Here is a 57,671-nt window from a genome sequence, read left to right as displayed (position 1 = left end):
TCGTCCTTGCGCCCGGCCGCGGTGGCCGCGCCGATCTCCGGGTCGGTGTGCGAAGTGAAGAACTGGAACGGCGTGCGCGCACCCCACTCCTCCCCCATGAACAGCATGGGGGTGAACGGCGAACACAGCACGAGCGCCGCCTTGACGGCGAGCTGGCCGTCGGTCAGGTACGCGCTCGGCCGGTCGCCGAGCGCCCGGTTGCCGACCTGGTCGTGGGTGCAGGTGTAGGCGAGCAGCGCCGAACCGGGTACCACCGATCGGTCGAGCGGACGGCCGTGCACGCGGCCGCGGAAGCTGGAGTATGTGCCCGCGTGGAACCAGCCGTGCGTCAGGGTGCGCGCCAGACAGGCCATCGAGCCGAAATCGGCGTAGTAGCCCTGCCGCTCACCGGAGACCGCGGTGTGCACGGCGTGGTGCAGGTCGTCGTTCCACTGTCCGGCCAGCCCGTGGCCGCCCGCCGCGCGCGGTGTGATCAGGCGCGGATCGTTGAGATCGCTTTCCGCGATCAAGGTCAGCGGCCTGCGCACGTGCGCGGCCAGGCGTTCGGTCGCGGCGGCCAGCTCGGCCAGCAGGTGGGTGGCGGTGCGGTCGACCAGCGCGTGCACGGCGTCCAGCCGCAGTGCGTCGAGGTGGAAATCGCGCAGCCAGCGCAGCGCGTTGTCGATGATGAAGCGGCGCACCTCGTCCGAGGCGGGGCCGTCCAGGTTGAGGCTGCGGCCCCAGGTGTTGCGGCCCTCGGTCAGATAGGGACCGAAGCGGGGCAGGTAATTGCCGGACGGTCCGAGGTGGTTGTAGACGACGTCCAGGCAGACCGCCAACCCGCGCGCGTGACAGGCGTTCACGAACCGTTGCAGGCCGTCGGGACCGCCGTAGCTCTCCTGCACCGCGTACCAGAGCACGCCGTCGTAGCCCCAATTGTGGGTGCCGTCGAAGGCGTTCACCGGCATCAGCTCCACCACGGTGACGCCGAGGTCGACGAGATGATCCAGGCGTTCGATCGCCGTGTCGAAGGTGCCACCGGGGGTGAACGTTCCGAGGTGCAGCTCGTAGAAGACCGCGCCCGCCAGCGGTCGCCCGGTCCAGTCGCCGTCGGTCCACGCGCTCGGATCCAGTGCGTGCACCGCGGAGCGCCCGTGCACGCCGTCCGGCTGACGAGCCGAGCGCGGGTCGGGCAGCACGGTCGGATCGTCGTCGAGCAGGTATCCGTACCGCGCCCCGTCCGGCGCGTCCCGCTCGACGCGCCACCACCCGTCGGCCGAGCCACGCATCGGGTGCACAGTGCCGTCGAGATCGAGCCGCACCGCGCCGGCCTCGGGCGCCCACACCTCGAAGACAGTCATCGCGCCAGCATCGCACGCCCGGCCGCCGACCTCATCCCGTCGACCACCGTGGCGCGTTACGGACGGCGACCGAGCGGCACTGGCGCACCGGCACTCGGACTGCGAGAGTGAACGGGTGGGACTGTACGAGAATCAGGTCGTGCCCCGGCTCGTGGAATTCGCCTGCGGCATGCGGGTCAACGAGCCGCAGCGCTCGCGGGCCTGCGCCGGGCTGCACGGCCGGGTGGTCGAGATCGGCTTCGGCTCCGGACTGAACGTGCCGTTCTACCCGGCGGCCGTCGAATCCGTCAGCGCGGTCGAGCCCGCCGACCTCGGCTGGAAGCTGGCACGCAAGCGGCTCGACCGCGCCACCGTGCCGATCGAGCGGGCCGGTCTGGACGGGCAGTCGCTGCCGTTCGCGGACAACACCTTCGACTCCGCGCTCTCGACCTGGACGATGTGCACCATTCCGGATGTCGCGACCGCGCTGGCCGAGGTGCGCCGGGTGTTGATACCGGGCGGGACCCTGCATTTCGTCGAGCACGGCTTGGCCCCCGATCCCAAGGTCCAGGCGTGGCAGCACCGCCTGAACCCGATCGAAAAGGCGATCGCGGGCGGCTGCAATCTGGACCGTGACATCAGGGGCCTGGTGCAGGCCGCGGGGTTCGAGATCCGCGACCTCGACGTGTTCTACGGCGAGGGACCGAAGTTCCTCGCCGCATTGACGCTGGGGGTCGCTGTCTCCCCGTAGCCCCTAGTGGATTTCGACGTGCAGCGTGTAGCTGGCGTTGCCACGGGTCGGCGCGACGAGCACGCGGTACACGCCGTCGTAGGGCAGCACGATCTCGGTCCAGGTCTCCTCGACCGCGAGCACCAGTCCGTCGGGGGCGGACACGCTGAAGTTCACGTTGTCCTCCAGCGCGACGATGGCCGTCTTCAGCAGCTGTCCGCCGCGCGCCTCGAGCAAGTAGCTGTCGGCGTCGCCGCGCACGACCGCCCCGTCCAGGGTGGCCTCGCTGGTGCCCGGCGCGAATTCGATTTCCGCGTAGACCCCGGCCTGTGCGGCGCCCGCACCCGCGACGGCGAACACCAGGGTGGCCGCGAGAGCGGTGAGCGCGACGAGCGCCGCGCGGAAGGGACGGAGGATTGCTGCCATGATCGTTGTCCTGTGGTGAGAGGGGATTCGGAACGATCCGAGTCTTACCCCGGCGGCTTGTCATCGGCTGAAGACACGGTTAAAGCACCGGTCCAGCGGCCGTTTTGCCGGTGGCGAGCATCTACAACACCTTTAGTGCTGTGGTCGACCAGTTGCACCGCAAGCCGTCCCGCACTACCACCGCGCCTCCCACCGACGCCCTGGTCAGCAGCGCACACTGACGGCGCCTCGCGACGAGCGGCCGCCGAATCTCGGAGCGGATCCGGCGGCCGTCGTCGGTCAAATGGTCAGGCAGCTGGGGCCGAGGAGGGCCTTGAGGTCGCCGAAGAGAGCCGAGGACGGGGAGACTCGCAGGCTGTCGTCGAGTTTGAGCAGAGTGGTCTTGTCGCGGGCGCCGACGTGGCGGACGTGCACGTCGGAGGTGCCGGGGTGGCGGGACAGCACGCGCTTGAATTCGCCGATCTTGTCCGGGGTGCACATGCGGGTGGAGATGGTCACCGCGAGCGGCTTGGCCACGCCGATGGAGGACAGGTCGGGGACCGCGAGGTCGTTGGCGATCAACGAGATTCGGTCGTCGCGCACCGAGACGCGCGCTTTCACCAGCACCACCGCGTCCTCGACCACGTCGGCGCCGTACACCGAGTACGCCTGCGGGAAGAACAGCACCTCGATGCCACCGGTGAGGTCTTCCAGCTGGGCCGAGGCCCAGGCCAGGCCGTTCTTGTTGATGCGCCGGTTCACCGAGGCGAGGATGCCGCCGATGGTGACCTGCGCGCCGTCCTTCACGTCGCCTTCGAGAATGGTGGGGATCGGGGTGTCGGCCTGCGCGGCGAGCACGTGCTCCACGCCGTTGAGCGGATGCCCGGAGACGTAGAGGCCGAGCATCTCCCGTTCCAGCGCCAGCTTGTGCTTGGACTCCCATTCCTCGTCCGGCACCGCGACATTGAACACCGAGGCCACCGACTCGTCGGCGTCCATACCGCCGAACAGGTCGAACTGCCCGATCGCCTCGGCCTTCTTGGTGGTCATCACCGCGTCGATGGCGTCGGAGTGGATGAGCAGCAGGCCCTTGCGCGGATGCCCGAGCGAGTCGAAACCGCCCGCCTTGATGAGGGATTCGGTGACCTTCTTGGTGCAGGCGATGGCGTCGATCTTGTTCAGGTAGTCGGAGAAATCGGTGAACTTCGATTTCTCCTTGCGCGCCTGGATGATCGAGGCCACCACGTTGGCGCCGACATTGCGCACCGCGCCGAGACCGAAGCGGATGTCCTTGCCCACCGAGGCGAAGTTCTGCTCGGACTCGTTGACGTCCGGCGGCAGCACCGTGATGCCGAGCCTGCGGCAGTCCGACAGGTAGACCGCGGCCTTGTCCTTGTCGTCGCCGACGGAGGTGAGCAGGCCCGCCATGTATTCGGCCGGGTAGTTGGCCTTGAGGTAGGCGGTCCAGAAGGAGACCAGGCCGTAGCCCGCGGCGTGCGACTTGTTGAACGCGTAGCCGGCGAACGGAAGGATGGTGTCCCACAGCGCCTTCACCGCACCCTCGGAGAACCCGTTCGCGGTCATGCCCTCGTGGAAGCCCTTGTACTCGGCCTCCAGCACCTCGAGCTTTTTCTTACCCATGGCCTTGCGCAGCGCGTCGGCCTTGCCCATGGAGTAGGAGGCGACCTTCTGCGCGATGAACATGATCTGCTCTTGGTAGACGATCAGGCCGTAGGTCTCGGCCAGGATGTCCTTGAGCGGTTCCTCGAGCTCCGGGTGGATCGGCTTGATCGGCTGGCGGCCGTTCTTGCGGTCGGCGTAGTCGTTGTGCGCGTTCATGCCCATCGGGCCGGGGCGGTACAGCGCGAGCACGGCGACGATGTCGTTGAAGCCGGTGGGCTGCATGCGGCGCAGCAGGTCGCGCATCGGCCCGCCGTCGAGCTGGAAGACGCCGAGAGTGTCACCGCGAGACAGCAATTCGTAGGTGCCCGGATCGTCCAGCGGCAGGTTGTCCATGTCCAGGTCGACGCCGCGGTTGGCGCTGATGTTGTCCAGCGCGTCACCGATGACGGTGAGGTTGCGCAGACCCAGGAAGTCCATCTTCAGCAGGCCGATGGCCTCGCAGGACGGGTAGTCCCAGCCGGTGATGATCGCGCCGTCCTGCGGGCGGCGCCACACCGGGATCGCGTCCATCAGCGGCTCGGAGGACATGATCACCGCGCAGGCGTGCACGCCCGCGTTGCGAATCAGACCCTCCAGGCCGCGGGCGGTCTCGTAGATCTTGGCGACATCGGGATTGTTCCCGATGAGCTCGCGGACCTCGGCGGCTTCCTTGTACCGCTCGTGATCGGGATCCATGATGCCCGAGAGCGGGATGTCCTTGGCCATGATCGGCGGCGGCAGCGCCTTGGAGATCTGGTCGGCGATCGCGAAACCGGGCTGGCCGAACTGGACTCGCGCGGAGTCCTTGATGGCAGCCTTGGTCTTGATGGTGCCGAACGTGATCACCTGGGCGACCCGGTCGCTGCCCCACTTCTCGGTGGCGTAGCGGACCATCTCACCGCGGCGGCGATCGTCGAAGTCGATATCGATATCGGGCGCGGAGGGCCGCTCGGGGTTCAGGAACCGCTCGAACAGCAGGCCGTGCGGAATCGGGTCGATATTGGTGATGCCGAGCGCGTAGGCGACCAGCGAACCGGCCGCCGAACCACGGCCGGGGCCGACGCGGATGCCGACCTCCTTCGCGTGGGTGACGAGGTCGCCGACGACGAGGAAGTAGGCGGGGAAGCCCTTCTGCCGGATGACGTCGAGCTCGAAGTAGGCGCGGTCGTAGTACTCCTGCGGCACGCCGGAGGGGAACCGGCGATCGAGGCCACGGTCGACCTCCTTGCGCAGCCACGAGTCCTGGTCCTCGCCCTCCGGCACCGGGAACACCGGCATGCGGTCCTTGAAGTTCCACACGTCGTCGTAGGACTGCACCCGCTCGCCGATGCTCACGGTGTTGTCGCACGCGCCGGGTACCTCGGCCTCCCACAGCGCGCGCATCTCGTCGGCCGACTTCAGGTAGTAGCCGTCGCCGTCGAACTTGAAGCGGGTCGGATCGGAGAGGGTCTTGCCGGTCTGCACGCACAGCAGCGCCTCGTGGTTGGCCGACTGATCCTTCGTCACGTAGTGACAGTCGTTGGTGGCCAACGGCGGAATGTCCAGCTGCTTGCCGATGTGCAGCAGTCCTTCGCGGACCCGCCGCTCGATGGACAGGCCGTGGTCCATCACCTCGAGGAAGAAATTCTCCTTGCCGAAGATCTCCTGCCACTTGGCCGCGGCCTCCAGCGCCTCGCGGTCGTGACCGAGGCGCAGCCGGGTCTGGACCTCGCCGGACGGGCAGCCGGTGGTCGCGATGATGCCCTCGGCGTACTGCGCGATGATCTCCTCGTCCATGCGCGCCCACTTGCCGAGCTGTCCCTCGATGGAGGCCAGTGAGGAGAGCTTGAACAGATTGCGCAGGCCGGTCGCGGTCTCGGCGACCATCGTCATGTGGGTGTAGGCGCCGGAACCCGAGACGTCGTCGCCCTTCTGGCTCGGGTCGCCCCACTGCACGCGCTTGGTGTCGAACCGGGAGGCGGGCGCGATGTAGGCCTCGATGCCGATGATCGGCTTGATGTCGTGTTTCTTGGCGGAGTTGTAGAACTCGGCCGCGCCGTACATGTTGCCGTGGTCGGTCATGCCGACCGCCGTCATCCCGAGTCGCTTCGCCTCGGTGAACAGCGGAGAGATCTTGGCCGCGCCGTCGAGCATGGAGTACTCGGTGTGGTTGTGCAGGTGAACGAACGATCCGGACTCGGCCAAGACAGTCCTTCCTCCCAAGGTCTCGACGGGGGTTGGAGCAACGAGTCTATGCGCCCCCTGCGACAAGGTTTCGCACCGGCACGCGCCGCCAGGATGATCATCGGCGCGTCGTGAAGAAGATCACCGGCGCGTCGCGATCGGCCGCCCAGATCGGCCGGGAAATGCCGTCCGCGACGGCGCCGGAGACAGCGTGCGCGCGCGCTGCGAGATCGATCGAAAGCGCCCAGACGGCGCGCTCGGTATTGGTAGTGTGCCTCCGCATATGCAGGGCCGACTATCCGCGACTATCGGATCGAGGTGTCCACGTTGATCACCAAGATGACCAGCACGTTAGCCGTAATTGCTCCGGCCGCCGCCGCGCTCACCGCGGCCGCGCTCACCCTCACCGCCGCGCCCGCCGCGGCCGAGAGCAGCAAGTTCGTGACCGTCTACTCGATGACGAACGGTCTGTGCATCGCGCAGATCGACGCGTCGGTCAACGGGGACGCCTACCCGGAGTCCGCGGCGTTCACCGTGGCCTCCACCATGTGGGGCGTCGGAAATTGCAGCCTCCCGGTGACTTTGAACTGGCGCAATACCGCCACCGGCGCAACGGGTTCGGTGACGCGCACGCCCAACGGCCCCGGCTACTGGATGAACGACGGCAAGTCCGCGATCTTCAGTCCCGGCGTCGGAGACTTCACCGCCACCATCACGCTGGGCGCGGCGCACCTTCCCCAGCCGGGAACCGTCAACTTCACGGTCTCCAAGTACCAAGGCTGACCCGCACCCGTCCACCCGCACGGCCGATAATCGGATCATGATCGGTCGATTCGCTGTGGTCCGGTGACCGCGACCGCGGTCGCCGTGGTCGCGGCGGCGCTGGTGGCGGGCGGCGCTCTGCTGGTGTGGCTGCGGACGCGGCGGGTCGTCACCACGCCCGCCGAACGCGCCGTGCACTCGGCGCTGCACACCGCCTCGCTGGCGGCCGTGCCGCTGCGCCGCGGGCTCACCGACCGGTCCGCGCAGGAGGCCGCTCCGCACCTGCGTGCGCTGACCGGCGCTGCGGCCCTCGGCGTCGCCGATGCCGAGGGCGAGGTGCTGGCCTGGGACGGATCGCACGCCGATCTCGTCGAGGCCTTCGCCGACGCCGCGCGGCGGGCTGTCGCGAGCGAACGGCCGGTGCTGGTGGCCGGTCCCGGCCAGGGCGAGCACGGCGCGCGGACGCTGATCGCCCAGCCGCTGCTGATCGAGAACAGCGGCGCAGCGGGCGCGCTCGGGGTGGTCACCAGCGGCAAGCCCGGCCCCGGACTGCTCGGCGCGCTCGCCGAGGTGGCCCGCTACGCCTGCGGCCAACTGGAACTGGCCGAACTCGACGCGTCCCGAGCCCGGCTGGACCGCGCCGAGGTGCGCGCGCTGCGGGCGCAGATCAGCCCGCACTTCATCTACAACGCGCTCAACACCATTGCCTCGTTCGTGCGCACCGATCCGGCGCGGGCCAGGGAACTCATTCTCGAATTCGCCGACTTCACCCGCTACTCCTTCCGCGCCGCAGGCGAATTCACTGTGCTGTCCGACGAACTGCGCAACATCGAGCGCTACCTGGCGTTGGAGCGAGCCCGCTTCGGCGACGCACTCCAGGTGCGGCTGCGGATCGCGCCCGAGGTGCTCGGCGTCGTGCTGCCCTTCCTCGCGCTGCAACCGCTGGTCGAGAACGCGGTGCGGCACGGCATCGCGGGCAGGCAGGGCGGCGGCACCATCGCCATCGTGGCCACCGACGCGGGCACCGATTGCCTGATCAGCGTCGAGGACGACGGCGCGGGCATCGATCCGGACCTGCTGCGTTCCGGCGCACTCGACGCGATCGAATCCGGTTCCGGCCCGGCGGGTTCCGGCGAGTCCGCGCACGTCGGGCTGGCCAACGTGGACGACCGGCTGCGGGCGGCCTTCGGCAACGACTACGGGTTGGTCGTGGAGACCGCGCCCGGCGCGGGCACCAAGGTCAGCCTGCGGGTGCCGAAGTTCCGCCCCGGCGTGCGCGCCTGACGCGTACCGCGCGATATCCGCTGGTCGGGATATCCGAAACGCGTCCGATCACCATGCCTTTACCATGAAAAGGTTGTGACGCAGAACACCGAAAGGCAAGCGGGCCCGCTGCGCGTGCTCGCCGTGGATGACGAGAAGCCCGCTCTGGACGAGCTGGTGTACCTGCTGCGCACCCAGCAGGGAGTGGGCGAGATCCACACCGCGGGCGAGGCGACCGGCGCGCTGCGGGTGCTGCGTACCCATCCGGTCGACGCGGTCTTTCTCGACATCAACATGCCCGGACTCGACGGCATGGAGCTGGCGGGCATCCTCTCCGAGTTCGCCAACCCGCCCGCGGTGGTGTTCGTGACCGCGCACGACGACCGTGCGGTGAGCGCGTTCGATCTCGGCGCGGTGGACTATCTGCTGAAGCCGCTGCGCGAGGCGCGCCTTGCGGAGGCGGTGCGGCGCATCGGCCAGACGCGCGCCGCTCCCCCGCCGCCCGCGGCGCCGCGCGCCGACCCGAACGCGGTCATCCCCGTCGAACTGGGCGGCGTGACCACTCTGGTGCACCGGTCCAGCGTGAGCTGGGTGGAGGCGGACGGCGATTACGCCAGACTGCACACCAGCGCGGGCTCGCACCTGGTGCGCATCCCGCTCTCCGCCCTCGAATCCCGCTGGGAGAACGCCGGTTTCCTGCGCGTGCACCGCTCCTACCTGGTGGCGCTGCGGCTGGTCACGGGCCTGCGCACGGTGGGAAGCGGCACGGTGGTGTGCCTGCGCGCCGAGGGCAGCGCGGCGGCAGTGGAACTGCCCGTGAGCCGCCGCCAGGTGCGCGAACTCAAACAGCGGCTCGTGCACGGGCCGCGCCACACCTGGACGAACCGGTGACCGGGCCGCAGCGGCCCGCGCGGCAACGGGTGGTGCTCGCCGAGCGGCGTGGCGCGCGCCGGGTGCGCACCCGGGCGGAGGTGGCCGAGCAGACCGAGATCGGGGAAGCCTTGATCGGCGGACTCATTCGTGCCCAGCTCGGCCTCGCGTTGCGACTGGCGCTGGTCACGGTCCTGGCGCTCGGCTCGGTTCCGCTGCTGCTGAGCATCGAGGCGCTCGGCTCGGCCGTGGTCCTGGGCGTGCGGCTGCCCTGGCTGCTGCTCGGCGTCGCGGTGTTCCCGGCGCTGTACGGGGTGGGTCGCCTCTACGTCCGGCTGTCCGAGCGCAACGAGGAGGATTTCCTCGACCTGGCCGGGGACTGACGTGGGCGCGCCCGCCCTGACCGTCGCGGCCCTGCTGCTCGCGGCGCTCGCCACCGTGGCCATCGGCGCGTACGGCGTGCGGCTCTCGCGGACCACCTCCGATTTCCTTGTCGCGTCGCGCAGCGTGAGTCCCGGCTGGAACGCGGCGGCGATCTCCGGCGAATATCTCTCGGCCGCCTCATTTCTCGGTGTGGCAGGACTGATCGCGAAGTACGGCGCCGACGCGCTGTGGTATCCGGTGGGATTCACCGCGGGCTACCTGGCGCTGCTGCTGTTCGTCGCCGCCCCGCTGCGCCGCTCGGGCGCGTACACGGTGCCGGATTTCGCCGAGTTCCGGCTCGGCTCGGTACGTTTGCGCAGGCTGGCCGCGGTGGTGGTGGTGCTCGTGTGCGCGGTCTATCTGATCCCGCAGTTCCAGGGGGCCGGGCTCACCTTGCGGATTCTGCTCGGCGTGCCGAGCTGGGTCGGGGCCGTCGCGGTCGGGGCGATCGTGATCGCCAATGTCACCGGCGGCGGGATGCGGTCGATCACGCTGGTCCAGGCGTTCCAGTACTGGCTGAAGTTCACCGCCGTCGCGCTGCCCGCGCTGGTATTACTCGGCCATTTCCTGGGCCAGGACCGTGAGCTCGGCACGGCCGCGCCGCCGGTGGTCACCGAGCGCACCACGGTGGACGTCACCACCGACGTGGTGGTGCAGGTCGGTGCGGGTCAACAGGTTTCGATCGTGGGCACGGTGGACGGCCGCCGCGTCGACGGTCCGGTGGCGTTGGCGCCGGGCGAGCACGAGCTGGCCGCGGGTACCGAGCTGGTGCTCGAATCCGGTTCCGCGGTCCCGGTGGTGGCGGGCGCGCCCGCCGACGGCGTCAGCTGGTTGTCGCCGGGCGGCGGGTTCGGCGGCTCGCACCCGACCTACCAGGTGTATTCGCTGATCATCGCCACCTTCCTCGGCACGATGGGACTGCCGCACGTGCTGGTACGGTTCTACACCAATCCCGACGGCCGGGCCGCGCGGGCGACCGCGCTCGCCGTCATCGGCTTGGTCGGCATGTTCTACCTGTTCCCGATCCTGCTCGGGGTGTTCGCCCGGCTCTACGTGCCGCAGTTGCTGATCACCGGAACGTCCGACGCCGCGGTGCTGCTGCTGCCCGGCTCGGTGCTCGGCGGGTTACCCGGCAAACTGCTGGCGGCGCTGGTCGCGGCGGGCGCGATCGCCGCGTTCCTGTCCACGTCCTCCGGGTTGCTGGTCAGCATCGCCGGCGTGCTCAGCACGGACATGCTGCGCGGCCGGATCAGGGACTTCCGTATGGCGGCGCTGGCGGCGGGCGTCGTCCCGCTGGCGCTTTCGCTCACCGTGGCCTCGCTGGACCTCTCGCGTACCGTCGCGCTGGCGTTCTCGGTGGCCGCCTCGACGCTGTGCCCGCTGCTGGTGCTCGGCATCTGGTGGCGCGGGCTCACCGCGAAGGGCGCGGGGGCGGGTTTGATCGTCGGCGGCCTCGTCGCGGGCGGGGCGACGGCGGTGTCCGTGCTCGGCGGGGCGTCCGAGGCGGTCGCCGACGGCTGGCTCGCGGCGATCCTCGGTTACCCTGCGGCGATCAGCGTGCCGCTGGCCTTCCTCACGATGGTGCTGGTGAGCACCGTGACGCGCGGTCAGGGCCCGCGCGCGGTGCGGCGGATCTTCGTGCGCATGCACGCCCCCGAACGCCTCGGCATGGGCGCCGACCGCGAGCGCGTGCTGCGCGCAGGCTGACGAGATCGCCGCCGGACCGCCGACCGTTCGTCGCGCGGAGCCGACCGCTCACCGCACAGATCCCCACCTTCACAGAGTGACCTGCACCACAACGCATATCGGCGCTTCGATCGGTCTACCTTCACCGCAGTAATCCACGTCACAAGCTAGGACGCTCCGATGACCAGTACCGACCTCGACGGCACCAAGCCACCGCGCACGCCGAGCGCAGAGGACTTCGCGGCCGTACAGGCCAGCCCGCAATTCCAGGAGCTGCGAAACCGTCTGCGCCGTTTCGTGTTCCCCATGACGGCACTGTTCCTGACCTGGTACCTCGGCTACGTGCTGCTCGGCGCGTACGCGCACGACTTCATGGCGACCGAGGTCGTCGGCAACGTCAACGTCGGGCTGCTGCTCGGCCTCGGCCAATTCCTGTCCACCTTCGTGATCACCGCGTGCTACGTCCGCTTCGCCAACAAGGAACTCGATCCGCGCGCCGCGGCCATCCGCAACTACCTGGAGGGCGAGCGGGCATGACCACGCAATTCCTCGCGGCCGGAACGGTCGGCAATCCCGTCGCGAACATCGCCATCTTCGGCCTGTTCGTCGCCGTCACGATGGTGGTGGTGATCAGGGCCAGCCGCAACAACGCCAGCGCCGCGGACTACTTCACCGGCGGCCGCGGCTTCTCCGGCCCGCAGAACGGCATCGCCATCGCGGGCGACTACCTCTCGGCGGCCAGCTTTCTCGGCATCGCGGGCGCCATCGCGGTGTACGGCTACGACGGCTTCCTCTACTCCATCGGCTTCCTGGTGGCCTGGCTGGTCGCGCTGCTGATGGTCGCCGAAATGCTCAGGAACACCGGCAAATTCACCATGGCCGACGTGCTGAGCTTCCGGCTGCGGGAACGCCCCGTGCGCACCGCCGCGGCGCTGTCCACGCTCACCGTCTCGCTGTTCTACCTGCTGGCGCAGATGGCGGGCGCGGGCGGCCTGGTCGCGCTGCTGCTCGACATCGAGGACCGGGCCGGGCAGTCGGTGGTGATCGCGGTGGTCGGCGTGCTGATGATCGTCTACGTGCTGGTCGGCGGCATGAAGGGCACCACGTGGGTGCAGATCATCAAGGCGGTGCTGCTCATCACCGGCGCCGCGCTGATGACGGTGATGGTGCTGGCCAAGTTCGGGTTCAACTTCTCCGACATTCTCGGCTCGGCGCAGCAGATGGTCTCCGACTCCACCAACAAGGCCGTCGCCTCGCGTGACGTGCTCGCCCCCGGCGCGCAGTACGGCGCGACCGAGACCTCGAAGCTGAACTTCGTCTCCCTCGGCCTGGCGCTGGTGCTCGGCACCGCGGGTCTGCCGCACGTGCTGATGCGCTTCTACACCGTGCCGACCGCCAAAGAAGCTCGCCGCTCGGTGGTCTGGGCGATCGCCCTGATCGGCGCGTTCTACCTGTTCACGCTGGTGCTCGGCTACGGAGCGGCCGCCATCGTCGGCCCGGATCGCATCCTCGCCTCGGCGGGCGGCCAGAATTCGGCGGCGCCGCTGCTGGCCTTCGAACTCGGCGGTGTGCTGCTGCTCGGCATCATCTCCGCGGTCGCGTTCGCCACCATCCTCGCGGTGGTCGCCGGCCTCACCATCACCGCGGCGGCCTCGTTCGCGCACGACATCTACGGCAGCGTGCTGAAGCACGGCAACGCGGACGAGGCGGCGCAGGTGCGGGTTTCGCAGATCACCGCGGTGGTGATCGGCGCGCTCGCCATCGGCCTCGGCATCCTGGCCAACGGGCAGAACATCGCGTTCCTGGTGGCGCTGGCCTTCGCGGTCGCGGCGGCGGCGAACCTGCCGACCATCGTGTACTCGTTGTTCTGGCGGCGCTTCAACACCACCGGCGCGCTGTGGAGCATGTACGGCGGCCTGATCTCCACCATCGTGCTCATCGTGTTCTCGCCCGCGGTGTCGGGCAGCAAGAGCGCGATGCTCCCCGGCTCGGACTTCGACCTGTTCCCGCTGTCGAATCCCGGAATCGTCTCCATCCCCTTGGCTTTCGCGCTCGGCGTGATCGGCACCTTCGTCGGCGGCCGCACACCCGAGAACCCGGCCAAGGCCGCCGAGATGGAGGTTCGCTCGCTCACCGGAGTGGGCGCGGAGAAGGCGGTCGTGCACTGACCTTCCCGGTCCCGGCGCGCGCCGGGGCCACCGCAGGACTCGCCGCAACGGCGCGGCGCCCGTCGGGTCCCGGCACACGCCGGGGCCCGACCCCTGTTCCCGTTGCCGCTGAGGCTCTTTCGATTGGAGATGTGACTTGACCAGCGCCACGACCGGACCCGACACCACGGTCCCCGTGACCTACCCGCCCAGCTCGGAATTCGCCGCCGCCGCGAATGCCGATGCGGCGCTCTACGATCGGGCCGCCGCCGACCGGCTCACCTTCTGGGCCGAGCAGGCCGAGCGGCTGCACTGGCACCAGAAGTGGAACCAGGTGCTGGACTGGAGCGACGCGCCCGTCGCCAAGTGGTTCGTCGAGGGCAAGCTCAACGTCGCCTACAACTGCGTGGACCGCCACGTCCTCGACGGGCACGGCGACCAGGTCGCCATCCACTGGGAAGGCGAACCCGGCGACTCGCGCGACATCACCTACGCCGAACTGCTCGCGGACGTCTGCCGCGCGGCCAACTATCTCACCGAACTCGGTCTGCGCGCGGGTGACCGGGTGGCGATCTACATGCCGATGGTGCCCGAGGCCATCGTCTCCATGCTCGCCTGCGCGCGGCTCGGACTCACCCACTCGGTGGTGTTCGCGGGCTTCTCCCCCACCGCCTTGCGCCAGCGCGTGGACGACGCGGAGGCGCGATTGGTGATCACGACCGACGGTCAGTGGCGGCGCGGCGCCGCTGCCCCGCTCAAGGCCGCCGTCGATGAGGCGCTCGGCGACGGAAATTCCAGCGCGGAGCACGTTCTTGTGGTGCGGCGAACGGGAATCGACACGCCGTGGACCGAAGGTCGTGACCTGTGGTGGCACGAGACCGTCGAGGCCGCTTCCCCCGAGCACGAGGCGCAGCCCTTCGACGCCGAGCACCCCCTGTTCATCCTCTACACCTCCGGCACCACCGGAAAACCCAAAGGCATCCTGCACACCTCCGGCGGCTACCTCACCCAAGCCTCCTACACCCACCACAACGTCTTCGACCACAAACCCGGACAAGACGTCTACTGGTGCACCGCCGACATCGGCTGGGTCACCGGCCACAGCTACATCGTCTACGGACCCCTGTCCAACCGCACCACCCAAGTCGTCTACGAAGGCACCCCCAACTCGCCCACCGAACACCGGCACTTCGAGATCATCGAAAAGTGCGGCGTCACCATCTATTACACCGCGCCCACACTCGTGCGTACCTTCATGAAATGGGGCCGGGAGATCCCGGACGCGCACGATCTGTCGTCGCTGCGGCTGCTCGGCAGCGTCGGCGAGCCGATCAATCCCGAGGCGTGGCGGTGGTATCGCGAGGTCATCGGCGGCAACCGGACGCCCATCGTGGACACCTGGTGGCAGACCGAGACCGGCGCGATCATGATCTCCCCGCTGCCCGGCGTGACGGCGGCCACACCGGGCGCCGCCATGGCACCGCTGCCCGGCGTCTCGGCGGCAGTCGTCGACGACGACGGCGCCGTCCTCGAACACGGCGTCGCCGGGCTGCTGGTGCTCGACCAGCCGTGGCCGTCGATGCTGCGCGGCATCTGGGGCGATATGGAACGCTTCCGCGAAACCTATTGGGCGCGTTTCGCCGCCGACGGGTGGTACTTCGCCGGTGACGGCGCGAAGGTGGACGAGGACGGAGCGCTCTGGGTGCTCGGCCGGGTCGACGACGTCATGAACGTCTCCGGCCACCGCATCTCCACCGCCGAAGTCGAATCCGCCCTCGTCGGACACTCCGGCGTCGCCGAAGCCGCTGTCGTCGGCGCCAGCGACACCACCACCGGCCAAGGCATCGTCGCCTTCGTCATCCTCACCGCCGAAACCGAGGACACCGGCGACGCCCTCATCGATGAACTGAAGGCCGAAGTCGCCCGCGAAATCAGCCCCATCGCCAAACCACGCGAAATCCACGTCGTCCCCGAACTCCCCAAAACCCGCAGCGGCAAAATCATGCGCCGCCTGCTCCGCGACGTCGCCGAAGGCCGCGAACTCGGCGACACCTCCACCCTCGTCGACCCCAAGGTCTTCGAGGCCATCGCGCGCGGCTGAACCCGGCGCTGGGCGGCGTACCCGATCACATGAGGGGTTCGGGTCCGCCGCCCGCCGAATTCGGGTTCGGCGCTGCCCCGACGCTTTTGCGGTATGCACATACCAAATAAATGGTATGTTGATATCATCAAAGCGGACGAAGGGGAGGTCATGGGCAAGGTCGGAGGGTTCAGGAACGACGAGGCGCGCGAGAACTACCTGCGCGCGTACGACGCGATAGAGGCGCTGTGGCCCCTCCCCGCGACGCAGGTCGATATCCCGACGTCGTTCGGGCCAACGCACGTGCGCCGGTCCGGTTCCGGGGCAGGGACGCCGATCGTGCTGTTGCACCAGTTCGGCGGCAACGGATTGGTGTGGCACAGCGTCGTCGAGGATCTCGCCGGAGACCGCGTCGTGTACGCACCGGACACGATCGGGACCGCGGGACGCAGCGTGCAGACCGCGCCGTTGACAGGCGAGGCCGACTTCGCGGCCTGGTTCGAGGAGGTGCTGAACGGGCTCGGCCTCGATCGCGTCCATCTGGTCGGTTATTCGCACGGCGCGTGGCATGCCGTGCTGGCCGCGTTGCACGCCTCCGGGCGGCTGGCCAGCTCGACGCTCATCGAGCCGGGCGGTGTATTCACCAAGCCGAAGCTGGGCGTGCTGGTGAAGATGATCTGGTTCGGGATGCGCGGCAAGTCCGACGAGAACATGCGCAAGACGATGGCGTGGCTGTCGCCGGGCGCTGTCGTCGGCGACCTCGAATTCGCCTGCGGCAAAGCCGCATTACACGGCTACCGCATGCGCATCGGCTGGGCGCGGGTGCTGAAGGACGCCGAGTTGCGATCCCTCACCGTGCCCACGCTGGTGATCTTCGGTGGCGACACGCTGGTCGCCGACACCGAACTGGCCGCCGAGCGCATCGCGGCCAACGTCCCGCGTGGCACGACCGAGATCTATCCCGGAACGGCGCACGGCATCCTGTACCAGATCCCCGGCCGGATCAGCCAGCGCATCAGGACCTTCGTGCAGCAGCACGACCGATCGGAGGTCCGATAGCGCCGCGCCCCGCACCGTTCGCGCCCCAGCGATTGAACCATCCGCCCGGTCGATGACGTGATCAGTGCGCAACGATGTCGGGCGGCTCGAAGCCCGGCATCGCTGCGACACCACCGAATTCGCCGCCGTCGACCGGAAGCGCGCAGCCCGCGGGGACTTGCCCGCATCCGCTTCGTCGGCCGACTGCGGCATCGTCCGAACGGAGCGCCACATGGCCAACGACGACCCGACACTAGACCGCCGCACCGTGATGGCGGGCGCCGGAGCACTGGCCGCGGCCGCCACCGCACTCGCGGCGTGCGGCGCCCGAGGCGAGAACGAATCCGCGGCGGCGCCCGCTCCCACGCCCGCCGCGCAATCCGGCGGGACGACCGTTCTCGCCAAGACCGCCGACGTGCCGGTGGGCGGCGGCGTGATCGCCGGGGACACGGTGGTCACCCAGCCGAGCGCGGGCGTCTTCGTCGGCCTGGACAGCACCTGCACGCACGCGGGCTGCCGGATCGCCGAGGTCGCGGGCGGCACCGTCAACTGCCGCTGCCACGGCAGCAAGTTCGGTCTCGACGGTTCCGTCGTCGCCGGGCCTGCCCAACGCCCGCTCACATCCAGAACGGTTCGCGTGGAGGGTGATTCGGTCGTCGCCGGATGATCTCAGGCGTCGCCGAACATCTCCGCCATCCGCCGGTCCATCTCCTCGGGCGAGATGTCCTCCACGTGGGTGGCCACCGTCCAGCGGTGTCCCCACGGGTCTTCGAACGCACCGCTGCGGTCGCCGTAGAACTGGGTGGTCATCGGGGTGAGTTCCTTGGCTCCGCCCGCGAGTGCGGCCGTGAAGGCCGCGTCGGCGTCCTCGACGTAGACGTAGATGTTGACGGGTGTGCCGCCGACCGTCTTGGGATCGAGGAAGTCCATGTCCGGCGCCGGATCGCCGAGCATGATGACCGAATCGCCGAGCGTCAGCTCGCAGTGCGCGATCTTGCCGTCGGGGCGCGGCATGCGCATCCGCTCCGTGGCGCCGAACACCTGCTTGTAGAAATCGATCGCGGCCGCGGCGCCGTCGATCGCCAGGCCGGGCGACACCGCCGGATATCCGTCTGGGATAGGTTTCACATCGGACATGGGAGACCTCCGGTCGAGGCTTTTCGTCGGACAGGGCGAGCCTATTCCCGCAAAGCCCCCGAAATCGCCCGATCGGCCGAAAGATCTTGGGTCACGGCCCGGCGACGCCGCGCAGCCTGGCCACCTGATCCGCCGTCAGATCGGTCAGCGCGGCGGGCTCGACGGATTCCGGCGCGGTAATGGTGACCTGTGCCAATACCGGACCGACCTGAACGATCGAGACGAGCGAGACCAAGGTGAACCCCGCACTGGCGGTGCGCAGTTGGAACGCCGTCGAGGCGTCGCCGACGGGTGGTTGATCCAGCGCGCCGAGCCGGTATTCGATCGCCGTTCCGTCCGCGTCGTTGCCGGAATATTCGGTGCATTCGCGCAATGTCTGCTGCACCGCGGAAAAGGCCGTCGGCAATTTCTCCGGCGAATAACTCGCGGCATCGATATCGATGCTGGAGAAGTTCGGACCGTTGTAGGCGACGGTATTCCACGTCAACGGTTCGGTGCCTTGCTCGGCCAGCGGCAGCAGCACGCGCGCGCACTGGGCGGGCCGCGTCTCGGCGGTCGGTCCGGCCTGCTCCGGCTGCCCCGGGCCGCGGGTGTCGAACACCGGCGTCATGCCGGGCAGATCGGCGGGACCGAGCAGGCGCCTGGCCAGCTCCTCCGGATCGGTTGTCGGCGAACCGGTCACCGGCGCGGCGGCCACGGCGGGACCGAGCGGTGCCAACGCGGGAAGGGACGGCTGCTCCTCTTCCGCATCGCAGCCCGCGACGACGGCCACGCTCGCCACCGCCGACAGCAGCAGCGCGCGTCTCACTCCGCCCACGAGACCTGCGTCGTGATGGTCTGCTGCAACATGCTCGCGCTGCGCGGATCCCGGTAGGCCTGATGCCCGCCGACGGTGATGGACCCGGCCACCGGCAACGGCAGACCGAGGTCGACAGTGATGGTCCCGGTGCCTTGCATCACATAGTCCTCGATGTCGAGGGTGCCCGCGTTGTTCGGTAGCGACCATTGCGCGGATTTCGGGGTCTGCGTCACGTTCAGCTGGATGGTGAGCCGGTCGCCGTCGCGCTCGGTCAGCGTCGCGGTGGTGACCTGGTCGAGCGTCACGCCGCCGGTTACCTCCTGGTGCACGGTCCACACCGCGCCCTCGCCGATCGGTTCGTCGGGGAACATGATCGAGCGGTACACAGCCTGGTAGAACGCCTGCTCCAGCGCGGCGCGAGCGGCGTTGGAGGTGTCCGGCGACGGCGCGAGCCGCAGCGCGGTGATGGCGCCGTCGTCGCTGAAGTCGAGGCCCGCGTGCGAGCCGTCGGCGGCGGTGAGTGCCTTGCTCAGCAGCGGGTCGGGGGTGGACACCGCGCCGATGACGAGGTCGACTCCCTCGGCGCTGGTCTCGGCGGTCATCGGAATGGTCAGCGCGGGCGTCGAGAAGTCGCGCTTGGGCTGGTCGTTGATCTGCTGTTCGATGCGGTGATCGGTGCGCAGGGTCACCCGCTGATCGGTACCGACGACGAAATGCGGCCGCAGCACTTCGCGCGGCTCGGCGCCGGGCTCGAGGAGCGTGGCGGCCGAGGCCGTGATGGGCACGGTCACTTCCTTGCCGATGCCGAGCGGCTCGGTGCCCTCGCCGGCAGCGGGCGCCTCGGCGTCGTCGCTGCACCCGACACCGAAGGCGGAAAGCCCCACCGCGAGCACGACGAGCAACACGCTCGAGCGCGCGAACCGGGGCAGGTGAGAAGAAGACAACACCGTCACGAGCAACAGGGTACGACCGCTTCCTGAGTGTCAGCTGGGACATTCGCCTCGCGTGCCGCCGGGCGCGTTTCGAACACGCCGCGAGGAGGCGCGGCGCGGCGCGCCAGGCGCTCGAGAGATGATGATCGGCGTGAGTGACGACCGGCCGCCCGAGGACAACACCGCCGACCCGGCGCAGCAGACGACCCAGCCGCTACGGCTGCGGACCCTGCTGATCATCGCCGCAGTGCTGTTCTGCCTCGACCTGCTCACCAAGACGATCGCGGTCGCCACCCTCGAGCCGGGCGATCCGGTGTACCTGGTCGGCGACTTCGCCCGCTTCACCCTGGTGCGCAATCCGGGCGCGGCCTTCTCCATGGCCACCGGCATGACCTGGCTGCTGACGCTGGTCGCGGCGGCCGTGGTGATCGGCGTCATCCGCATCGGCCGCACGCTGCGCTCGCTGTGGTGGGCGATCGGCCTCGGCATGGTGCTCGGCGGCGCGCTCGGCAACCTGATCGACCGGCTGTTCCGCGCGCCGGGACCGTTGCAGGGGCACGTCGTCGACTTCGTCGCGATCGGCTGGTGGCCGGTGTTCAACGTGGCGGACTCGGCGATCGTCTGCGGCGCGATCCTGCTCGTGGTGCTGACGGTCTTCGGCTTCGAGCCCGACGGCACCCGGACCGGGCGCGGCGCGGCGGACGAGGAGCGGGCCGCGACGGCGCAGGCCGATCCGCCCGCCGGGACCGAACCGAAGAACGACAAGCCGAAGAAGGACACGCCGGGCGGCGCCGAAGAGGAGAACGCGGCATGAGAGAGACCAGGACCATGCCCGTACCCGACGGGCTCGACGGCATGCGGGTCGACGCGGGCCTGTCGCGACTGCTCGGACTCTCGCGCACCGCGGTGGCGGCGCTCACCGCCGAGGGCTCGGTGCAACTGGACGGCATTCCCGCGGGCAAGTCCGACCGGCTGGTCGGTGGCGCGTGGCTGGAGGTCGAATTCCCCGAGCCCAAGCGCGAACTCACCATCGAGGCCGAGCCGGTGGAGGGCATGAAGATCCTCTACGCCGACGACGACATCGTCGCGGTGGACAAGCCGGTCGGCGTCGCCGCGCACACCGGCGTCGGCTGGACCGGCCCGACCGTGGTCGGCGGACTGGCCGCCGCGGGGTACCGGATCTCGACCTCCGGCGCGCACGAACGCCAGGGCATCGTGCACCGGCTCGACGTCGGAACGTCCGGGGTGATGGTGGTCGCCCAGTCCGAGCACGCGTACACCGTGCTCAAGCGGGCCTTCAAGCAGCGCACCGTCGACAAGCGCTATCACGCGCTGGTGCAGGGACATCCGGATCCGAGCAGCGGCACCATCGACGCCCCGATCGGCCGCGCCCGCGGCAACGACTGGAAGTTCGCGGTCACCGCCGACGGACGGCCCAGTGTCACCCACTACGACACCGTCGAGGCGTTCCAGGCCGCCAGTCTGCTCGACATCCACCTGGAAACCGGCCGCACCCACCAGATTCGCGTGCACTTCTCGGCGATCCGGCATCCCTGCTGCGGTGACCTCACCTACGGCGCCGACCCGCGCCTCGCCGAACGCCTCGGCCTGGCGCGGCAGTGGCTGCACGCCCGCTCCCTCGGCTTCGCCCATCCCGCCGATGGACGCTGGGTGGAGATCACCAGCGAGTACCCGGACGATCTGAAGAACGCGCTGGACGTCCTGCGCAATGCCTGATCGGCCCGAGTCCGGTGCGGAACGTCGCGAGGGCGACGCCGCCGACGACGGACCCGAGAACTTCGCTGCCGGGGAACACCCAGCGCGAGACACGGCCCGCGGCGGCGATGCCGACGACGGGCGACCGGAAAACCCCGGCCCGGAGAAGCATCCGGGACGCGCGGCACCAGGTCACGCGCACGACGACGTGGAGGACGGCGGACGCGGCCGGCCAGCGCGGATCGCCCGCGCGGTGCTGGCTGGTGTGCTGGCGGCCGGTGTCCTCGCATTCCTGGCCGTGCTCGGCGCACTGAACCCGCCGCGCGAACTCGGGGTCGGCACCGATCGGCTCGGTCCGGATCACGCCGAGCCCGTCGCCGAGTACCTTGTCCGAGCCCATGATTCGCTCGCCAGCGCCGACGCGGATCAGCACTGGGCGCTGGTGTCGTTCACCGAACCGGTGGCGCCCCAGTCGATTCCCGCGCACAGCGGCGGGCTGCGCATCGGGCAGGTGCTGCACCGCGTTCCGATTCCCGGCGTGCAGACGCCGCTCGTCGCGGTGCCGGTGCCCGCGGGCGACGCGGTGGCGGTGGCCTCGGCCGACGCGGCCGCGTGGCAGATACAGGACCAGCTGGAGTCCACCGTCACGAGCGACGAGCGCTACACCCGGATCATGACGGTCGCCATGTCCCGCCTGCGGGAGGGCTGCGCCTGCACCGTCGGCCTGGTCGTCCGCGGCACCCTGCCGGAACTCCGCAACCTGGCCTCGGTCGACGGCATCCGCGCGGTCGAAGCCTTGCCCGCCGACGCCGTGGCGGGCCACTTCGCGGTGAGCCCGCTGCTGCCGGAGCACACCGAGACCGTTGCCCCCGGGCCGGACGACGCCCCTGTCCCCGGCAACTGACCGGCAGTCGTCAGCCCGGCATGGCCGGAGCGAAGGCGGAGGTACGCCCCTGCGGCACGTCCGGTCAGTCGGGCAGGGTCACCACGCCGTCGAGATAGCGGCGGCAGCGCCCGAGCAGCAGGACACGATCGTCGACCAGCGCACAGCGCAGGGAGCCGCCGCGGCGCGACAGCTGACGGGCCAGCAGCTCGGTGCGACCCAGCTCGGCGGCCCACAGCGGAACCAATTGGGCGTGCGCCGATCCGGTGACCGGGTCCTCCGGCACGCCGATGCCGGGGGCGAAAACCCGTGAGACGAAATCGACTTCCGCGCCGCGGGCCGTGAGGACGGCCGCCCTGGGCAGCGGCGGAAAGGCGCTCAGCAGCGGACGGGCGCGGCGGACTTCGTCTTCGGAAGCCACCACGACGACCTCGTCGGTGCCGGAGAAGGCGCGCACCGGCGCCACCCCGAGCGCCGCCACCAGCGCCGGGTCCGGCTCGACCTCGACGGAGGCCACCGTCGGCAGGTCGAGCACGTACTCGTCGTCGTCGGTGCGATCCACGTGCAGCCAACCGCTCCTGGTGAAGAAGCTCACCCGGTCGGCGCCGGGATGCATGTCCTCGAGGACCTGGGCCGCGGCGGCGAGGGTGGCGTGCCCGCACAGGTCGACCTCCGCCGCGGGGGTGAACCAGCGCAGGTGGAATGCCGGATGATCCCCGGGCGGCCCGACCGCCTCCGGGGGTAATTGCGAGGTGTAGAAGGCGGTTTCGGCGAGGTTGTTCTCCTCGGCCAGGTTTTGCAGCAGCTCGTCCGGCAACCACGACGTCAGCGGCATCACGGCCGCCGGATTACCCGAGAACGGTGCGTCGGCGAACGCGTCGATCTGGTGCAGCAGTACCTCCATAATCGGAGAAGGTACTCCAACCCCGAATGATCGCTTCGCACAAGGCATCTCGGATCACCGCCGGGCAGGTGACGCGGGTCACGCGCTGCCGCCGGGCGAAGCGGGGATGAGCCTGCGCTGCTCGCCGTGCAGTGCGGCGCTGATCCACCAGATCGCCTCGACCAGCACGATGCCGACCGCGCCGCAGACGAACGCCGCCGTGGTCAGCGCCTCGTTGGACGGGTCGAGCTTGAAGAACTCACGGGTGAACGGCACGGTGAACAGCACGACGTAGGCCGCCATGGACGCCACGATCAACACCACCTTCCACCACACGTACGGCCGGGCCACGATGGCCAGCACCCACATCGCGATCATGATCAGAGTGATGAGCGCGGTAGTGCCCGCCTGCTCCTTCTGCGTCTCGGTGGCATCCGGCCCCGCGTAGGCGATCAGGTACGCCACGAAGGTCGCGACGCCGATCACCACGCCGGACGGAATCGCCAGACGCATGACGCGCGAGACGAATCCGGTGCGGGCGCGTTCGTTGTTGGGGGCCAGCGACAGGATGAACGCCGGAATGCCGATGGTGAACCAGGCGGCGATGGTGACGTGGCGCGGCAGGAACGGATAGCCGATCGGCTCGTAGTCGAAGATCTGCGAACCGATACCGGCCACGCCGACCAGGAACGCCAGCAGCACCGAGTACACGGTCTTGGTGAGGAACAGATTCGAGACGCGCTCGATGTTGCCGATCACCCGGCGGCCCTCGCCGACGACGTACGGCAGCGTCGCGAATTTGTTGTCCAGCAAGACGATCTGCGCCACCGCCCTGGTCGCCGGGCTGCCCGCGCCCATGGCCACGCCGATATCGGAATCCTTCAGCGCCAGCACGTCGTTCACGCCGTCGCCGGTCATCGCGACGGTGTGCCCGCGCGACTGAAGCGCGCCGACCATGGCGCGCTTCTGATCCGGACGGACCCGGCCGAAGGTGGTCTCGTGCTCGAGCACGTCGGCGAGTTGCTCAGGGTCCTCGGGCAATCGGCGCGCGTCGACGGCGTGCTCGCCGCCGGGCAGGTCGAGCGAGGAGGCCACCGCGCCCACCGAGACGGCGTTGTCGCCGGAGATCACCTTGATCGAAACGTCCTGGTCGGCAAAGTAATCGAGCGTCGCCCGCGCGTCGGGGCGGATCTTCTGCTCCAGCACCACCAGCGCGGCGGGCCGCACTGTTCCCGGCGCGTCGGACGCGTCCACCGGGCGGTCGCTCTGCGCGAGCAGCAGGACGCGCAGGCCGGAGGAGCCGAGTTCTTCGGCCATGCGCGCATCCTCGGACTCCGGGTCGAGCAGCACGTCCGGCGCGCCGAGCAGCCAGTCGCCGTGCTCGCCGTAGGAGAAGCCGCTCCACTTCTTGGCCGAGGAGAACGGCGCGACCGCGGTGTGCTGCCACTCGGGCCGGTCCGTCAGCTCTTCGGCGATGGCCTGCACACTGGCATTGGGGCGCGGGTCGTCGCCCGCCATCGCCGCCAGTGCCCGGCGGACCGCGCCGTCGTCGAAGCCGTCCAGGATCTTGATGTCCGACAGCCGCATACCGTTCTCGGTCAGGGTGCCCGTCTTGTCCGCGCACACCACGTCGACGCGGGCCAGGCCCTCGATCGCGGGCAACTCCTGGACCAGGCACTGGCGGCGGCCGAGCCGCACCACACCCACCGCGAACGCGATGGAGGTCATCAGCACCAGCCCCTCGGGCACCATCGGCACCAGCGCGGCCACCATGCCCGTCACCGCGGGCCGCCAGCTCTCGCCGCTGGAGAACAGCTGGTTGTAGATGCTGAGCAGACCGGCGGGGATCAGCAGGTAGGTGATGAATTTCAGGATCTTGTCGATGCCGCTGCGCAGCTCGGAGTGCACCAGGGTGAATTTGCTGGCCTCCTCGGCCAGCTTCGCGGCGTAGGCGTCGCGGCCCACCTTGGTGGCCCGGTACGCACCGGAGCCGGACACCACGTAACTACCCGACATCACCTCCGCGCCGACGGCCTTGTCGATCGGGTCGGCCTCGCCGGTGAGCAGCGACTCGTCGATCTCCAGCAGGGCGGACTCCTCGACGACGCCGTCCACCACGATCTGGTCGCCCGGACCGAGCTCGATGAGGTCGTCGAGCACCACGTCCTTCGGCGCCACCTCCTGCGCGACGCCCTCGCGGCGCACCGTCGGCCTGGCCTGGCTGACGATGGCCAGCTGGTCCAGCGTCCGTTTGGCCCGGATCTCCTGGATGATGCCGACCGCGCTGTTGGCCACGATCAGCAGACCGAACATGCCGTCGATGATCGAACCGGTCGAAAGCACCAGGACGAACAGCACACCGAGGATCGCGTTGATCCTGGTGAAGACATTGGCGCGAACGATCTCGCGGACCGAGCGGCTGGCCCGGTCCGGCACGTCGTTGGTGAGCCCGTCGCGGCGACGTTGCTCGACCTCCGCCGCGGTGAGTCCGGTCGCGCCCGATGCCTGAACGGTTATCGACATGACCGCCAGCCTAATAGGGCGCTGCCGGGCGCAGTCCGTCCGCAAACCGCGGATGGCCGAAGCGAAGACGGAGGTTCGCCGGGCATTCATCCCATGAACAGCGGCCGCCCATTAGCCTGGCACGGGTGCGGCGAAACAGATCCATCCCCGGTGTTGCCTTCGGCACCAGTGCCTATCTGATCTGGGGGTTGTTTCCCGCGTTCTTCGGTCTGCTCGCCTTCGCCAGTGCGGTGGAGGTGCTCGCGCAGCGGATCCTGTGGACGCTGGCGGTGGTGCTCCTCGTGCTGGTGGTTACCGGACGCTTGCGCGAGATGGCCGGCATCGGCGCGCGGACCTGGCGGTTGGCCGCGCTGGCCTCGGTGGCGATCTCGATCAACTGGGGCGTCTACGTCTACGGCGTCACCTCGGGGCACGTGGTGGAGTGCGCGCTCGGGTACTTCGTCAACCCGCTGGTGACCGTCGGATTCGGCGTGGTCATCTTCCGCGAGCGTCTGCGGCCCCCGCAGTGGGCGGCGCTGGGGCTCGGCGCGGCCGCGGTCGCGGTGCTCACCGTCGACTACGGCAGGCCGCCGGTGATCGCGCTCGCGCTGGCCTGCTCGTTCGCGCTGTACGGACTGGTGAAGAAGGTCATCCCGCTCGACGCGCTGCGCGGCATCGCCGCCGAGGGCATCGTCGCCGCGCCGTTCGCGCTCGCCTTCGTCGTGGTGCTGCTCGCCACCGGTCGCAGCGCGTTCACCTCCGGCGCGGCACACGCCGGGCTGCTGATGTCGACCGGACCGGTCACGATGGTGCCGCTGCTGCTGTTCGCCGTTGCGGCGCAGCGGGTTCCGCTGTCCACCATGGGTCTGCTGCAATACCTCACGCCCGCGCTCCAGATGGCGTGGGGCGTCGCCGTGGTGCACGAGCCGATGCCCGCGTCCCGCTGGGCCGGCTTCGGGCTCATCTGGGCGGCGCTGGCGATCTTCACCACCGACGCCCTGCTGCGCGCCAGGCACGGTCGGCGCACCCGGACTCTGATCACGCCCAGTGACGTCTCCGCCCCCTGAGCACGTCTGCACCGCTGGGTCTTTCGTCGCGAATCGGCGTACGTCGCGACGGCTCCAGCTCCGTGTTCATAGGTCGACCCCACCGGAGCGTTTTCGTCGCATCGGCACAGTGAACAGTGCCGACTGTTGTCCGGATCGACAGGGGGCCGAGGCGGGGCGCTCCGGTACATTGACCGCGATCGACGCTGGACCGGAGGGTTTCACGATGCTGGACGACGGGCGACTCGACAGGGCGGCCGGTGTGCTGCTCGGTACCGCGGCGGGCGACGCGCTCGGCGCCGGATACGAATTCACCCGGCCGGGTCCCGAGCGGGAGATCGATATGATCGGCGGCGGGGCGTTCGACTGGGCGCCCGGCGAATGGACCGACGACACCTCGATGGCGCTGGCGATCGCACAGGCAGCCGACGACGGCCCCGGACTCGAACTCGACGCGGTGGCAGCCGGATTCGTGCGGTGGTTCGACTCCGATCCACCGGATATCGGCGTGCAGACCAACCGGGTGCTCGCCGCGCGACCGGCCTCGGCGCGAGCCATGCAGCAGCAGGCCATGTCCTTGGACGGGCTGACCGGCGGCAACGGTTCGCTGATGCGCACGGCCCCGGTCGCATTGGTCTATCTGGACGACGCCGCGGAATGCGTGCGGATGGCGGGCGCGATCGGCCTGCTCACCCACCACGACCAGCAAGCCGTCGAGGCGTGCAAGATCTGGACCTACGCCATCCGGCACGCGGTGCTGACCGGGAACTTCAACGGCGTGCGGGAGTACATCGCGAGCACCGACAGCGCCGACTACTGGAATCGCCTGCTCGATCAGGCCGAAACCGGTGCGCCCGCCCACTTCCCGAACAACGGCTGGGTCGTGCACGCGCTACAGACCGCATGGTGGGCCATCACGACCGCCGACGCCTCCGGCCCCCAGCATCTTCCGCTCGCACTGGAACTCTGCGTCCGCGCGGGCGGCGACACCGATACCACCGCCGCCATCGCGGGCGGCCTGCTCGGCGCCCGCTGGGGCGCCTCCGCCGTCCCCGCCCGCTGGCGTTCCATACTGCACGGCTACCCCGGCCTCACCGGCGACGACTTGGTCGCCCTGGCCGCGCGCATCGTCCGAGCGAACGCCACCGCTTGAGCGACAGGCCCGGCCGCGCGGGGCATCCGTGCGGCCGGGCCGAAGCCGAATCAGTACGCGGTGTTGATCGGGCCTGGGCTCCACAGCCCGGAGTGGTCACGCCTGGCGATCGCGGGCTCGGCGGGAACGGCGCTGTCATCGATGCGCGTGAACGCCTGGAGATCACCCCAGTCGCGGTCCCAGTCCTCGTTCAGGTAGGTGGCCAATGTCCTGGCGCGCAACAGCATTCCGGTCCAGCCGAGCGGCCCGCCGCCGTCGTGGCTCTGCCACAGATTGGTGACGGCGGCGCCGGGACGGTCCGGCAGGATGCGGTAGCCGGGGATCTCCGCGATGCCGTCCCGGTGATCGAACGGGCGCTGGTTCGGGAATTGCAGGCTGACCATCCAATCCACCAGGGCGGGCGTGGCGCCCACCACCTCGTTCAGCGTCCTGGTCTGCGGCACCCGCGGCGGCGTCACGGCCAGCCACTGCTTCGGGTTGCGGTCACGATCGACCGCGACCACTCGGATCACGTCGGCCTGCGCGGGAATCTCGGCGAACGGCACCCGCAGGTTGCGCCACGACGGCGCCGGACCGATGTCGATCGGCACGACCCGGCCCATCGGCTGCGCGGTGGACGCGGAATCCGTCGCGCCGTACTCGATCTGCACCGACTGACCGGGCGTCACGACACCGTCGGCGTCCACCGACCAGATCCGGCCCGCGGCGCTGAGCGCGATGATCCCGGCCCGGTCGCGCGGGTCGGGCAGCCGGTACCAGCCGGTGGTCAGCTCGGCGGGGCCCGCGTCGCCGGAGCGGTAGCTGCCCAGCACCGGCACCCGGGCCGGGTCGAGACCGAACGGCAGTGCGGCGGTGGCGGTTCCGGCCTCGTCCTCCGAGGAGGACTTGGCGCTCAGCGCGTCGGCGATGCTGCCGGTCGAGTTGCTGCCTTCGTCGTCCGGTCGCAAGTCCTCGGCCACACCGGCGGGCGTGAAACCCTTCGCGTCCGCCGAGAACGTGCTGTGCGCGTCCCCGGTGAGCGGCGCGAGCATGCCCTCGTTCGGATCGGTCTCGACCAGGACGTGACCGGCCAGTCCGTACGGCTTGCCCGTCACCGCTTCGATGTTCGAGCGCGCCAGCGAGAACGACTCGCCCTGCGCCACCGCGGCCTTGGCGAAGGACCCGATGTCCCACACCACCAGCAGCGCCAGCGCGATGGTCAACGGCGGCAGCAGCGACACCCGCCACCCGAAGCGCGAAACACGATGCGGAGTACCGGGTTTCGGCGCGCGTACATGCCACCAGGCGGCGACCGCCAACAGCGCGAAGGCGACGAACCGGAACACTTGGTTCAGCATCACCCCGGCGATCGTCGGCGCTTTGTCCCACCAGGGCATGCCCCAGGCGGAGACGTACCACCACCCGTTGGGCCCGGAGAACACCAGCGCCAACAGGAACGCGATCACCGCGGCGAACAGCGCGCGATTGCGCGGCGACCGCAGCACCGTGGGGCCGACCGCCATCGCGGTCAGCACCGCGACGCACCCCGCGACGCCGGCGTACACACCGAAGTGGTGGGTCCACTTGGTCGGCGTGACCATGATCATCAGCAGCGCGCCGATCGTGGTGCCGAGGATGCGCCGGGACGGACCCGTGGCGGTCAGCGGGATGCGGCCGCCCTTGCGCAGCAGCACGGTCACGCACACCAGGATGCCGACCAGCATCGCGAAGATGCCGATCCGGCGGCCGACCGAGCCGTCGATCTCACCCTGGAACAGGTACTGGTAGCGCAGGTACTCCTGGAACCACGGCACATCGGGGCCGATGGCGTGGTGCACCCGCTGCATCTCGAAGGCGGCGGTGAGCGGCTGGTCGGCGAACGCGATCGCCAGCACGACCACACCGGCCGCGCCGAGCGGGGCCAGCAGCGTCGCGTAGCCGGGCAGGCGCTGCCGCACGCTCCGCGGCGCGCCCACCTTGTCCATCACGATGTGGGCCACCGGGCGCAGGCCGGACAGCAGCGCGGCGACGCAGATGAGGCCGGACGGACCCGCCGTCACGGTGAACGCCGCGATCAGAATCGCCAGCGCGGCGGGCAGCAGCCGCCGGGTGGCGATCGCCCGTTCCACCGAACACCAGGTGAGCAGCAGTCCCAGCGCGACAGGAGGTTCGGGTCGCAGGCCGTTGTCGTACGGCAGCCACACCGCGAGGAAGCCGAGCGCGCCGGTCCACAGCGCGACCTTGTTGTGCCGCACCGCGACCCCGAGCCGCGGCACCACCTCGCGGCTGAGCAGCAGCCACAGCAGCACGCCCGCCGCCAACGCGGGCAGCCGCACCCACGGGCTGGCGGTCGTCACCTCGGCCATGATCCGGATCAGGTCGTAATACGGTGTGCCGATGGGGTTTTCGGGCACCCCGAAATAGGCGAAGTAGTTGGCCATGTACCCCGCCGTGCCGGACGCGCGCGCCATGCCGAACTGATAACCGTCGTCGGAGGTGGTGGCGCCGATGAAATGCCAGAGCGCCAGCACGCCGAGCACCACGCCGTCCAGCACCGAGAACGTCCACCAGCGTTGCGGCAACAGACGCCGGGTGCGCCTACCGTCCTCGCGGTCGATCCGGTAGAGGGCGACGAGGCCGACGAGGGTGGCCAGCACCGCGAGCCAGATGGCGGCCCGCTTGACGGGGGTCGGGCTGGAGGAGAAGCGGGTGTCCAGCTCCGCCGTGACCGTCGCGCCGTCGGCGGCGGCCAGGTCGCTGTAGATGCCGACCAGCTGCGGGCGGTAGTCACCGTCGAGCGTGGCGGGGAAGCCGGGCGCCTCGAATCCGACCATCGTCGCCGTGGCCTTCGCGGTGTCGGCGTGCACGGTGAGCTCGCAGCCCGGCGGCAGCTGGTCGACCGGCGTGCTGAGCAGCGCCTGGTTGCGCAGGATGACGTCGAGCCGGGCGGGCGCATCGGCGGTGGGCGTGGTCACCCGGGCGAGAAAGCCGTAGCGCTCACGATCCGGAGCGCCGTTGGGCGCGGTGGCGGCGAGGGTGCCGCCCTTGACGGCGAGCTGGCCGATGGCCGCGCACGGCAGGGTCGCGTCGAAGGTCAACGGCGCGTAGGCCACCAGCGGCGCCTCCACGCTGCGCGCCGAGCCCGCCTGCGGCCACGAGAGTGTCGCCGCGTCCACCCGAACCGGGAGCAGGGGCACCGCAACCGCGCACAGGGCGCCGATCAACGCCGCGATCAACGCGACGGGTCGCGCCCATCGTCCATTCGTATTCCGTTGTGCCGTCCCGGGTCTGGAATCCTCGACGGACGGCTGCCCCGCCCACACCATCGTGTCAGCCACGACGCCAGATAGTAACGATCGAATCTGAGAACGAAACCCATTGCCCGGGCGGCGGTACCGGAATCACCTCGAAAAACACCGCCGACCTGGGGATTCTCGCCTGCGGAACGGCACGCCGGGCCGGGAGGCACCTGGTGGTCGCGGCCCGGATCCGGCCCGGGCCGCGACGGCGCGCATCAGGCGCAGGCGGGCGACTGCTGGCCCAGCGCGGTCAGCATCTGGCAGGCCCACGCCTTCTGGACCTTCCACTTGCCGTTCTCGGCGACGAACGGCACGTCCGCGATGTTCTCCTGGTTGTTCAGCACGATCGTGGCCTTGGCGTTGATGGTGTCGCCGAAGGCGGTCACCTCGGTCACCGTGACGCTGGCGCCGGTCTGCTTGTACGCCTCGGCCAGTCGGCTCGGCAGCTCGGGGTCGGCCTCGGCGCCCTGAATCATCTCCAGCTTCTCCGAGTTCGGCACCGCCGGGTCGAGCGCCTTCTGCAGCTGTGCGTTCAGCTCCGCCACGGTCGGGACCGCGGGCTGGTCCGCCGCGGCGGTGGCCTTGGCGCTGGTCGTCGTCTTGGTCGTCTTGGCGGGTTCGTTCGAGTCGTCGCCACCGCAGGCGGTCATGCCCAGGCTGGCGACGATGGCGAGGCCAGCGATCGCGATGCGTCCAGTCGTACGAAGCTTCAACTGCTCGTCCTTTGCGTTCGAGGAGGGTCCGTGTCGTCACCGCGGCAGCGTCCACCGAGCGCCGGCGGCACTGCCCGAGGCATCAGGCTACCGGTCAGTGCAGACTGCCGAGCGGATCAGCCCGGGACAGACTGATGTCGTCGGCGCTGAAGGTACGCGCCGGGCCCGGCCCTGTCGAGCTGGTCTCGAACCGCACGGTGACCACGCCGTGGCCCGCCCCTTGCACCCATCCGTGCCCGTAATCCGGGTGTGAGACATCCATTCCCGGATACCAGAGGCGCGCCGACGGGCTCGGGTCGGCGGCGGTCGCAGCGGGTGCGACAGGCTCGCTCGATTCCCACTCGGTTTCGAGCGTGTCGTCGGCCGGACTCCGATCCAGCTCGGGGAACAGCGACTCCTGACGCACCGTCGACAGCCCGCCGAAGCCCACCCCCACCAAGCGGATCGGGCCGAGTTCTTCCGGATCGATCGCGGACCGCTGAGCGGCCGTGGTGAGCGTGGCCAGGTCGGTCGTCGCGTAGGGCAGGGTGAACGAGCGGGTCACCACGCTCATATCCGACTTCTTGAGTTTGAGCACCACGGTGCGCGCGGCCCTGCCGTCCTTGCCGAGCCTGGCGTGCGCGGCCGCCGCCATGGTCTCGATCGCGGGCCGCAGCTGGGCCAGGGTGACGATGTCGGTCTCGTAGGTGTTCTCGGCGCTGATCTGCTTGGCCTCGGCGCGCTCGGCGACCGGCCGGTCATCGATGCCACGGGCCAGCCGGTGCAGCGCGGCCCCGACGCTGCCGCCGAGCAGCGAGACGGCCTCCGATTCGGGCAGCGCGGCGAAAGCGCCGACGGTCTCGATGCCGACCGAGCGCAGCCTGCCCTCGGCCACCGGCCCGATCCCCCACAGCTTGCGGACCGGAAGAGCGGCGAGCAGGCTCTGCTGTTCGCCCGGCGAGACGACACGGATGCCGTCGGGTTTGGCCAGGCCGGAGGCGATCTTGGCGAGCTGTTTGCCGCTGCCCGCGCCGACCGAGGCGACCAAGCCGGTGCGTTCGCGCACCAGCGCGCGCAGCTCGGCGCAGAATTCGTAGACCTGATCGGCGTCGGCACCGGCCAGTTCCTCCGGTTCGCCGAACGCCTCGTCGAAGGAGAGCGTCTCCAGCACCGGGATGCGGCTGCGCAGCGCCTCGAACACCCGCCCGCTGACCACCGCGTAGACCGCGCCGCGCGGCGGCACCACCACGGCCGTCACCCCGACCAGGCGTTTGGCCTGGTGCATCGGCATCGCCGAGCGCGCGCCGAAGACCCTGGCCTCGTAACTCGCGCCCGCGACCACGCCGCGCCCGCCGGTGCCGCCGACGAGCACCGGACGGCCGCGCAGGGTCGGACGGGTCAACTGCTCGACCGAGGCGAAGAACGCGTCCATATCAATGTGCAGCACCCAGCGCCGGGAGGTGCGGCCGATCGCCGCCTGCTCCGTTGCTCGATCGGTTCGCACGACCGGGAATCTACGGCACCCCTCCGACAGGTCCGCCGCGGCGGCAACCGTGCGGTGGCTCCCGGATTGCTGTCGATCTGCTGTGTGACCGCACCGCTGGGCAGGCCGGGCGATCGAACCGCTTCAGCGGCCGTGACCAGGGCCGATACCTAGCGCACCAGCTATTTCCGACACGATGCCGAAGAGCGGGGATGGCGCGTTGGCCGCCGGTTCGTATGTGATGATCGGACACATGAAGATCCGCAAGGCAGTCATCCCGGCGGCCGGTATCGGCTCCCGGTTGCTCCCGCTGACCAAGGCCATCCCGAAGGAGATGCTGCCGGTCGGCGACAAGCCGGTCATCGAGCACACAGTCCGTGAGCTGGTCGCCTCGGGCATCACCGACATCACCATCGTCGTCAGCGGCGGAAAGTCGTTGATCCAGGACCACTTCCGGCCCAACCCCGCGCTTGTCGCGCAGTTGCGCGCAGACGGAAAGACCGCCTACGCCGACGCCGTCGCCGAGGTCGGGGAGCTGTCCCGCCTCGGCCACATCACCTACCTCGATCAGCACGGCCCCTACGGCAACGGCACCCCGGTCCTCAACGCCGCCCGCAACGCGGGTGACGAGCCGATGCTCGTGCTCTGGCCCGACGACGTGTTCGTCGCCGAGGTGCCGCGCGCCCAGCAGCTCATCGACGCCTACGAGGCCACCGCCGCGCCGGTGCTCGCGCTGATGCCGATGAACCCGGCCGAGTCCAAGCGCTACGGCGTCCCGGTCGTCGCCGACGACCAGGGCAACGGCCTGCTGCGCATCACTGGGCTCATGGAGAAGCCCAAACCCGAGGACGCGCCGTCGGCCTACGCCGCCATCGGCGGCTACGTCGTGACCCCGGGGATCATCGACGAACTGCGCCGCCAGACCGCGGCCTGGTACGAGCACCGCACCGGCGAGGTCTACCTGACCGACGCCATCAACGTGCACGCGTCGGACAATCCGGTGTTCGGCCAGGTGATCCGCGGCCGCTGGTACGACACCGGCAACCCGGGCGACTACCTGGTCGCGCAGTTCGCCTCGGCGTTGGCGCATCCGGAGTACGGTCCGCTGCTTCGCGGGCTGGCCACCGACCATCTCGCCTGACCCGCACCGGTTTTCACGCCGTCAGAAGCGCCGGACGGCGTAGATCGCGAACTGCCGGATCGGCGAGAGGCCGACCGGCACCCCGCGTCCGTAGGCGTTGAAGACGTTCCCGAATCCGGCGTAGATGCCGACGTGCGAGCCGTCCTTGTTCAGCACGACGACGTCGCCCGGCGCCATCTGACTGACCGGCACCGGAGCGCCTGCGGTCGCCTGCTGCCAGGTCGTCCTCGGCATGTTCACGCCGACCATCCGGAACGCCCACTGCACAAGCCCGGAGCAGTCCCAGCTGTTCGGACCGGTGCCGCCCCATTCGTAGGGCTTGCCGGTCTGGGTCATGGCGATGGCGAGCGCGGCGAGGCCGCGCGGACTCGGCACGCCGAGCGCCACCGAGCCACTGGCGCTGCCCGTTCCCGAGCCGGACGCCGAACCCGAACTCCCCACGAAGTTGCGGTCGTCGGACCAGGCAGGCCCGGCGAGCAGCAAGGTGGCGAAGGTAGCGACGACGAACCCGACGACTGTCCGGCATAACGGTTTTCTGTTCATGAACGCACCCCTCCTGTCGGTCCGGCAAACAGGCCGCATCGAGCGGCCCTGCTAAGCCGCGGCGCCGGCCTCGTCATCGGGGGTGGAGCCGCAGACCACCGCGCATGCCCGGCCACGCAACGGGGCCGACCAGCGCGCATCAGGTAGAACATGCCTCACGGAAAATTACTGCTGCACCAATGCTCAATCAGCGCACCAACAGCAACAGGCCTCGATTCTGCCCCGCCGTCCTCGAAGCAGGACAGGTTTCCAGCAAATTCTCAGCGTGTGATCTATGTCACTCTTGCGGAATACCGGCAGCATGCGTCGGACGATCGCGAAACAGAGGACACCGAGAAAGTCGAGGCACCGGGCCCCGCGCGGAAAATGCAGGCCACCCGGCATCGAAAATCGAGGACCGAAAGGGGCGCCGCGAATATCGGCGTCGATAAGGGGAGCAGGCGTCGGGGCGGGCGGTGCCGCCCACCCCGACGATGTGCTCAGGCCTTCGTCACCGTGGCTCTCACGCCGCCGACGAGCTCGGCGGCGTCGGCGCTCGCGGCGCCGAAATCGAGTGCGGTGGCGAGGATCTCGCCCGCGATCAGATCGCGGTGGGTCTGCGCCCACGCCAGCCGCTCGATGGGGACATCGAGGACCACGGTGATCCGATCGGAGACGTCCAAGCCCAGCGACTTGCGGGTCTCCTGGAGGTCGCGGATCAGGTCGCGAGCCCAGCCCTCGGCCTCCAGCTCCTCGGTGACCACCGAGTTCAGCACCACCAGACCCGCGTTACCCGGCAGCGCCGCGGTGGACTCGGGCTCGGCGGCGACCAGCCGCTGCGTGTATTCCTCAGGGAGCAAGGCGATTCCGGCGGCGCTGACGACACCGTCGGCGCCCTCGGACCACTCCCCCGCCTTGACCGCCTTGATCACCGTCTGCACGTCCTTGCCGAGGCGCGGGCCCGCGGCACGGGCGTTCACGGCCAGCTCGAAGCGCCCGTGCACGGCGACGTCGGTGGTCAGATCGACCTTCTTGACGTTGACCTCGTCGGCGATGATGTCGGCGTACGGACGCAGCCGCTCGGCATCGCCCGCCGCGATGGTGACCTCGGCCAGCGGCAGCCGCACCCGCAGGTTCTTGGCCTTGCGCAGGCTCAGCACCGTCGAGCAGACCATGCGCACCTCGTCCATGGCGGCGACCAGCTCCGGATCCTCCGGCAGCTCGCCCTCCTTCGGCCAGTCGGCCAGGTGAACCGAGCGGTCGCCGGTGAGCCCGCGCCAGATCACCTCGGCGATCAGCGGCAGCAGCGGCGCCGCCAGCCTGGTGACCACCTCGAGCACGGTGTGCAGGGTGTCCACCGCGTCGCGTTCCTCCGACCAGAAGCGCGAACGCGACCGGCGCACATACCAATTCGTCAACGCGTCGGCGAACGAACGCAACTCCTCGCAAGCGCCCGCGATGTCGTAGACCTCCAGCGCCTCGGTCATCACGTCGCGGGTTTGCGCCAGCTTCGCCAGGATGTAGCGGTCGAGCACGTTCGACGAATCGGTGCGCCACTCGCCGGGCTTCGAGGCGTACAGCTGCAGGAAGGTCCACGCGTTCCACAGCGGACGCAGCGCGTGGCTGACGCCCTCCCTGATGCCGCGCTCGGTGACGATGAGATTGCCGCCGCGCAGGATCGGCGAGCTCATCAGGAACCAGCGCATCGCGTCGGAGCCGTCCCGGTGGAACACCTCGTTCACGTCCGGGTAGTTGCCCTTCGACTTGCTCATCTTCAGCCCGTCGTCACCGAGCACGATGCCGTGCGCGGCAACGGTTTTGAAGGCCGGGCTGTCGAACAGCGCGGTCGACAGGACGTGCAGGGTGTAGAACCAGCCGCGGGTCTGCCCGTTGTACTCGACGATGAAGTCGCCGGGGAAGTGCCCTTCGGTCGCTCCGCCGGCTCCGCTCCTGTGACCGTCGAACCAGTCCTTGTTCTCGAACGGGTAATGCACCTGCGCGTACGGCATCGAGCCGGACTCGAACCAGCAGTCCAGCACCTCCGGCACCCGGCGCATGGTCGACCTTCCGGTCGGATCATCCGGATTCGGCCTGGTCAGCTCGTCGATCATCGGCCGGTGCAGATCGGTCGGGCGCACGCCGAAGTCGCGCTCCAGCTCGTCCAGCGAGCCGTAGACGTCGACGCGCGGGTAGGCGGGATCGTCGGACACCCACACCGGGATCGGGCTGCCCCAGTAGCGGTTGCGGCTGATGTTCCAGTCGCGCGCGCCCTCCAGCCACTTGCCGAACTGGCCGTCGCGGATGTGCTCGGGCACCCAGGTGATCTGCTTGTTCAGCTCCACCATCCGGTCGCGGAACTTGGTCACGGCGACGAACCAGGACGGCACCGCCATGTAGATCAGCGGCTGCCCGGAGCGCCAGCTGTGCGGGTAGGAGTGCTCGATCGTCTCGTGCCGCAACAGCTTTCCCGCGGCCTTGAGGTCTTTGATGATCACCGGGTTGGCGTCGAAGACCATCAGGCCCTCGTACGGCGGCACCATCGAGGTGAACTTGCCGCCCGGATCCAGCGGCTGCACGATCTCGATGCCGTTGGCCGCGGCGACCTCCATGTCCTCCTCACCGAAGGCGGGGGCCAGGTGCACGATGCCGGTACCGGAATCGGTGGTCACGTAGTCGGCGTTGAGCACCCGGTGCGCGTTCGGGTGGCCGACGAAGAAGTCGAACGGCGGCGCGTAGGACAGACCGGCCAGCGCAGCGCCGTCGAACTCGCCGAGCACGGTCGGCTCCTCGCCGAACTCCCGGGCGTAGTGCGAAACCCGCTCGGCGGCAAGCAGATAGCGTTTGCCGTCGGCGGCGCTCAGGTGCACGTAACGCACGTTGGGGTGCACGGCGATGGCCAGGTTGGACGGCAGGGTCCACGGCGTGGTGGTCCAGATGAGGGCGTTGGCGCCGTCGAGGTCGCGCAGCGGGTGCTCGGCGGGCACGCGCAGCGCCATGTCGACGGTGACGGCCGGGTCCTGGCGCATCTTGTAGGCGTCGTCCAGGCGGGTCTCCTGGTTCGACAGCGGCGTCTGCTCGTACCAGCTGTAGGGCAGCACCCGGAAGCCCTGGTAGATCAGGCCCTTGTCGTAGAGCGACTTGAACGCCCACATCACCGACTCCATGAAGTCGAGATCGAGGGTCTTGTAGTCGTTGTCGAAGTCGACCCAGCGGGCCTGGCGGGTGACGTAGTCGCGCCATTCCCCGGTGTAGCGGAGCACCGAGGATTTGCAGGCGGCATTGAATTCCGCCAACCCCATGGCGTCGATCTGTGATTTGTCCGTGATACCGAGCTGCTTTTCCGCTTCGATTTCCGCGGGCAGTCCGTGACAGTCCCATCCGAAACGACGATCGACACGATTGCCGCGCATCGTCTGGAAACGTGGGATCAAATCTTTCACATAGCCGGTCAGCAAATGACCATAATGCGGCAGACCGTTGGCAAAGGGCGGACCGTCGTAGAAGACGAACTCGGCTGCACCGGAGCGGTTCTCGATGCTGGCGCGGAAGGTGTCGTCGGCCGCCCATGCGTCGAGCACGCGTTCTTCCAGCTCGGGGAAGCTCGCCCCGGAGCCTGCGCCCAGATCCACGCGGGGGTATGCGCTCTTGCTGTCGTCCGCCATCGCGGATGCGTCTCCTCGTGCCACCGCGCCGCAGGCGCGTATCAGTGGTTGGCACGGGGACGACCTCGGCGCCCGGTGCGCCGAAACCGCGGTACCACCCCGTTTGTCCTGGCCAGCCCCATCGGGACCGCCGGACCGCTCGTTGCGAGCTGTGACGGGCTCACCCGTTCGGTTCTACTGAGCGCCGCGCGCTCCCTCCGCGGGGAGGCGGGGCGACGCCGTTCTTCCGAAGGCTCCCCGGTGATGGCCGGATCGGCGCCGTTCTGTCTCGATTCTAACCAGTCCGGGCAAACGATATTCCCGCGCCCGGCCTCAGCGTTTGGCGTGCCGCCCTGGCGGCGGCGGTGCGTCGTTGTCGGGCCTGCGCATGGAAAGAGCGCTCACCAGCAGCAACACCGCGCCGATGACGCACACGACGATGCATCCCCACGCCCACAGCACCGACCCGGTGGTCAGCGCGGTGACGAGCAGGGCAAAGCCGATCGCGGCGAGAACGAGCGTCAGGACGAGCATGATGACCCCCTCGGCGTCCCTCAGCCTTCGGCCCGGCCACGCGCGGACTGTCGCTCGACTCCGTCCGGCTCGGTCCGTCAGGCATGCCAGGCGATTCGACTGTACCTCTGGCTACTCGAACAACGACTTCGGCGACCGGCCGCGGCCGGGGGCCGCGCAGGGCGGAATTACTTGCCGCCCTTGGCGAACGACGCGGGCGCGAGGTTGTTCGCGGTGTTCACGTCGGCGAAGGCCTCGCCGCCGTCCACCGGGACCGCCGAGCCGCGGTTCTCGAGCTCCTCGAGCTGCGACTCCAGGTACGACTTCAGCCGCACGCGGTACTCGCGCTCGAAGGTCTTGAGCTGCTCGATCCGGCTCTCCAGCACGCTGCGCTGCTGGGTGATGGTCGCCATGATCTCGGTGTGCTTGCGCTCGGCGTCGGCCTGCAGCGCGTCGGCCTTCTCCTTGGCCTGGCGCAGCTGGCTGTCCGAGCGGGTCTGCGCGTCCGACAGCATCGCGTCGGACTTCTGGCGCGCGTCCGTGATCATCGCCTCGGAACGGGTCCTGGCATCGCCGACCAGTCGCTCGGAGTTCGCCCGCGCGTTGGAGAGCAGATTCTCCGCCTCGGTCTTCGCGTCGCTGGTCAGCCGGTCCGCCATCTCCTGGGCGAGGCTGAGCACCTTCGCGGCCTGCAGGTTCGCGTCGGCGCCGGGGGCGTCCTTCGGTGCGGGCGCGGGCGCGGGCATCGGCGCGGGCGGGGGTGCAGGCACCGGGGGTTTGATCGGTTCCGGCGGGGGAGCCTGCTGCACCGGGGCCTTGACGGTCGCGGGGGCGGCCTGCCGGTTCTTCTTGGCGTCGGCCAGTTCCGCATCGAGTTCGCCGACCCGCTGGCGCAGATCCGCGTTCTCCTCGATCAGACGCGAGAGCTCTTGCTCCACGAGATCCAGGAAGGCATCTACTTCATCCTCGTTGTAGCCGCGCTTCCCGATCGGCGGTTTGCTGAACGCGACGTTGTGCACATCAGCTGGGGTCAGCGGCATGGAAGGATCCCTTCACGCGTCTTTTGGAGATCTAGCAGATCTAGCAAGGTATCTTGGCCCATTCTGTCATACCGGAGCTACCGGTTGACCGAGCCTGCTCACGATCGACATCAGGATGAAGACGATGAATAGCAGGACCATAATCGACAGGTCCAGGCGAATTCCCCCCAGAGACACCGGTGGTATCAACCGCCTCAGCAGTTTCACCGGAGGGTCGGTGATCGTGAAGATCACCTCCAGGATGACGACAACGACACCGGTCGGTCGCCAGTCACGGGCGAAGCTACGAACGAACTCGACGATCACCCGGCTGATCAGCAACAGCCAGAAGATGAACAGTACGAAGTACAGCACCGCGAACAAGGCCACGACTTCACTCTGCCCGAAAATCGGCGTTGCGCAAAATGACCACACCGCCCCGCGCGCGACAAGACCGACGAACCCCCCGGATCAGACCGCTATTTCTGGTTGTAGAAGCCGGTTTCGGCGATCCTGCGTCGTTCCTCGGCCGATACGTCGACATCCGCCGGTGAGAGCAGGAACACTTTGGTCGCGACCTTGTCGAACGAACCACGCAGGGCGAAGGCTAGGCCGGCCGCGAAGTCGACCAGTCGCTTGGCATCGGCATTGCTCAGATCGACCAGGTCCATGATCACCGGATTGCCCTCACGGAAGCGCTCGCCGATGATGCGGGCCTCGCTGTAATCGCGCGGACGCAGCGTCGTGATCTTGGACAAGGGACCTCCGTCCTCGAAGATCCCTGGCCGGCGAGCGGACGCGGGCTCGGGGCGCACGCGCTCCTCCAGCCGCCGCTCCTCGGCGTCGGGATCGACGGCGAGCGCACCCCTGGTGGCTCCCCGCAACATGCCTGCGCCGCCGCCCGCACGGAACCGGCCCGTCGACGGGGCCGCATCGATACGGGTAGGCCGCCGCGACGACTCGTAGCGATCGTCGCCGTAGGGCTCGTCGGCGTACTCGTCGCGGCGCGCCGCCGGGTAGCCTGCCTGGTACGGCGACTTGTAGGCGGGCTCGGGGTAGTCCACGTCCTCGTCGAAACGGTCTGCGCCGTAACGATCTTCGGCATACCGATCGGCGCCGTAGCCTGGCCGGTCGGCATAGGAACGCGCCCGTGCGCCACCGCGCTCGTTCCCGCGCGGGGCGCGATCGTCGACGTAGTCGTCTTCGTAATCCTCGAGCGGAACCATGCCGAAGTACGCCTTGAACTTGTGCAGCGTGCTCATGATTGCACCCCGCTACCGCGCGGCACCGTCATGACCACGATGGTGGCTACGTCGAGTCCTCGCTCGCTGCGCTCGCTCATTCTGGTCGACCTTCCTTCGGCCCCGGTGGCGGCCGGGTGTTGAAGTCTTGCTCAGCCCTCTTCTGTCCCAATCTTATGTGTCAAATGTGACTGATGAGGTTTCTTTGCTAGCCCGAGGTTATCGGTCGAGTGCCCATCAGGGCGGTACCGACACGCACAACGGTCGAACCGTGTTCGATCGCTGATTCCAGATCACCCGACATTCCTGCAGAAAGCTCGGTTGCGCCGGGGTGTCTGGCGAGTAGCAGCGTGTGCAAAGTCGCAAGCCGTGCGAATGCGCTATCAAGGTCGGCATCGAGTGGCGGAATCGCCATCAAACCCCCGAGCTGCAGTCCTTCGGCGGCCGCGACCTGGTCCGCGAGCCGATCGAGATCGTCGCGGGCGACGCCGCCCCGTTCCGGGTCCTCGTCCAGGCTCACTTGGAGCAGCACGCGCACCGGTTCGGCGCGCTCACCAGCATCCAGCGCGGCCAGCGCGCCATTGTCAAGAGCCGTTGCCAGCCGTTCGCTGTCCACCGAGTGCACAGTGTGCGCCCAGCGCGCGACCACCCTGGCCTTGTTGCGCTGCAGGCGACCGATCATGTGCCACCGGATGTCTTGACGTTCGTCCAGTTCCGCCACCTTCGCGGTGGCCTCCTGCTCGCGCGACTCGCCGAATTCCCGGCAGCCGAGGCCGTACAGGATCGCCACATCCGCGGCGGGAAAGAACTTCGTCACCGGCAGCAGCCGCACCGAGCCCGGCTCCCGGCCCGCCGCCAGGCAGGCGGCGTCGATCCGCCCGCGCAGCATGTCCAGATTGCCCGAAAGCTCCGCGATACGCGCGTCGACTTGTGCCACAACGGTTTCCGAGTCGGTCATCGGCCACACCCCGAACCGGGCGACGCGCCCGAACCCGGCCGCGTCATTTCGGACCCTCGATCCAAATCACTCCCGCCATGCGTCCGGTCGGCGCGCCGCGGCGATGACTGAACAGCGTCTTGTCCTCGATGGTGCAGCGCGGGTCTTCCGCGATCGCCGCGACACCCGCCTCGGTGAGCTGCCTGCGAATGCCTGCGCGCAGATCCAGTCCCGGAGTGCCACGGACGGTGGTGGTCGCACTGCCGGGAAGGTGCTTGTCGACGTCGGCACGCATGGCGGCGGGGACCTCGTACTGCCCGCCCGAGGCGGCCGGGCCGAGGAACGCACCGACGCGGTCGAGCCTGGCTCCGGCCGACACCATCGCGTCGAGCACGCGCGGAACGATGCCGATGCGCGCGCCGATCCGGCCCGCGTGCACGGCGGCGATGACGCCCGCTTCGTCGTCGGAGAGCAGGATCGGGACGCAGTCCGCGGTGAGCACGACGAGCGCCAGGTTCGGCACGGTGGTGACGAGAGCGTCGGTGGCGGGCACCGGCTCGATGCGCGGCCCGTCGACGATCTCGACGGCGCGCCCGTGGATCTGCTCCATCCACACCAGCCGGTCGGGGGTGAGGCCGATGCCCTCGGCGAGGCGGTCGCGGTTGCGGCGCACGGCCACCGGATCGTCGCCCACGTGGTCGCCGAGGTTGAACGAGTCGTAGGGCGGCGCGGAGAAGCCGCCCGCCCTGGTCGTCGTGACCCGTCGGACGGTGAGTGTGTGGGCAGCAGTCATGTCCCCGAGCCTAGTAGGCGAGCCGGGGCTCCGAAGGCCGCCGCCGCGGCTCGGACAACGAACCGCGAGCCGCACGTTCGGTGAATCATCCTGGAAGGTCGGCTGATTCGCGCCCGGGAGGACTCGCGGCACGGCACGCCGTGCGGCGAACCTCACCTCGGGCGACGGGGCTCGGCCCTCGTCCCGGCGCGATCCGGGACGATCGGGTCAGCGGCGCATGAAGGACGGCACGTCGACGTCGTCATCGTCGTCGCCGCCACCGTCCGGCGGCTGGATGTGCGACCGGCTGTTGTGCGAGACGGTCGGCTCGGAGAGGCGGGCGCGCTCGCTTTCCCGGTAGCTCGGCACGGCGCCGCGGGTCACGCTCGCGGAGGAGCCCGCCGTGGTGGACTCGGTGCTGCGCGTCGACCCGGTGATCTCGCTCGGCCTGCTCTGACTGAGTTCGCCCGCTCGCCCCGAGCCGATGGCGCCGCGCGTGGTCGCGGGGTCGAAGGTGCGCCGGGCGGGGCCGCCGCCGTCGAACCCGGCCGCGATGACGGTGACGCGCACTTCGTCACCGAGCGAATCGTCGATGACGGTACCGAAGATGATGTTGGCCTCGATGTGCGCGGCCTCCTGCACCAGCGAGGCGGCCTCGTTGATCTCGAACAGACCGAGGTCGGACCCGCCCGCGATGGAGAGCAGCACGCCGTGCGCGCCGTCCATCGACGCCTCGAGCAGCGGCGAGTTGATCGCCGCCTCGGCCGCCTTCACCGACCGGCCCTCGCCGCGCGCCGAGCCGATGCCCATGAGCGCGCTGCCCGCGCCGGACATGACGCTCTTGACGTCGGCGAAGTCGACGTTGATCAGGCCGGGGGTGGTGATCAGATCGGTGATGCCCTGGACACCGTTGAGCAGCACCTCGTCGGCGGAGCGGAAGGCGTCCATCAGGCTGACCGCCGCGTCGCCGAGTTGCAGCAGCCGGTCGTTCGGGATGACGATGAGGGTGTCGCAGGACTCGCGCAGCAGATTGATGCCCACCTCGGCCTGGTTGCCGCGGCGCTTGCCCTCGAACGAGAACGGCCGGGTGACCACGCCGATGGTCAGCGCGCCGAGCTTGCGCGCGATGCTCGCCACGACCGGCGCGCCGCCGGTGCCGGTGCCGCCACCCTCGCCCGCCGTCACGAAGACCATGTCGGCGCCCTTGAGCACCTCTTCGATCTCGTCCTTGTGATCCTCTGCGGCCTTGCGGCCGACCTCGGGGTCAGCGCCCGCGCCGAGACCGCGGGTGAGCTCACGGCCGACGTCGAGCTTGACGTCGGCATCGCTCATCAGCAGCGCCTGCGCGTCGGTGTTGACCGCGATGAACTCGACTCCCTTGAGTCCCTGTTCGATCATCCGGTTGACGGCATTCACGCCGCCGCCGCCGATACCGACGACCTTGATCACCGCAAGGTAGTTGTGCGGGGGCGTCATGGGCTCTCGCCTTCCTTCGATCTAAAGCCTGTCATTTTCGGATTCAGGACATTTCGCTATGGGACACCCTCGGTCGTTTTGCCCGGGACCGTTTCACTCCACGATCCGCGGCCGGGCAAACCCTAAACCTCAACCACAGGGTTAGCGTTATGTCAAGTATCCGACTGGTGCGGAACGCTATTCGCAGCCGCCGCGATACGGGCGCAGGCGCGCCGACACGAGTAACAGAATCTTGTGTGATCCCTCTCGTTCGCCACTCCACACACCGTATGGTTGGACGGTTGCCCCCCGAGCCCCATCCCGGCGGCGGCCCTGCGCCTTCTGGCAGAGCGCCCCCGAAAATTCGCTGGGCACAATGGGTGTCGATCACTTTACCGTGACCAGATTCGGACTCGAAACGTCGAACACCGTTCCCTCCCGCGTCAACAGCGGCAACACCACGGCCGCCTTGCGTTCGGCATCGTTCGCACTGCCCCAGAGTACCGTGCGTCCGTCGTGCAGATTCAACGAGATATCCGAAATCGACCGTGCGACAACCTCGTCCACCTGGATATTCAGGGCGGGCGGCAACACGGTCAGCACCGCGACCGCGGCGCGGGTGACCGGATCGGCGCCGCCGGGCTGTTCGGTGATCAACTCGGCCACCCCGATGGGCGCGGCTTCGATGGCGAATTCGACGCTTTCGGCGTCCACCAGATGCGCGCCTTCCGGACTCTCGAAGTACAGCACCGGCGTCCGCTCCACCACGGTCACCCGGACGGTGGACGGATACACCCGCTGTACCCGCGCGGAGCGCACTTTCGGAATACTCGCCACCCGTCGTGCCATGGCGTCGGTATCGATGCGCAGCATCGAGCGGCCCGAGGGAATTTCGAGGCGCTCGCGCACCTGCTCTTCCTGCACCGCGGACAGACCATCGATATCGACGGTGCGCACCGAGAGCACAGGCGTGAACCAGAAGATCAACAGCGCGGCGGTGAACACGCACCCGCCGAGCAACCCCCACAGCCGCACCCGGCGCAGCCGGGCCGGACCGCCGGGCCGCCGCAGCAGATCGAGTCGATCGATCCAGCCCGCGGCCCGGCGCTCGCGCCGCTCACCCCCCGGCCGCATCGCGGCTCACCGCCCGTACTGGGGACGCGCCCGTAGCCCGTCGAGAATCTGGCTGCCGAGCATGGTGACGTCGCCCGCCCCCATGGTGATCACCACGTCGCCGGGCCGCGCCAGCCCGGCCACCTGACGGCCGACCCGCGACATATCCGGTTGGTAATGCACGGGTTTGGTGACGGACTGGGCCACCAGCGCGCCGTTCACACCCGGCAGCGGCTTCTCGCGCGCGCCGTACACGTCGAGCACGACGACCTCGTCGGCCAGGCTCAGCGCCACGCCGAAGTCCTCCGCGAAGGTCGCGGTGCGGCTGTACAGGTGCGGCTGGAAGACCACGATCACCCGGCCCTGACGCGAGCGCGCTCCGTCGCGCGCCTCCTGCTGGACCAGTTCGGCCGCGGCGCCGAGCACCGCGCGCACCTCGGTGGGATGGTGCGCGTAGTCGTCGAAGACCCGCACGCCGTTCTCCCGGCCGACGAACTGGAACCGCCGGTGCACACCGCCGAAACCTTCCAGCCCCTGGACGATCTCGTCGACGTCGGCGCCCGCGGCCCGCGCGGCGAGCAGCGCGGCCAGCGCGTTGAGCGCCATATGCCTGCCCGGCACCGAGAGCCGCAGGGTGCGCGGCGCGGATTCGTCGGACAGCTGGAATTGAGCGAGCCCGCCCACGTCGCGCGGCTCCCAGCTGTGCAGCCGCACGCCGACCGGGACCAGCGCGTCGGCGAGTTCGCCGGAGCCGTAGCCGAGTACCCGGACGCCCTTGTCCGCCAAGCGGGGACCGACCCGCTCGGCCAGCGCTCGCGAGCCGGGATCGTCCAGGCACACCACCAGCAGTCCGCCCGCGCCGAGCCGGTCGGCGAAGTCGTCGAACACCTGCACGTAGGCGGCGTCGGAGCCGAAGAAGTCGAGGTGATCGGATTCGATGTTGGTGACCACCGCGACGTCGGGGTCGTATTGGAGCAGCGAGCCGTCGCTCTCGTCGGCCTCGGCCACGAAGGTGTCGCCGGTGCCGTGGTGGGCATTGGTGCCCGCCTCGTTCAGCTCACCGCCGACCGCGAAGGACGGATCGAGGCCGCAGTGCTGCAGCGAGACGATCAGCATCGAGGTCGTCGAGGTCTTGCCGTGGGTGCCCGACACGAGCAGGGTGCGGTGCCCCCGCATCAGCGAGGCCAGCACGGCGGGGCGGAGCAGCACCGGGATGTCGCGCCGATTCGCTTCCACCAGTTCGGGATTGGTCTTCGGGATGGCCGCGTAGGTGGTCACCACCGCGGTCGGGCCGCCGGGCAGCAGATCGAGCGCGCCCGCGTCGTGGCCGATGCGGACCTGCGCGCCGCGAGCCCGCAGCGCGAGCACGCCGCGGCTCTCCTTGGCGTCCGAACCCGACACCGCGCCGCCGCGGGAGAGCAGGATGCGGGCGATACCGGACATTCCGGCCCCGCCGATGCCGACCATGTGCACCCGCTCCAGTTCGGGCGGGAGCGCCGAACGCTCGTCGGTCATCGGCCGCGCCCCAATTCCACCACGATCCGCGCCACTTCGTCGGCGGCGTCGCGGTGACCGGCGCCAGACGCGGCGCGGCCCATCTCGGTCAGCCCTGCGGGGTCCATGAGCAGCGGTATCACCTCGTCGATCACGTACTTCGGGGACAGGTCGGCGTCGGGGACAATTCTGCCACCGCCCTGGGCTACCACGGGGCGGGCATTGAATTCCTGTTCGCCATTGCCGTGCGGCAGCGGCACGTAGAAGGCGGGCAGGCCGACGGCGGAGACTTCGGCGACCGTCATCGCGCCCGACCGGCACACCACCGCGTCGGCGGCGGCGTAGGCCAGATCCATCCTGGACAGATACGGCACCGCCACGTAGCGGGCCGCGCCGTCGCTCTCCGCGACCTCCACGGTGTTCTTCGGGCCGTGCGCGTGCAGCACCGAGATGCCCGCCGCCGCCAGCTGCGGCGCGGCGGCCGACACCGCCTCGTTCAGGCTGCGCGCGCCCTGCGAGCCGCCGAACACCAGCAGCACGGGTCCCTCGGCGGGCAGCCCGAAGTGCGCGCGGGCTTCGGCGCGCAGCGCGGCGCGGTCCAGCGTGGTGATGGCCGCGCGCACCGGAATGCCGACGACCTCCGCGTGCGGCAACCCGGAATCCGGCACCGCGGCGAGCACGCGCGCGGCGCGGCGGGCGCCCACCTTGTTCGCGATGCCTGCCTTGGCGTTGGCCTCGTGCACGACGACCGGCACCGCGCGCCTGCGCCGCAGCAACCCACGGCCCGCGGCCAAGTAGGCAGGCAACGCGACGTAGCCGCCGAAGCCGATGATCACGTCGGCCTGCACCGCGTCGACGACGGCCCGAGTCCTGGCCACCGCCGCGCGCACCCGGCCGGGCAGCCGCAGCAGATCCGCGGTCGGCTTGCGCGGCAACGGAACCGGCGGGATCAGCTCGAGCGGGTAACCGCGCTCGGGCACCAACCTGGTCTCCAGACCGCGTTCGGTGCCCAGCGCTGTCACCCGGATCGAATCGTCGAGGCGGCGCAGCGCATCGGCGACGGCCAGGGCCGGCTCGACGTGTCCTGCCGTGCCACCGCCCGCGACGATCACCGAGAGTCCGGATCCCTTCGCGGACCGCTGGGCTGGATTCGCAGCACGCTCGGGTCCCTCCGTGGTCACGCTGGGCTGTCTGCTCCGGGCCTGTTGCTCGCGCCGCGGTGCACTCACTTGGATCTTCCCCGTTCTCTGGCGTGTGGCATCGGATAGTTCGGCTCCCAGGCCCTGGTGGCACGCAGCGAACTGGTGCCCCTGCTCTCCGGCGAGCGGCGCCGAGCCGGTGCGCCGGATTGCCCGCGCCGCGGCTGCGCCTGGCGCGAGCGGTCGGATTGCCTGGGTCGTTCGGTTCGGGTCCGCTGCGCCGCGGCTTTGGCGGCGCTGCGCGCCCTGGCGGCCTCCGCCTTGGCGGGCGAGTAGACCTCGGGTTTGGGTAGTCGCAGCAGGCGGCTGAACCGCCCGTCCTGCCCGGCCTGCAACGCCGACACCGCCTCCGGCTCGTGCCGGGCGGCGTTGGCGATGACGCCGAACATCAACAGCGTGATGGCCAGCGAGGAGCCACCCGCCGAGACCAGCGGCAGCTGCAGACCGGTCACCGGGAGCAGGCCGACCACGTACCCGACGTTGATCAGCGCCTGCGCGGTGATCCAGGTGGTCGCCGTCGCGGTCAGCAGCCGCAGGAACGGGTCCACCGAACGGCTGGCGATGCGCAGGCCGGTGTAGACGAACAGCGCGAAAAGCCCGAGCACCAGCGCGCAACCGAGGAACCCGAGTTCCTCGCCGATGATGGCGAAGATGAAGTCGTTGTGCGAGTTCGGCAGATAGCTCCACTTGGCTCGGCTCTGCCCGAGCCCGCGGCCCCAGATGCCGCCGTCGGCCAGCGAGTACTGCGCCTGGCGCGCCTGGTAGCCGATGCCCTGCGGGTCCTCGCCGGGATTGAAGAAGGCGCGCATGCGATCCGAGCGGTAGCCCGCGGAGAGCGCGAGCACCCCCGCGGCGACGACGCCGGACACCGCGATGGTGACGAACAGCCGCACCGGCAGCCCGCCGAACCACAGCAGCGCGGCCAGCACGATGCCGAGCGCGATGGTGGTGGACAGGTTGGGCTCTAGCACCACGAGCAGACACACCAGCATGCCCGCCGGAACCAGCGGCACCAGAAGGTCTTTCAGCGTGGCCTTCTCCGAGCGGCGCGAGGCCAGCAGGTGCGCGCCCCACACCACGAACGTCACCTTGACGATCTCGGAGGGCTGCACCGACACCGGACCGAGGTCGAACCAGCGCCGCGAGCCCTGGACCTCGCTGCCGATGCCGGGAATGAGCACCAGCACCAGCGCGAGCACCGACGTCGCGAACATCGGGAACGACCACTGCCGCAGCCTGCGTATCGGAATGCGCAGCGCGAGATAGAACAGCACGCAGCCGAGCGCGGCGAACATGGCCTGCTGGACGAACAGCGAGTACGCCGAACCGCGCTCGGCATAGGCCTCGACGCTGGAGGCCGAGAGCACCATCACCAGCCCCAGCACGGTGAGCAGCGTCGCGATGGTGACGATCAGATGGAACGACGCGAGCGGGCGCGCCAGCCAGGCCACGAACCGGGCCGCGGGCGCCTGCGCGCCACGCGAGCCCTTCGGCTCGGTCTTGGCACCGCGCAGCCGCCGCGTCGTCTCCGTCATAGCTGCCGCCCGATGTCACCGTCTTCCAGCGTGTGCACCGCGGTGGCGAAACTGCGTCCGCGGTGGGTGTAGTCGGCGAACATGTCGAGGGATGCGGCCGCGGGAGCCAGCAGCACGGTGTCTCCCGCGCGGGCGAATCCGGCGGCGACGCGCACGGCCTGCGCCATGACCGCGTCGGCCTTGTCGGATCTGGACGGGTCGTCAGCCATCACAGCATCGTCCCCCGCGCGCACCTCGACGACGGGGACCTCGGGCGCGTGTCGCGCCAACGCGGCCGCGATCACCGGCGCGTCGGACCCGATCAGCACCGCCGCGACGAGCCGGTCGGCGACCTCCTCGACCAGGTCCTCCACACCCGCGCCCTTGAGCTGGCCGCCCGCGATCCAGATGACCTGCGAGTGCGCCAGGATCGAGGAGCGCGCGGCGTGCGGATTGGTGGCCTTGGAGTCGTCGACGAATTCGACGCCTGCCAGCTCGCGCACGAAGGCCGCCCGGTGCGGGCCGACCTTGTGGTCCTGCAGTCCCTCCTTGACGAACTGCGGCGCCACATCGATGGCCCTGGTCAGCGCGGCCGCGGCGAGCGCGTCGGCGATACCGGCGGGCCCCTGCGGGCTGATGTCGCCGACCTCGGCCAGGATCGCCGCCTTGGTGAACGCGCGGTCGAGCAGTTTGCCGTCCACCACGCCGAGCTCGCCGTCGGCGGGCACGCCGATGCGGAAGCCGACGGTGCGGCGGGCCTTGGAGCGACGGGCGAGCGAGGCAGCCACCGGATCGTCCAGACCGACCACGCCGACCCGGCCGACCAGCGCCCGAGCCTTGGCGGCCGCGTAGGCGTCGAGGCCGCCGTGCCAATCCAGGTGATCCTCGGCGACATTCAGCACCACACCCGCCTCCGGCCGGACCGAGGGCGCCCAATGCAGCTGGAACGAGGACAGTTCCACGGCGAGCACCTGCGGGCCGGGATTGCGGCGCAGCGCGTCCAGGATCGGGGTGCCGATATTGCCGCAGGCGACGCTGGCGATGCCCGCGGCGCGCAGGATCGAGTGGGTCATCTGGGTGGTGGTGGTCTTGCCGTTGGTGCCGGTCACCACCAGCCACTTGCGCACCGGGCCGTAGATCCTGGCCTGGTCGACCCACCAGGCGAATTCGACGTCGCCCCACACCGGGATGCCCTCGGTGACCGCGGAGACCAGCACCGGCGAGTCCGGCCGCCAGCCCGGGCTGGTGATGACCAGCGCGAAGCGGCTCAGGTCGGCGGATTCCAGATCCACGCAGGTGGCCACTTCCAGGCCGAGTTCGGCGGCCTCGGCGAGCGCCTTGGCACCCGCGTCGGTGACCACCGGATGCGCGCCGATATCGCGCAGCGGTTCCACCAGCGAGCGACCGGAGACGCCCCAGCCCGCGACGAGCACGTCACGGCCACGCAGGAATTCGAGCATGGGCCCCGGAGATCGAAGGGCCCGCGGAGAATGTTCGACCATCGCTAGTTCACCCGACCGCGGAGAGGTATTCGCTGTAGAACAGACCGAGGCCGACTGCCGAGGCCATGGCGGCCAAGAGCCAGAACCGAATGATCACAGTCGTCTCGGCCCATTTGCTGAGCTCGAAGTGGTGATGGAACGGCGCCATCTTGAACAATCGATTGCGGGTGGTGCGGAAGACCGCCACCTGCAACACCACGGACACGCCCTCGGCCACGAACAGGGCGCCCATCACGATCATGAGCAACTCGGTCCTGGTGGTGATGGAGATGCCTGCGAGCAGACCGCCGAGCGCCAGCGATCCGGTGTCGCCCATGAAGATCTTGGCGGGCGCGGCGTTCCACCACAGGAAGCCGATGCACGCCGCGGCGCCTGCCGCGCAGACCAGCGCCAGGTCCAGCGGGTCGCGCACGTTGTAGCAACCGGTCTCGGGCTTGGTCGCGCACGCGTGGTAGTACTGCCAGAACGTGATGATCACGTAGCCGCCGAGCACCAGGCTCATCGATCCCGCGGCCAGTCCGTCCAGGCCGTCGGTGAGGTTCACGACGTTGGACCACGCCACGACCACGAAGCAGACGAACGCCAGAAAGATGATCACCCCGGCCGACACCGTGTTGATGTCGCGCACATAGGACAGGTGGCGGCTGGCGGGCGTCAGGCCGTTCTCGCCGCGGAACTGGAGCGCGAGCACACCGAAGATCACCGCCGAGGTGAGCTGCCCGATGTACTTGCCCGCGGCGGTGAGGCCGAGATTGCGCTGCTTGCGCAGCTTGATGAAGTCGTCGGTGAAGCCGACCGCGCCCAGCGCCGTGGCCAATCCGAGGACGAGCATGCCCGACGCGGTCGGCCCCTCGGCGTCGTAGCCGATGCCGATCAGGTGCGAGCCGAGGTAACCGGCCCACATACCGATCAGGATGGCGACCCCGCCCATGGTCGGCGTGCCGCGCTTGGCTTGGTGGCTGGCCGGGCCGTCGACCCGGATCTCCTGACCGAAGCCCTGCTTGGCGAAGAACTGGATCAGCAGCGGAGTCAACAGAATCGACACCGCGAGGGCGATCGCCGCCGCGAACAGAATCTGCCTCACGCCAGCACCTCGCTGACGCTCGCCGCCGCCGTTCGGCCGATGGCCGCTGTGCCCATGGCTCGCTCGCTCCGCTCGCTCACGCCAGCACCTCGCTGACGCTCGCCGCCGCCGTTCGGCCGATGGCCGCTGTGCCCATGGCTCGCTCGCTCCGCTCGCTCACGCCAGCACCTCGCTGACGCTCGGCACCGTCGTACGGCCGATGGCCGTTGTCCCCATGGCTCGCTCGCTCCGCTCGCTCACTGCCCTGCCTCCGCGCTGCCGTCGCGCCCCGCGGCACGTTCCGCGCCGGTCAAGTGTTCGGCGACCGCCCAGAGGCCGACCGACTTCGACGCCTTGACCAGCACCACATCGCCCGCCTCGACCTCGTCGTCGAGCAGCGCGATGGCCGCGCCGATATCGGGCACGAGGACCGACTCCTCGCCCCATGAGCCTTCCATCACCGCTCCCTGGTGCATCGCGCGGGAGGGCCTTCCGGTGCCGACGACGATGAGGCGATCCACGTCGAGGCGCACCGCGAGCCTGCCGATGCCGTCGTGCTCGAGCACGGATTCCTCGCCGAGCTCGGCCATTTCGCCCAGCACGGCCCAGCTGCGCCGCGGCGTCTCGCCGGCGCGCGACATCGTCACCAGCGCCTTGAGCGCGGCGCGCACCGAGTCGGGGTTGGCGTTGTAGGAGTCGTTGACGACGGTGACGCCGTCGGCGGTGGTGCGCACGTCCATCCGGCGCTCCGAGACCCGCTGGGCGCCCGAGAGCGCCTGCGCGATCGTGGCCAGATCGGCGCCGCAGGCCAGTGCGACCGCGGCGGCGGAGAGCGCGTTGCCCACGTGGTGCTCGCCGTGCACGGCCAGCTGGATCGGCGTGCTGCCCGCCGGGGTGTGCAGCGTGAAGTGGGCGCGCGCCTCGGCGTCGAGGCGCACGTCGGTGGCCCTGATGTCGGCATTGCCCGCCTGGCCGACCAGCACCACCTTGGCGCGCGTGCGTGCGGCCATCGCCGCCACCTGCGGGTCGTCGGCGTTGAGCACGGCGAGACCGGTCGCGGGCAGCGCCTCGACGAGTTCGCCCTTGGTCTGCGCGATGGCCTCGCGGCTGCCGAACTCGCCGAGATGTGCCGTGCCGACATTGAGCATGACGCCGATGCTCGGCGGCGCCACCGCGGCGAGCGCCGCGATGTGGCCGGGCCCGCGCGCGGAGAGCTCCAGCACCAGGAAGCGCGTCTTCTCGTCGGCGCGCAGCGCGGTCCATGGATGACCGAGTTCGTTGTTGAACGATCCGGGCGGCGCGACGACCGGGCCGAGCGGCTCGAGCACCGCGGCCAGCAGATCCTTGGTCGAGGTCTTGCCGGAGGACCCGGTGACCCCGACGACAGTCAGGCCACCGGCCGCGGTGTCCGATTGGCGGCGCTCGCGGGCCCCTCCGTGGTCACGCTCCGCTACCGCCTCCGGGGCCGTCGCTCCCGCCGCGGTGAGCCGTTCGACGCTGGCGCGGGCCAGTGCGGCCAACGCGGCCAGCACCGCGGCGCCGGAGCCGTCCGAATCATGGATCAGCGCAACGGAAGTCGCGGGCACCGTGCCCGGGCTCGGAGTCACCACGATGGCGGGCACACCGACCGGGCGCGCGGCGAGCACCGCCGCCGCGCCCGCGGCCACCGCGGCCGCCGCGTATTCGTGTCCGTCGGCCCGCTCGCCCGGCAGGGCGAGGAACAGATCACCGGAACCGATTCGGCGCGAATCGAATTCCACCGAACCGGTCACTCGCACCTCCGGGTCGGGGACGTCGTGCAGCGTGCCGCCGACGACGTCCGCGATCTCCCGCAGTGTCATCTCGATCATGAAACCGTCAAGTCCTCCGCGTCCGTCCCGTACGGACTTCGCTGTGCTCGCTGAACATGCTGTGCCGCCTGAAAGTTCATGCCCGCGCCTCCGCGGCCACCTTGCGCGACAAGGCGTCCGCCACGACATCGCGGTCGTCGAATGGATGTTTCACGCCCTGGATCTCCTGGCCCGCTTCGTGGCCCTTGCCCGCGATCAGCACCGCGTCGCCGGGCCTGGCCCAGTCCACCGCGGCGGCGATGGCCGCGGCGCGGTCGCCTATCTCGCGGACCTCGCCGCGCTCGTCGGCGGGCACGGCCAGCGCGCCCCCGGCGATCGCCGCCCGGATCTCGGCGGGCGCCTCGGAGCGCGGGTTGTCGTCGGTGATGATCAGCAGGTCCGCTCCCCTGGCCGCGACCTCGCCCATCAACGGTCGCTTGCCCGCGTCGCGGTCGCCGCCCGCACCGACCACCACGGCCAACCGACCGGGCGCGACCGGATTGTCGGCGGCCAGGTGGACGCGCAGCGTGGCGATCACCGATTCCAGCGCGGCCGGCTTGTGGGCGTAGTCCACCACCGCGAGGAAGTCCTGACCGCGCTCGACGCGCTGCATCCGGCCCGGCACGTCGACGGAGCCCAGCGCGGGCGCGGCCACGGCGGGATCGACGCCCGCCGCGGCGCACACGGCCACCGCGAGCAGCGCGTTGGCGACGTTGTAGCGGCCGGGAAGACGCAGCCGCACATCGACATTCGCGTCCGGCCCGGCGGCGGTGAACCGCTGCTCGCCGCCGTGCGCGGCGACCGCGCCCGCCACGTGCCAGTCCGCGGGCCCGGTGGTCGCGACGGTGGTCGGCGCGGCCAAGCTCGCGGCGAGGCGGCGGCCCCAGTCGTCGTCGACGCAGATCACCGAGGTACGGGCGGAGACGGCCGACGCCGGGTCGAAAAGCCTGCGCTTGGCGCCGAAGTAGTCCTCGAAATCGGCGTGGAAGTCGAGGTGATCCTGAGACAGGTTGGTGAACGCGCCCACCGCGAAGCGCACGCCGTCGACCCGGCCGAGCGCCAGCGCGTGGCTGGACACCTCCATCACCACCGCGTCCACGCCCTGCTCGACCATGAGCGCGAACATCGCGTGCAGCTGCGGCGCCTCGGGGGTGGTCAGCGCGCTCGGCACCCGGCGGCCGCCGATCCTGGTCTCGATGGTGCCGATCAGCGCCGTCGACAGGCCGCCCGCGGCCAGCCCGGCCTCCACCAGATACGAGGTCGTGGTCTTGCCCGAGGTGCCGGTGATGCCGACGATGCGCAGCCGCTCCGACGGGTTGCCGTACAGCGCCGCGGAGAGCTCGCCGAGCACCTCGCGCGGCCGCTCGCGCACCAGTACCGGCACGCCGAGCTCCCCGGCCAGCCGCGCGCCCTCGGCGTCGGTGAACACGGCCACCGCGCCGCGGGCGACGGCATCGCCTGCGAAGCGCGCGCCGTGCGACTGCGAGCCGGGCAGCGCGGCGAACAGATCGCCGGGACGCACCGCGTTCGAACGTTGCTCGATCCCGGTGACCACCAGATCGCCGGGCACCGTCGCCGACGGGCGGGCGCCGGTCAGCTCCAGCACGGTGGTCAGCGGTGTCGACGGCGGGTCGACCGGCCGCAACACGGGCTGGCTGGACTGCGCGGGCACCTCGCTCCTCTCGGACAGGGCATGTGTGGACAGCACGGACTATGGTGACGAGTCAGGTTACCGACGCGGACTCATCGGCGAACAACGCGCCTCGGTGTTGCCGCGCCGGAGCGCGGAAATACGACGATTCGACAAGCCGGAATCACACACCAGCCTGCAGGACGAACTTCTGCGCCGGTGCGGTCGTCGGCGGTATTCGATCACGCTGCAGCGCCCACGACGCGATGTTGTGGAACAGCGGCGCGGCCGACTGGCCGCCGGTGCCGTCGGAGCTGCGCACCGGGTTGTCGAGCATCATGCCGATCACGTACCGCGGGTTGTCGGCGGGCGCCATGCCCGCGAAGGTGATCCAGTAGCTGTCGCTGGAGTAGCACTTGCAGTCCGGATCGATCTTCTGCGCGGTGCCCGTCTTGCCTGCGATCCGGTAGCCCTCGATCGCGGCGGGCCAGCCGGTGCCGTTCTGTTCGGCGTTCATCGGATCGCGCTGCACCACCGCCTGGAACATGTGGCGCAACGTCTGCGCGGTCTGCGGGCTCACCACCCGGATGCCGTCCGGCTGCGGCTCCTCGGTGCGGGTGCCGTCCGGTGCGATCTTGGCCTTCACGATGCGCGGCGGGACACGCAGGCCATCGTTGGCGATGGCCTGGTACATTCCCGTCATCTGCAAGGTGGACATCGAAAGACCCTGTCCGATGGGCAGATTGGCGAAAGTGCCGCCGGACCACTGGTCGCGCGACGGCACCTGCCCCGCGGACTCGCCCGGCAGGCCGACGCCGGTGCGCTGGCCGAGACCGAAGCGGTGCAGCATGTCCGCGTAGCGGTCCTCGCCGACGCGCTGGGCGAGCATCAGGGTGCCGACGTTGGACGACTTCGCGAAGATGCCCGTGGTCGTGTAGGGCGCGACATCGTGGTTCCACGCGTCGCCGACCGTGACGCCCGCCATCCGGATCGAGCCGGGCACCTGGTGCACCTCGTCGGGAGTGGTGAGCCCGTATTCGATGGCCGCGGCCGCGGTGACGATCTTGTTCACCGAGCCGGGTTCGAACGGGTCGCTCACCGACGGGTTGCTGGTCTTGGCCGAGCCCCAGTTCTGCGGGCCCAGCGTCGGATTGAAGGTGCTGTCGTTGGCCATGGCGAGCACTTGGCCTGTCCTGGCGTCCAGCACCACGGCCGAGGCGCCCTGCGCGCCGGACTGCTGCCTGGCCTGCTGCACCTGCTGCTGCACGTAATACTGCAGGTCGGAGTCGAGGGTGAGTTCCACGCCGTTGCCGTTCACGGCGGGCTGCTTGTCGCGCCAGCTGCCGGGAATGACGGCGCCGTCCGAACCGCGGTCGTAGGTGTGCGAGCCGTCGGTACCCGCGAGCACCGAGTCCAGCGAGGATTCCAGGCCGATCAGGCCGTGCCCGTCCCATCCGGTCGCGCCGATCATATTGGCTGCCAGCGATCCGCCCGGGTATTCGCGCACGTCCTGGCGCTCGGCGCCGACCTCGGGGAACTCCACGGTGATCTCGGCGGCGATCCGCGAGTCCACATTGCGCGCCAGATAGACGAAGGTCTCTTCGCTGCGCAGCTTGGCGAGCAGTTCCGCCTCGGTGGGCGCCTTGTTGCCGAGCTTGTCGTGGATCTTCTTCGCGATCGCCCGCAGCCGCTCGTCCGGATCGGGCGCCTTGGTGCTCTCGGCGCGGGCGGCCTCGAGAGTCTTGCGCACCTGGACGGGTTGGAAGTGCAGCGATTTCGCGGACACCGTGAAGGCCAGCGATTTGCCGTTGCGGTCGGTGATCGGGCCGCGGGTGGCCTCGTCGGTCAGCCGGACGATGCGCTGGCTGGCCGCCTGCGCGGACAGGCCCGGCGCGGAAATGCTCTGGATCCACAGCAATTGGAGCGCGACGACGGCCAGCGCGACCAGCATGACGATCCGGCCGACCCCCAGCCGCAACCGCACCGGGCGCTCGGCGGCCGTGCGCGATCTCGCGGTCCCTGATGCCACCGGCC

General features: G+C 69.7%; 47 protein-coding genes (1 of these 47 running past the window's edge). 17 read left to right on the top strand and 30 right to left on the bottom strand.

Annotated features, from left to right (window positions below; genetic code table 11):
• Positions 1–1,340, bottom strand: the 5' portion of a protein-coding gene (gene treZ / locus AC3ERS_RS33780) for a malto-oligosyltrehalose trehalohydrolase (RefSeq protein ID WP_431972214.1). Its footprint begins 427 nt before the window's first position; 1,340 of the gene's 1,767 nt are visible here — the first part of the coding sequence; it begins with the start codon at positions 1,338–1,340; its stop codon lies off the left edge, out of view.
• Positions 1,341–1,509: 169 nt separating this feature from the next.
• On the opposite strand from treZ, the gene AC3ERS_RS33775 reads away from it, so the two are divergent.
• Positions 1,510–2,070, top strand: coding sequence for a class I SAM-dependent methyltransferase (locus AC3ERS_RS33775; RefSeq protein ID WP_431972235.1), 561 nt, complete (start codon positions 1,510–1,512; stop codon positions 2,068–2,070).
• A 3-nt stretch (positions 2,071–2,073) separates the two neighbouring features.
• Here the strand turns inward: AC3ERS_RS33775 and AC3ERS_RS33770 are convergent, their stop codons facing one another.
• From AC3ERS_RS33770 to AC3ERS_RS33760, 3 genes are all read right to left on the bottom strand, one after another.
• Complete coding sequence (locus tag AC3ERS_RS33770; RefSeq protein WP_431972213.1) at positions 2,074–2,475, bottom strand: hypothetical protein; 402 nt, start codon at positions 2,473–2,475, stop codon at positions 2,074–2,076.
• Positions 2,476–2,754: 279 nt separating this feature from the next.
• Entirely contained in the window at positions 2,755–6,300 is a 3,546-nt protein-coding gene (gene dnaE / locus AC3ERS_RS33765; protein ID WP_431972212.1) for a DNA polymerase III subunit alpha, read from the bottom strand.
• 97 nt (positions 6,301–6,397) lie between these two features.
• The gene (locus AC3ERS_RS33760) at positions 6,398–6,562 is read right to left on the bottom strand and encodes a hypothetical protein (protein WP_431972211.1); all 165 of its coding nucleotides are present in this window, start codon (positions 6,560–6,562) and stop codon (positions 6,398–6,400) included.
• Between the two features lie 44 nt (positions 6,563–6,606).
• Here AC3ERS_RS33760 and AC3ERS_RS33755 point away from each other — a divergent pair, with 44 nt between their 5' ends.
• From AC3ERS_RS33755 to AC3ERS_RS33710, 10 genes are all read left to right on the top strand, one after another.
• Entirely contained in the window at positions 6,607–7,062 is a 456-nt protein-coding gene (locus tag AC3ERS_RS33755) for a hypothetical protein (protein WP_431972210.1), read from the top strand.
• A gap of 63 nt (positions 7,063–7,125) precedes the next feature.
• Positions 7,126–8,325 carry a sensor histidine kinase gene (locus AC3ERS_RS33750; RefSeq protein WP_431972209.1) on the top strand — a complete coding sequence of 400 codons (1,200 nt, stop codon included), beginning with the start codon at positions 7,126–7,128 and terminating at the stop codon, positions 8,323–8,325.
• A gap of 75 nt (positions 8,326–8,400) precedes the next feature.
• Entirely contained in the window at positions 8,401–9,195 is a 795-nt protein-coding gene (locus AC3ERS_RS33745; protein WP_431972208.1) for a LytR/AlgR family response regulator transcription factor, read from the top strand.
• Entirely contained in the window at positions 9,192–9,557 is a 366-nt protein-coding gene (locus AC3ERS_RS33740) for a hypothetical protein (protein WP_431972207.1), read from the top strand. Before AC3ERS_RS33745 ends, AC3ERS_RS33740 begins: the two co-directional genes overlap by 4 nt.
• 1 nt (position 9,558) lies before the next feature.
• Positions 9,559–11,304, top strand: a complete 1,746-nt coding sequence (locus AC3ERS_RS33735) for a sodium/solute symporter (RefSeq protein WP_431972206.1) — start codon at positions 9,559–9,561, stop codon at positions 11,302–11,304.
• Positions 11,305–11,463: 159 nt separating this feature from the next.
• Positions 11,464–11,820 carry a DUF485 domain-containing protein gene (locus AC3ERS_RS33730; RefSeq protein WP_431972205.1) on the top strand — a complete coding sequence of 119 codons (357 nt, stop codon included), beginning with the start codon at positions 11,464–11,466 and terminating at the stop codon, positions 11,818–11,820.
• Positions 11,817–13,451: a solute symporter family protein gene (locus AC3ERS_RS33725; protein ID WP_431972204.1), complete on the top strand. Its 1,635-nt coding sequence runs from the start codon at positions 11,817–11,819 to the stop codon at positions 13,449–13,451. The genes AC3ERS_RS33730 and AC3ERS_RS33725 overlap by 4 nt, the downstream gene beginning before the upstream one ends.
• Before the next feature lie 136 nt (positions 13,452–13,587).
• A complete protein-coding gene (gene acs / locus AC3ERS_RS33720; RefSeq protein ID WP_431972203.1) occupies positions 13,588–15,531 on the top strand; it encodes an acetate--CoA ligase in 1,944 nt (647 codons plus the stop codon).
• Between the two features lie 150 nt (positions 15,532–15,681).
• Positions 15,682–16,569, top strand: a complete 888-nt coding sequence (locus tag AC3ERS_RS33715) for an alpha/beta fold hydrolase (RefSeq protein ID WP_431972202.1) — start codon at positions 15,682–15,684, stop codon at positions 16,567–16,569.
• A 211-nt stretch (positions 16,570–16,780) separates the two neighbouring features.
• Positions 16,781–17,215 (top strand): Rieske (2Fe-2S) protein, encoded by a 435-nt coding sequence (locus tag AC3ERS_RS33710; protein ID WP_431972201.1) that lies wholly within the window; start codon positions 16,781–16,783, stop codon positions 17,213–17,215.
• A 2-nt stretch (positions 17,216–17,217) separates the two neighbouring features.
• On the opposite strand, the gene AC3ERS_RS33705 is transcribed toward AC3ERS_RS33710, so the two are convergent.
• From AC3ERS_RS33705 to AC3ERS_RS33695, 3 genes are all read right to left on the bottom strand, one after another.
• Positions 17,218–17,685 (bottom strand): VOC family protein, encoded by a 468-nt coding sequence (locus tag AC3ERS_RS33705; protein WP_431972200.1) that lies wholly within the window; start codon positions 17,683–17,685, stop codon positions 17,218–17,220.
• 91 nt (positions 17,686–17,776) lie between these two features.
• Positions 17,777–18,493: a hypothetical protein gene (locus AC3ERS_RS33700; protein WP_431972199.1), complete on the bottom strand. Its 717-nt coding sequence runs from the start codon at positions 18,491–18,493 to the stop codon at positions 17,777–17,779.
• Complete coding sequence (locus AC3ERS_RS33695) at positions 18,490–19,431, bottom strand: hypothetical protein (protein ID WP_431972234.1); 942 nt, start codon at positions 19,429–19,431, stop codon at positions 18,490–18,492. The genes AC3ERS_RS33700 and AC3ERS_RS33695 overlap by 4 nt, the downstream gene beginning before the upstream one ends.
• Positions 19,432–19,555: 124 nt before the next feature.
• Between AC3ERS_RS33695 and lspA the strand changes: the two genes are divergently transcribed.
• From lspA to AC3ERS_RS33680, 3 genes are read left to right on the top strand one after another with little or no spacing between them, the layout of a single operon-like run.
• Positions 19,556–20,230, top strand: a complete 675-nt coding sequence (gene lspA, locus AC3ERS_RS33690; protein WP_431972198.1) for a signal peptidase II — start codon at positions 19,556–19,558, stop codon at positions 20,228–20,230.
• Positions 20,227–21,153, top strand: coding sequence for an RluA family pseudouridine synthase (locus AC3ERS_RS33685; RefSeq protein WP_431972197.1), 927 nt, complete (start codon positions 20,227–20,229; stop codon positions 21,151–21,153). Before lspA ends, AC3ERS_RS33685 begins: the two co-directional genes overlap by 4 nt.
• The gene (locus AC3ERS_RS33680; protein WP_431972196.1) at positions 21,146–22,036 is read left to right on the top strand and encodes a hypothetical protein; all 891 of its coding nucleotides are present in this window, start codon (positions 21,146–21,148) and stop codon (positions 22,034–22,036) included. The genes AC3ERS_RS33685 and AC3ERS_RS33680 overlap by 8 nt, the downstream gene beginning before the upstream one ends.
• Positions 22,037–22,100: 64 nt before the next feature.
• On the opposite strand, the gene AC3ERS_RS33675 is transcribed toward AC3ERS_RS33680, so the two are convergent.
• Both AC3ERS_RS33675 and AC3ERS_RS33670 read right to left on the bottom strand, forming a co-directional pair.
• The gene (locus AC3ERS_RS33675) at positions 22,101–22,919 is read right to left on the bottom strand and encodes a PhzF family phenazine biosynthesis protein (RefSeq protein WP_431972194.1); all 819 of its coding nucleotides are present in this window, start codon (positions 22,917–22,919) and stop codon (positions 22,101–22,103) included.
• Positions 22,920–22,997: 78 nt separating this feature from the next.
• On the bottom strand, positions 22,998–25,421 hold the full coding sequence (locus AC3ERS_RS33670) for an HAD-IC family P-type ATPase (protein ID WP_431972193.1): 2,424 nt from the start codon (positions 25,419–25,421) through the stop codon (positions 22,998–23,000).
• Positions 25,422–25,546: 125 nt separating this feature from the next.
• Between AC3ERS_RS33670 and rarD the strand changes: the two genes are divergently transcribed.
• Positions 25,547–26,467 (top strand): EamA family transporter RarD, encoded by a 921-nt coding sequence (gene rarD, locus AC3ERS_RS33665; RefSeq protein ID WP_431972192.1) that lies wholly within the window; start codon positions 25,547–25,549, stop codon positions 26,465–26,467.
• Positions 26,468–26,672: 205 nt separating this feature from the next.
• Positions 26,673–27,599, top strand: coding sequence for an ADP-ribosylglycohydrolase family protein (locus tag AC3ERS_RS33660; protein ID WP_431972191.1), 927 nt, complete (start codon positions 26,673–26,675; stop codon positions 27,597–27,599).
• A gap of 50 nt (positions 27,600–27,649) precedes the next feature.
• Here AC3ERS_RS33660 and AC3ERS_RS33655 read toward each other — a convergent pair whose 3' ends face one another.
• From AC3ERS_RS33655 to AC3ERS_RS33645, 3 genes are all read right to left on the bottom strand, one after another.
• Positions 27,650–30,916: an arabinosyltransferase domain-containing protein gene (locus AC3ERS_RS33655; RefSeq protein ID WP_431972190.1), complete on the bottom strand. Its 3,267-nt coding sequence runs from the start codon at positions 30,914–30,916 to the stop codon at positions 27,650–27,652.
• Positions 30,917–31,092: 176 nt separating this feature from the next.
• Entirely contained in the window at positions 31,093–31,590 is a 498-nt protein-coding gene (locus AC3ERS_RS33650; protein WP_431972189.1) for a WKL family lipoprotein, read from the bottom strand.
• A 94-nt stretch (positions 31,591–31,684) separates the two neighbouring features.
• Positions 31,685–33,001: a DNA polymerase IV gene (locus AC3ERS_RS33645; protein ID WP_431972233.1), complete on the bottom strand. Its 1,317-nt coding sequence runs from the start codon at positions 32,999–33,001 to the stop codon at positions 31,685–31,687.
• Between the two features lie 304 nt (positions 33,002–33,305).
• Between AC3ERS_RS33645 and AC3ERS_RS33640 the strand changes: the two genes are divergently transcribed.
• On the top strand, positions 33,306–34,193 hold the full coding sequence (locus tag AC3ERS_RS33640) for a UTP--glucose-1-phosphate uridylyltransferase (protein WP_357453579.1): 888 nt from the start codon (positions 33,306–33,308) through the stop codon (positions 34,191–34,193).
• A gap of 21 nt (positions 34,194–34,214) precedes the next feature.
• Here AC3ERS_RS33640 and AC3ERS_RS33635 read toward each other — a convergent pair whose 3' ends face one another.
• The 18 genes from AC3ERS_RS33635 to AC3ERS_RS33550 all read right to left on the bottom strand — a co-directional run bounded on the left by AC3ERS_RS33635 (position 34,215) and on the right by AC3ERS_RS33550 (position 57,666).
• Complete coding sequence (locus tag AC3ERS_RS33635; protein ID WP_431972188.1) at positions 34,215–34,736, bottom strand: NlpC/P60 family protein; 522 nt, start codon at positions 34,734–34,736, stop codon at positions 34,215–34,217.
• 479 nt (positions 34,737–35,215) lie between these two features.
• Positions 35,216–38,377, bottom strand: a complete 3,162-nt coding sequence (gene ileS, locus AC3ERS_RS33630) for an isoleucine--tRNA ligase (protein WP_431972187.1) — start codon at positions 38,375–38,377, stop codon at positions 35,216–35,218.
• A 312-nt stretch (positions 38,378–38,689) separates the two neighbouring features.
• On the bottom strand, positions 38,690–38,890 hold the full coding sequence (locus tag AC3ERS_RS33625) for a hypothetical protein (protein WP_068067639.1): 201 nt from the start codon (positions 38,888–38,890) through the stop codon (positions 38,690–38,692).
• A 167-nt stretch (positions 38,891–39,057) separates the two neighbouring features.
• Positions 39,058–39,909 carry a DivIVA-like cell division protein Wag31 gene (gene wag31 / locus AC3ERS_RS33620; protein ID WP_431972186.1) on the bottom strand — a complete coding sequence of 284 codons (852 nt, stop codon included), beginning with the start codon at positions 39,907–39,909 and terminating at the stop codon, positions 39,058–39,060.
• A gap of 66 nt (positions 39,910–39,975) precedes the next feature.
• Positions 39,976–40,278 carry a YggT family protein gene (locus AC3ERS_RS33615; RefSeq protein ID WP_067785731.1) on the bottom strand — a complete coding sequence of 101 codons (303 nt, stop codon included), beginning with the start codon at positions 40,276–40,278 and terminating at the stop codon, positions 39,976–39,978.
• A gap of 89 nt (positions 40,279–40,367) precedes the next feature.
• Entirely contained in the window at positions 40,368–41,150 is a 783-nt protein-coding gene (locus AC3ERS_RS33610) for a cell division protein SepF (protein ID WP_431972185.1), read from the bottom strand.
• A gap of 187 nt (positions 41,151–41,337) precedes the next feature.
• On the bottom strand, positions 41,338–42,087 hold the full coding sequence (locus tag AC3ERS_RS33605) for a YggS family pyridoxal phosphate-dependent enzyme (protein WP_431972232.1): 750 nt from the start codon (positions 42,085–42,087) through the stop codon (positions 41,338–41,340).
• Between the two features lie 43 nt (positions 42,088–42,130).
• Positions 42,131–42,859: a peptidoglycan editing factor PgeF gene (gene pgeF / locus AC3ERS_RS33600; protein ID WP_431972184.1), complete on the bottom strand. Its 729-nt coding sequence runs from the start codon at positions 42,857–42,859 to the stop codon at positions 42,131–42,133.
• Positions 42,860–43,066: 207 nt separating this feature from the next.
• Positions 43,067–44,314 carry a cell division protein FtsZ gene (gene ftsZ / locus AC3ERS_RS33595; protein ID WP_431972183.1) on the bottom strand — a complete coding sequence of 416 codons (1,248 nt, stop codon included), beginning with the start codon at positions 44,312–44,314 and terminating at the stop codon, positions 43,067–43,069.
• 366 nt (positions 44,315–44,680) lie between these two features.
• Entirely contained in the window at positions 44,681–45,427 is a 747-nt protein-coding gene (locus AC3ERS_RS33590; protein ID WP_431972182.1) for a cell division protein FtsQ/DivIB, read from the bottom strand.
• A 6-nt stretch (positions 45,428–45,433) separates the two neighbouring features.
• Positions 45,434–46,921 carry a UDP-N-acetylmuramate--L-alanine ligase gene (gene murC, locus AC3ERS_RS33585; RefSeq protein WP_431972181.1) on the bottom strand — a complete coding sequence of 496 codons (1,488 nt, stop codon included), beginning with the start codon at positions 46,919–46,921 and terminating at the stop codon, positions 45,434–45,436.
• Entirely contained in the window at positions 46,918–48,081 is a 1,164-nt protein-coding gene (gene murG, locus AC3ERS_RS33580; protein WP_431972180.1) for an undecaprenyldiphospho-muramoylpentapeptide beta-N-acetylglucosaminyltransferase, read from the bottom strand. The genes murC and murG overlap by 4 nt, the downstream gene beginning before the upstream one ends.
• Before the next feature lie 44 nt (positions 48,082–48,125).
• On the bottom strand, positions 48,126–49,634 hold the full coding sequence (gene ftsW, locus AC3ERS_RS33575; protein ID WP_431972179.1) for a putative lipid II flippase FtsW: 1,509 nt from the start codon (positions 49,632–49,634) through the stop codon (positions 48,126–48,128).
• Complete coding sequence (gene murD, locus AC3ERS_RS33570) at positions 49,631–51,073, bottom strand: UDP-N-acetylmuramoyl-L-alanine--D-glutamate ligase (protein WP_431972178.1); 1,443 nt, start codon at positions 51,071–51,073, stop codon at positions 49,631–49,633. The genes ftsW and murD overlap by 4 nt, the downstream gene beginning before the upstream one ends.
• A gap of 49 nt (positions 51,074–51,122) precedes the next feature.
• Positions 51,123–52,199 (bottom strand): phospho-N-acetylmuramoyl-pentapeptide-transferase, encoded by a 1,077-nt coding sequence (gene mraY / locus AC3ERS_RS33565; RefSeq protein ID WP_357453617.1) that lies wholly within the window; start codon positions 52,197–52,199, stop codon positions 51,123–51,125.
• 236 nt (positions 52,200–52,435) lie between these two features.
• Complete coding sequence (locus AC3ERS_RS33560; RefSeq protein WP_431972177.1) at positions 52,436–54,028, bottom strand: UDP-N-acetylmuramoyl-tripeptide--D-alanyl-D-alanine ligase; 1,593 nt, start codon at positions 54,026–54,028, stop codon at positions 52,436–52,438.
• Positions 54,029–54,104: 76 nt separating this feature from the next.
• Positions 54,105–55,679, bottom strand: coding sequence for a UDP-N-acetylmuramoyl-L-alanyl-D-glutamate--2,6-diaminopimelate ligase (locus tag AC3ERS_RS33555; protein ID WP_431972176.1), 1,575 nt, complete (start codon positions 55,677–55,679; stop codon positions 54,105–54,107).
• Between the two features lie 142 nt (positions 55,680–55,821).
• The gene (locus tag AC3ERS_RS33550; protein WP_431972231.1) at positions 55,822–57,666 is read right to left on the bottom strand and encodes a peptidoglycan D,D-transpeptidase FtsI family protein; all 1,845 of its coding nucleotides are present in this window, start codon (positions 57,664–57,666) and stop codon (positions 55,822–55,824) included.
• Positions 57,667–57,671 lie beyond the last annotated feature (5 nt).

Source organism: Nocardia sp. bgisy134 (assembly GCF_057708325.1).
Note: the sequence above shows the minus strand (reverse complement) of the source record. Positions and strands in the feature narration are given on the sequence as shown.

Coding starts and splice junctions, on each gene's coding strand:
- AC3ERS_RS33775 (WP_431972235.1), top strand. CDS start 1,510: ATGCGGGTCAACGAGCCGCAGCGCTCGCGGGCCTGCGCCGGGCTGCAC.
- AC3ERS_RS33770 (WP_431972213.1), bottom strand. CDS start 2,475: ATGGCAGCAATCCTCCGTCCCTTCCGCGCGGCGCTCGTCGCGCTCACC.
- AC3ERS_RS33760 (WP_431972211.1), bottom strand. CDS start 6,562: ATGCGGAGGCACACTACCAATACCGAGCGCGCCGTCTGGGCGCTTTCG.
- AC3ERS_RS33730 (WP_431972205.1), top strand. CDS start 11,464: ATGACCAGTACCGACCTCGACGGCACCAAGCCACCGCGCACGCCGAGC.
- AC3ERS_RS33725 (WP_431972204.1), top strand. CDS start 11,817: ATGACCACGCAATTCCTCGCGGCCGGAACGGTCGGCAATCCCGTCGCG.
- AC3ERS_RS33715 (WP_431972202.1), top strand. CDS start 15,682: ATGGGCAAGGTCGGAGGGTTCAGGAACGACGAGGCGCGCGAGAACTAC.
- AC3ERS_RS33710 (WP_431972201.1), top strand. CDS start 16,781: ATGGCCAACGACGACCCGACACTAGACCGCCGCACCGTGATGGCGGGC.
- AC3ERS_RS33705 (WP_431972200.1), bottom strand. CDS start 17,685: ATGTCCGATGTGAAACCTATCCCAGACGGATATCCGGCGGTGTCGCCC.
- lspA (WP_431972198.1), top strand. CDS start 19,556: ATGATGATCGGCGTGAGTGACGACCGGCCGCCCGAGGACAACACCGCC.
- AC3ERS_RS33685 (WP_431972197.1), top strand. CDS start 20,227: ATGAGAGAGACCAGGACCATGCCCGTACCCGACGGGCTCGACGGCATG.
- AC3ERS_RS33680 (WP_431972196.1), top strand. CDS start 21,146: ATGCCTGATCGGCCCGAGTCCGGTGCGGAACGTCGCGAGGGCGACGCC.
- AC3ERS_RS33675 (WP_431972194.1), bottom strand. CDS start 22,919: ATGGAGGTACTGCTGCACCAGATCGACGCGTTCGCCGACGCACCGTTC.
- AC3ERS_RS33670 (WP_431972193.1), bottom strand. CDS start 25,421: ATGTCGATAACCGTTCAGGCATCGGGCGCGACCGGACTCACCGCGGCG.
- AC3ERS_RS33660 (WP_431972191.1), top strand. CDS start 26,673: ATGCTGGACGACGGGCGACTCGACAGGGCGGCCGGTGTGCTGCTCGGT.
- AC3ERS_RS33645 (WP_431972233.1), bottom strand. CDS start 33,001: ATGGACGCGTTCTTCGCCTCGGTCGAGCAGTTGACCCGTCCGACCCTG.
- AC3ERS_RS33640 (WP_357453579.1), top strand. CDS start 33,306: ATGAAGATCCGCAAGGCAGTCATCCCGGCGGCCGGTATCGGCTCCCGG.
- AC3ERS_RS33635 (WP_431972188.1), bottom strand. CDS start 34,736: ATGAACAGAAAACCGTTATGCCGGACAGTCGTCGGGTTCGTCGTCGCT.
- ileS (WP_431972187.1), bottom strand. CDS start 38,377: ATGGCGGACGACAGCAAGAGCGCATACCCCCGCGTGGATCTGGGCGCA.
- AC3ERS_RS33625 (WP_068067639.1), bottom strand. CDS start 38,890: ATGCTCGTCCTGACGCTCGTTCTCGCCGCGATCGGCTTTGCCCTGCTC.
- wag31 (WP_431972186.1), bottom strand. CDS start 39,909: ATGCCGCTGACCCCAGCTGATGTGCACAACGTCGCGTTCAGCAAACCG.
- AC3ERS_RS33610 (WP_431972185.1), bottom strand. CDS start 41,150: ATGAGCACGCTGCACAAGTTCAAGGCGTACTTCGGCATGGTTCCGCTC.
- AC3ERS_RS33605 (WP_431972232.1), bottom strand. CDS start 42,087: ATGACCGACTCGGAAACCGTTGTGGCACAAGTCGACGCGCGTATCGCG.
- pgeF (WP_431972184.1), bottom strand. CDS start 42,859: ATGACTGCTGCCCACACACTCACCGTCCGACGGGTCACGACGACCAGG.
- ftsZ (WP_431972183.1), bottom strand. CDS start 44,314: ATGACGCCCCCGCACAACTACCTTGCGGTGATCAAGGTCGTCGGTATC.
- AC3ERS_RS33590 (WP_431972182.1), bottom strand. CDS start 45,427: ATGCGGCCGGGGGGTGAGCGGCGCGAGCGCCGGGCCGCGGGCTGGATC.
- murC (WP_431972181.1), bottom strand. CDS start 46,921: ATGACCGACGAGCGTTCGGCGCTCCCGCCCGAACTGGAGCGGGTGCAC.
- ftsW (WP_431972179.1), bottom strand. CDS start 49,634: ATGACGGAGACGACGCGGCGGCTGCGCGGTGCCAAGACCGAGCCGAAG.
- murD (WP_431972178.1), bottom strand. CDS start 51,073: ATGCTCGAATTCCTGCGTGGCCGTGACGTGCTCGTCGCGGGCTGGGGC.
- AC3ERS_RS33560 (WP_431972177.1), bottom strand. CDS start 54,028: ATGATCGAGATGACACTGCGGGAGATCGCGGACGTCGTCGGCGGCACG.